At 72.8% G+C, this 57,671-nt stretch carries 41 protein-coding genes and 3 rRNA genes (2 of these 44 only partly in view); 19 read left to right on the forward strand and 25 right to left on the reverse strand.

Annotated features, from left to right (window positions below; translation table 11 throughout):
* The 4 genes from ABUL08_RS07040 to ABUL08_RS07055 form a co-directional block, all read left to right on the forward strand.
* Nucleotides 1-454, forward strand: partial view of a PIN domain-containing protein gene (locus tag ABUL08_RS07040; RefSeq protein ID WP_350935648.1) — the 3' portion only. It extends 617 nt beyond the left edge of the window; 454 of the gene's 1,071 nt are visible here — the last part of the coding sequence; the start codon falls outside the window, past its left edge; its stop codon occupies nt 452-454.
* A 201-nt stretch (nt 455-655) separates the two neighbouring features.
* Nucleotides 656-3,373, forward strand: coding sequence for a cellulose binding domain-containing protein (locus ABUL08_RS07045; protein WP_350935651.1), 2,718 nt, complete (start codon nt 656-658; stop codon nt 3,371-3,373).
* Nucleotides 3,374-3,487: 114 nt separating this feature from the next.
* Nucleotides 3,488-3,760 (forward strand): GlsB/YeaQ/YmgE family stress response membrane protein, encoded by a 273-nt coding sequence (locus tag ABUL08_RS07050; protein WP_350935653.1) that lies wholly within the window; start codon nt 3,488-3,490, stop codon nt 3,758-3,760.
* Nucleotides 3,761-3,962: 202 nt separating this feature from the next.
* The gene (locus tag ABUL08_RS07055; RefSeq protein WP_350935655.1) at nt 3,963-5,282 is read left to right on the forward strand and encodes a cation:proton antiporter; all 1,320 of its coding nucleotides are present in this window, start codon (nt 3,963-3,965) and stop codon (nt 5,280-5,282) included.
* On the opposite strand, the gene ABUL08_RS07060 is transcribed toward ABUL08_RS07055, so the two are convergent.
* Together ABUL08_RS07060 and ABUL08_RS07065 are read right to left on the reverse strand one after the other, a co-directional pair.
* Nucleotides 5,264-6,562: an ArsB/NhaD family transporter gene (locus tag ABUL08_RS07060; protein ID WP_350935657.1), complete on the reverse strand. Its 1,299-nt coding sequence runs from the start codon at nt 6,560-6,562 to the stop codon at nt 5,264-5,266. The two genes, ABUL08_RS07055 and ABUL08_RS07060, sit on opposite strands and share 19 nt — an antisense overlap.
* Nucleotides 6,559-7,008 (reverse strand): CBS domain-containing protein, encoded by a 450-nt coding sequence (locus ABUL08_RS07065; RefSeq protein ID WP_350935660.1) that lies wholly within the window; start codon nt 7,006-7,008, stop codon nt 6,559-6,561. The genes ABUL08_RS07060 and ABUL08_RS07065 overlap by 4 nt, the downstream gene beginning before the upstream one ends.
* A 96-nt stretch (nt 7,009-7,104) precedes the next feature.
* Here ABUL08_RS07065 and ABUL08_RS07070 point away from each other — a divergent pair, with 96 nt between their 5' ends.
* On the forward strand, nt 7,105-7,578 hold the full coding sequence (locus ABUL08_RS07070; RefSeq protein WP_350935662.1) for a molybdenum cofactor biosysynthesis protein: 474 nt from the start codon (nt 7,105-7,107) through the stop codon (nt 7,576-7,578).
* Nucleotides 7,579-7,631: 53 nt separating this feature from the next.
* Here the strand turns inward: ABUL08_RS07070 and ABUL08_RS07075 are convergent, their stop codons facing one another.
* Nucleotides 7,632-8,516 (reverse strand): hypothetical protein, encoded by an 885-nt coding sequence (locus ABUL08_RS07075; RefSeq protein WP_350935664.1) that lies wholly within the window; start codon nt 8,514-8,516, stop codon nt 7,632-7,634.
* Nucleotides 8,517-9,208: 692 nt separating this feature from the next.
* On the opposite strand from ABUL08_RS07075, the gene ABUL08_RS07080 reads away from it, so the two are divergent.
* From ABUL08_RS07080 to rrf, 3 genes are all read left to right on the forward strand, one after another.
* Nucleotides 9,209-10,722, forward strand: a 16S ribosomal RNA gene (locus ABUL08_RS07080).
* Nucleotides 10,723-11,100: 378 nt separating this feature from the next.
* Nucleotides 11,101-14,211: ribosomal RNA gene (locus ABUL08_RS07085) — 23S ribosomal RNA — on the forward strand.
* 82 nt (nt 14,212-14,293) lie between these two features.
* Nucleotides 14,294-14,410, forward strand: a 5S ribosomal RNA gene (rrf, locus tag ABUL08_RS07090).
* The 16S, 23S and 5S rRNA genes sit together here, the layout of an rRNA operon.
* A gap of 179 nt (nt 14,411-14,589) precedes the next feature.
* Here the strand turns inward: rrf and ABUL08_RS07095 are convergent.
* The 6 genes from ABUL08_RS07095 to ABUL08_RS07120 form a co-directional block, all read right to left on the reverse strand.
* The gene (locus ABUL08_RS07095; RefSeq protein ID WP_350935665.1) at nt 14,590-15,849 is read right to left on the reverse strand and encodes an MFS transporter; all 1,260 of its coding nucleotides are present in this window, start codon (nt 15,847-15,849) and stop codon (nt 14,590-14,592) included.
* 152 nt (nt 15,850-16,001) lie between these two features.
* Nucleotides 16,002-16,622 carry a molybdopterin-binding protein gene (locus ABUL08_RS07100; protein WP_350935667.1) on the reverse strand — a complete coding sequence of 207 codons (621 nt, stop codon included), beginning with the start codon at nt 16,620-16,622 and terminating at the stop codon, nt 16,002-16,004.
* Between the two features lie 13 nt (nt 16,623-16,635).
* Complete coding sequence (gene narI / locus ABUL08_RS07105; RefSeq protein WP_350935670.1) at nt 16,636-17,397, reverse strand: respiratory nitrate reductase subunit gamma; 762 nt, start codon at nt 17,395-17,397, stop codon at nt 16,636-16,638.
* A 55-nt stretch (nt 17,398-17,452) separates the two neighbouring features.
* A complete protein-coding gene (gene narJ / locus ABUL08_RS07110; protein WP_350935672.1) occupies nt 17,453-18,073 on the reverse strand; it encodes a nitrate reductase molybdenum cofactor assembly chaperone in 621 nt (206 codons plus the stop codon).
* Nucleotides 18,070-19,767: a nitrate reductase subunit beta gene (narH, locus tag ABUL08_RS07115; RefSeq protein WP_350935674.1), complete on the reverse strand. Its 1,698-nt coding sequence runs from the start codon at nt 19,765-19,767 to the stop codon at nt 18,070-18,072. Before narH ends, narJ begins: the two co-directional genes overlap by 4 nt.
* Complete coding sequence (locus ABUL08_RS07120) at nt 19,767-23,432, reverse strand: nitrate reductase subunit alpha (protein ID WP_350935676.1); 3,666 nt, start codon at nt 23,430-23,432, stop codon at nt 19,767-19,769. The genes narH and ABUL08_RS07120 overlap by 1 nt, the downstream gene beginning before the upstream one ends.
* A gap of 316 nt (nt 23,433-23,748) precedes the next feature.
* Here ABUL08_RS07120 and ABUL08_RS07125 point away from each other — a divergent pair, with 316 nt between their 5' ends.
* Nucleotides 23,749-25,236 (forward strand): NADP-dependent isocitrate dehydrogenase, encoded by a 1,488-nt coding sequence (locus ABUL08_RS07125; protein ID WP_350935678.1) that lies wholly within the window; start codon nt 23,749-23,751, stop codon nt 25,234-25,236.
* A 249-nt stretch (nt 25,237-25,485) separates the two neighbouring features.
* On the opposite strand, the gene ABUL08_RS07130 is transcribed toward ABUL08_RS07125, so the two are convergent.
* Together ABUL08_RS07130 and ABUL08_RS07135 are read right to left on the reverse strand one after the other, a co-directional pair.
* Entirely contained in the window at nt 25,486-25,965 is a 480-nt protein-coding gene (locus ABUL08_RS07130; protein WP_350935681.1) for a hemerythrin domain-containing protein, read from the reverse strand.
* 103 nt (nt 25,966-26,068) lie between these two features.
* Entirely contained in the window at nt 26,069-26,875 is an 807-nt protein-coding gene (locus ABUL08_RS07135; RefSeq protein WP_350935683.1) for a DUF2249 domain-containing protein, read from the reverse strand.
* Between the two features lie 49 nt (nt 26,876-26,924).
* Here ABUL08_RS07135 and ABUL08_RS07140 point away from each other — a divergent pair, with 49 nt between their 5' ends.
* From ABUL08_RS07140 to ABUL08_RS07160, 5 genes are all read left to right on the forward strand, one after another.
* Entirely contained in the window at nt 26,925-27,626 is a 702-nt protein-coding gene (locus tag ABUL08_RS07140) for a helix-turn-helix transcriptional regulator (protein WP_350935685.1), read from the forward strand.
* Nucleotides 27,623-28,363, forward strand: a complete 741-nt coding sequence (locus ABUL08_RS07145; RefSeq protein WP_350935687.1) for a YwiC-like family protein — start codon at nt 27,623-27,625, stop codon at nt 28,361-28,363. The genes ABUL08_RS07140 and ABUL08_RS07145 overlap by 4 nt, the downstream gene beginning before the upstream one ends.
* Before the next feature lie 162 nt (nt 28,364-28,525).
* On the forward strand, nt 28,526-29,662 hold the full coding sequence (locus ABUL08_RS07150) for a hypothetical protein (RefSeq protein ID WP_350935689.1): 1,137 nt from the start codon (nt 28,526-28,528) through the stop codon (nt 29,660-29,662).
* Nucleotides 29,663-29,860: 198 nt separating this feature from the next.
* A complete protein-coding gene (locus tag ABUL08_RS07155; protein ID WP_350935690.1) occupies nt 29,861-30,469 on the forward strand; it encodes a response regulator transcription factor in 609 nt (202 codons plus the stop codon).
* Nucleotides 30,470-30,591: 122 nt separating this feature from the next.
* Nucleotides 30,592-31,176 carry a response regulator transcription factor gene (locus ABUL08_RS07160; protein WP_350935692.1) on the forward strand — a complete coding sequence of 195 codons (585 nt, stop codon included), beginning with the start codon at nt 30,592-30,594 and terminating at the stop codon, nt 31,174-31,176.
* An 8-nt stretch (nt 31,177-31,184) separates the two neighbouring features.
* Here ABUL08_RS07160 and ABUL08_RS07165 read toward each other — a convergent pair whose 3' ends face one another.
* The 4 genes from ABUL08_RS07165 to lanKC form a co-directional block, all read right to left on the reverse strand.
* Nucleotides 31,185-32,936, reverse strand: coding sequence for an ABC transporter ATP-binding protein (locus tag ABUL08_RS07165; RefSeq protein WP_350935694.1), 1,752 nt, complete (start codon nt 32,934-32,936; stop codon nt 31,185-31,187).
* On the reverse strand, nt 32,933-34,660 hold the full coding sequence (locus tag ABUL08_RS07170; protein ID WP_350935697.1) for an ABC transporter ATP-binding protein: 1,728 nt from the start codon (nt 34,658-34,660) through the stop codon (nt 32,933-32,935). Before ABUL08_RS07170 ends, ABUL08_RS07165 begins: the two co-directional genes overlap by 4 nt.
* A 74-nt stretch (nt 34,661-34,734) precedes the next feature.
* Nucleotides 34,735-34,851 carry a SapB/AmfS family lanthipeptide gene (locus ABUL08_RS07175; protein ID WP_350935699.1) on the reverse strand — a complete coding sequence of 39 codons (117 nt, stop codon included), beginning with the start codon at nt 34,849-34,851 and terminating at the stop codon, nt 34,735-34,737.
* Nucleotides 34,852-34,857: 6 nt separating this feature from the next.
* Nucleotides 34,858-37,455 carry a class III lanthionine synthetase LanKC gene (gene lanKC / locus ABUL08_RS07180; protein ID WP_350935701.1) on the reverse strand — a complete coding sequence of 866 codons (2,598 nt, stop codon included), beginning with the start codon at nt 37,453-37,455 and terminating at the stop codon, nt 34,858-34,860.
* A 411-nt stretch (nt 37,456-37,866) separates the two neighbouring features.
* Between lanKC and ABUL08_RS07185 the strand changes: the two genes are divergently transcribed.
* From ABUL08_RS07185 to ABUL08_RS07200, 4 genes are all read left to right on the forward strand, one after another.
* A complete protein-coding gene (locus tag ABUL08_RS07185; protein ID WP_350935702.1) occupies nt 37,867-39,381 on the forward strand; it encodes a glycosyltransferase family 39 protein in 1,515 nt (504 codons plus the stop codon).
* A gap of 77 nt (nt 39,382-39,458) precedes the next feature.
* Nucleotides 39,459-41,366, forward strand: a complete 1,908-nt coding sequence (locus ABUL08_RS07190; protein ID WP_350935704.1) for a glycosyltransferase family 2 protein — start codon at nt 39,459-39,461, stop codon at nt 41,364-41,366.
* Nucleotides 41,354-42,487, forward strand: a complete 1,134-nt coding sequence (locus ABUL08_RS07195; RefSeq protein WP_350935706.1) for a glycoside hydrolase family 26 protein — start codon at nt 41,354-41,356, stop codon at nt 42,485-42,487. Before ABUL08_RS07190 ends, ABUL08_RS07195 begins: the two co-directional genes overlap by 13 nt.
* A gap of 20 nt (nt 42,488-42,507) precedes the next feature.
* On the forward strand, nt 42,508-43,557 hold the full coding sequence (locus tag ABUL08_RS07200) for a nitronate monooxygenase (RefSeq protein WP_350935708.1): 1,050 nt from the start codon (nt 42,508-42,510) through the stop codon (nt 43,555-43,557).
* Between the two features lie 31 nt (nt 43,558-43,588).
* Here the strand turns inward: ABUL08_RS07200 and ABUL08_RS07205 are convergent, their stop codons facing one another.
* From ABUL08_RS07205 to ABUL08_RS07220, 4 genes are read right to left on the reverse strand one after another with little or no spacing between them, the layout of a single operon-like run.
* Complete coding sequence (locus ABUL08_RS07205; RefSeq protein WP_350935709.1) at nt 43,589-44,212, reverse strand: response regulator transcription factor; 624 nt, start codon at nt 44,210-44,212, stop codon at nt 43,589-43,591.
* Nucleotides 44,209-45,471: a sensor histidine kinase gene (locus tag ABUL08_RS07210; protein WP_350935711.1), complete on the reverse strand. Its 1,263-nt coding sequence runs from the start codon at nt 45,469-45,471 to the stop codon at nt 44,209-44,211. Before ABUL08_RS07210 ends, ABUL08_RS07205 begins: the two co-directional genes overlap by 4 nt.
* Before the next feature lie 5 nt (nt 45,472-45,476).
* Nucleotides 45,477-45,932: an ABA4-like family protein gene (locus tag ABUL08_RS07215; RefSeq protein WP_350935713.1), complete on the reverse strand. Its 456-nt coding sequence runs from the start codon at nt 45,930-45,932 to the stop codon at nt 45,477-45,479.
* The gene (locus ABUL08_RS07220) at nt 45,929-46,858 is read right to left on the reverse strand and encodes a hypothetical protein (RefSeq protein ID WP_350935715.1); all 930 of its coding nucleotides are present in this window, start codon (nt 46,856-46,858) and stop codon (nt 45,929-45,931) included. The genes ABUL08_RS07215 and ABUL08_RS07220 overlap by 4 nt, the downstream gene beginning before the upstream one ends.
* 201 nt (nt 46,859-47,059) lie before the next feature.
* Here ABUL08_RS07220 and ABUL08_RS07225 point away from each other — a divergent pair, with 201 nt between their 5' ends.
* A complete protein-coding gene (locus ABUL08_RS07225) occupies nt 47,060-47,275 on the forward strand; it encodes a hypothetical protein (RefSeq protein ID WP_242800470.1) in 216 nt (71 codons plus the stop codon).
* Between the two features lie 123 nt (nt 47,276-47,398).
* On the opposite strand, the gene ABUL08_RS07230 is transcribed toward ABUL08_RS07225, so the two are convergent.
* From ABUL08_RS07230 to ABUL08_RS07255, 6 genes are all read right to left on the reverse strand, one after another.
* A complete protein-coding gene (locus tag ABUL08_RS07230) occupies nt 47,399-48,859 on the reverse strand; it encodes an SDR family NAD(P)-dependent oxidoreductase (protein WP_350935718.1) in 1,461 nt (486 codons plus the stop codon).
* Nucleotides 48,860-48,988: 129 nt separating this feature from the next.
* Nucleotides 48,989-49,822, reverse strand: coding sequence for a PIG-L family deacetylase (locus ABUL08_RS07235; RefSeq protein WP_350935720.1), 834 nt, complete (start codon nt 49,820-49,822; stop codon nt 48,989-48,991).
* Nucleotides 49,823-49,882: 60 nt separating this feature from the next.
* Nucleotides 49,883-51,061 carry a trans-sulfuration enzyme family protein gene (locus tag ABUL08_RS07240; protein ID WP_350935722.1) on the reverse strand — a complete coding sequence of 393 codons (1,179 nt, stop codon included), beginning with the start codon at nt 51,059-51,061 and terminating at the stop codon, nt 49,883-49,885.
* A complete protein-coding gene (locus ABUL08_RS07245; protein ID WP_350935724.1) occupies nt 51,058-56,364 on the reverse strand; it encodes an amino acid adenylation domain-containing protein in 5,307 nt (1,768 codons plus the stop codon). Before ABUL08_RS07245 ends, ABUL08_RS07240 begins: the two co-directional genes overlap by 4 nt.
* A complete protein-coding gene (locus ABUL08_RS07250) occupies nt 56,361-57,377 on the reverse strand; it encodes a TauD/TfdA family dioxygenase (protein WP_350935727.1) in 1,017 nt (338 codons plus the stop codon). Before ABUL08_RS07250 ends, ABUL08_RS07245 begins: the two co-directional genes overlap by 4 nt.
* Nucleotides 57,374-57,671, reverse strand: the end of a protein-coding gene (locus ABUL08_RS07255; RefSeq protein WP_350935728.1) for a TauD/TfdA family dioxygenase. The gene runs 761 nt beyond the window's last position; 298 of the gene's 1,059 nt are visible here — the last part of the coding sequence; the start codon falls outside the window, past its right edge — the gene reads right to left on this strand; the stop codon is at nt 57,374-57,376. The genes ABUL08_RS07250 and ABUL08_RS07255 overlap by 4 nt, the downstream gene beginning before the upstream one ends.

Raw genomic sequence — 57,671 nt, forward strand, 5'->3', positions numbered from 1 at the left:
CGTCGCCGGCCTCCAGGGCAGCTCCAGCGGCGAGGTGACCGCCTCCGGGCTGAAGCGCACCCTGCTGCGCAAGGACCCCACCTTCAGCGAGTCCGACTACGGCTTCCGCACCTTCGGTGAACTGCTGCGTTACCTCGCCGGGCGCGACGTGGTCGAGCTGGCGGAGGGGCCCGCGAAGGGCGACCCGGAGGTGTCGCTGCCCGAACGCGGCGACCAGGAGGTGGCGTTCGCGCTGCTGCACTCCGTCGTGGCCGACCTGGCCGGGGAGACCGGTTCGGTGGCGCTGTCCGGGCTGAAGAACCAGCTCCGTCGGGCCCGCCCGGACTTCAGCGAGAAGAAGCTCGGCTACCGCAGCTTCCTCCAGTTCTGCAAGGCCGCCGCCACCAGCGGCGCGGTGGACCTGCGGTGGAGCGCCGACGCCGAGGACTACCTGCTCACCCCCAAGGCGGCCTGACCGCGGGGTCCCTCCACCGTCCCGCCGGCCGGGGCGGAGATTCAAAATCATCGTCGCGTGGGCTACGGTGATGACGATCCACGGCCGCGGGAGCCAGCGTGCCGGCGGAGAGCCAGGGCAGCTCTCCGCACCCGTCGACGTCCTCCGGGAAGACGTCGCGATTCCCCACCACAGCTGGCAATTCCCGAGAGGAACCGCGAAATGCGGAGAAGTCTCGTCGGCGCGGTCACGTCCGTGCTCGCCGCCGCAACGGTCGTCGTGGCCGTCCCACTCGCCCTCAGTCCCTCCACCCCGGCCGCCGCCGCGTCGGCCGATCCGTACTCCTGGCGCAACGTCCGGATCGACGGTGGCGGCTTCGTCCCCGGCATCGTGTTCAACCCCACCGAGAAGAACCTCATCTACGCCCGGACCGACATCGGTGGCGCGTACCGCTGGGAGCAGGCCTCCCAGTCGTGGACGCCGCTGCTGGACTGGGTGGGCGCGGACAAGTGGGGCTGGAACGGGGTGGTCAGCCTGGCCACCGACCCGGTCCAGACCAACCGGGTGTACGTCGCGGCCGGCATGTACACCAACGGCTGGGACCCGAACAACGGGGCGGTCCTGCGCTCCGCCGACAAGGGCGCCACCTGGCAGGCCACCGAGCTGCCGTTCCACCTCGGCGGCAACATGCCCGGCCGGGGGATGGGTGAGCGGCTGGTCGTCGACCCGAACCGCAACAGCGTGCTCTATCTCGGCGCGCCCAGCGGCAACGGGCTGTGGCGCAGCACCGACTCCGGCGTCACCTGGGCCAAGGTGAGCAGCTTCCCGAACGTGGGCAACTATCCGTCCACCGGCGCCGACAACCAGGGCGTCGTCTGGGTCAGCTTCGACAAGAGCACCGGCACCGCCGGCACCGCCACGAAGACCATCTACGTCGGCGTGGCCGACAAGGCCAACCCGGTCTACCGCTCCACCGACGCGGGCGCCACCTGGCAGGCGATCCCCGGCGCGCCGACCGGCTTCATCCCGCACAAGGGCGTCGTCGACCCGGTCGGCGGCTACCTCTACCTCGCCACCAGCGACACCGGCGGCCCGTACGACGGCGGCAAGGGCGACGTGTGGAAGCTCAGCCGGGCCACCGGGACGTGGACGCGGATCAGCCCGGTCCCGTCGACCAGCACCGACGACACCTTCGGCTACTCCGGCCTGACCATCGACCGGCAGCACCCGAACACGCTGATCGTGGGCACCCAGGTCTCCTGGTGGCCGGACGCGGTCTTCTGGCGCAGCACCGACGGCGGCGCCACCTGGAGCCGGATCTGGGACTGGGCCGGCTATCCCCAGCGCAGCTTCCGCTACAAGCTGGACGCCTCCTCGGTGCCCTGGCTGACCTTCGGCAACACCAACCCCGCCCCGCCGGACACCTCGCCCAAGCTGGGCTGGATGAACGAGTCGATCGAGATCGACCCGTTCGACTCGAACCGGATGATGTACGGCACCGGCGCGACCATCTACGGCACCACCGACCTCACCAAGTGGGACACCGGCGGCCAGTTCACCATCACCCCGATGGTCAAGGGGCTGGAGGAGACCGCCGTGCTCGACCTGATCAGCCCGCCGTCCGGCGCGCCGCTGCTCAGCGCGCTCGGTGACATCTCGGGTTTCAAGCACGACGACCTGAACGCGGTGCCCGGCTGGACGTACACCAATCCGAACTGGGGGCCGCACGACCTGGACTACGCGGAGACGAAGTCGAACGTGATCGTCCGCGCGGGCAGCTTCAAGGACGCCGACCGGCCGGGTGACAGCCACGTCGCGTTCTCCACCGACGGCGGTGGCACCTGGTTCCAGGGCAGCGAGCCGGCCGGCCTCACCGACGGCGGAACGGTCGCCGCGGCGGCCGACGGCAGCCGCTTCCTCTGGGCCCCGGGCGACTCCGGCGCCGCGGTCGTCCACACGGTCGGCTTCGGCACCTCCTGGACCGCCGCCACCGGCATCCCGGCGAACGCGCAGATCGCCGCCGACCGGGTCAACCCGAACCGGTTCTACGGCTTCAGCGGCGGCAAGGTCTACGCCAGCACCAACGGCGGAGCGAGCTTCGCCGCGACGGCCGCCACCGGGCTGCCGTCGTCCGGCCGGTTCAAGGCCGTCCCCGGCCAGGAGGGCGAACTCTGGGTGACCGGTTCCGGCGGGTTGTGGCGCTCCACGGACGGCGGCGCCAGCTTCACGAAGCTGGCCGCGGTCGCCTCGGCCGGCAACGTCGGCTTCGGCAAGGCCGCGCCGGGTCAGACCCACCCGGCGGTCTTCGTCGTCGGCACCGTCGACGGCATCCACGGGGTGTTCCGGTCGGACAACGCCGGCGGCAGCTGGGTGCGGATCAACGACGACCAGCACCAGTACGGCAACGCCGGGGACGCCCTGACCGGTGACCCTCGGGTGTACGGGCGGGTCTACCTCGGCACCAACGGCCGGGGCATCCTGGTGGCCGACCGGCTCGGCGGCACCCCCACCCCGACGCCCACCTCGGCCAGCCCGTCGCCCACCTCCCCGCGCCCGACCCCGACCTCGCCGAGCCCGACGCCCACCGCACCCAGCCCGACGCCCACCTCGCCGAGCCCGACCCCGCCGCCGTCCAGCGGCTGCGCGGCGACGTACGCGGTGACCAACTCCTGGGCCGGCGGGTTCCAGGCCGAGGTGACGGTCCGCAACACCGGCACCGCACCGATCGCCGGCTGGACCCTCGGCTGGACGTTCCCCAACGGGCAGAAGATCACCCAGCTCTGGAACGGCGCGTACACCCAGAGCGGGGCGACGGTCTCGGTGAAGGACCTCGGCTGGAACGGCAACCTCGGGGTCGGCGGCACCACCGGTGTCGGCTTCCTCGGCAGTTGGAGCGGGGCCAACACCGCTCCCGCCACCATCAGCTGCACCAGCCGCTGAGCAAGGGCGGACCCGGGGACGCCCCCGGGTCCGCCCCGGCACGGGCCCAGAGTTTGCGGAGATGCCGGGCCGGGCAATGAGGGCACCGACGTACCCCTCGGAAGGACGGCTCTCGTGGAAGTTACCGGTATTCTCACCGCCATCGTCATCGGCCTGATCATCGGTGCTCTGGGCCGGCTCGTCGTTCCCGGCAAGCAGAACATCCCGATCTGGCTGACCCTGGTCATCGGCGTGGTCGCCGCCATCCTCGGCACCCTCGTGGCCAGCGCCCTCGGAGTGGCCGAGACCCCCGGCATCGACTGGATCGAGCTGATCCTCCAGGTGGTCTTCGCCGCCATCGGTGTCGCCATCGCCGCCGGCGCCTACGGTCGCCGCCGGGTGCACTGACCCACCTCGCACCGCGCCGGTCAGCCCCGACGAGGGCTGACCGGCGCCCTGCTGTCCGGATCCGGGTACGTCACCCCTGCACCCCGGACCACCCGAACGGACCTCGGCGGTGGTGGCCGCCGGCCGTTATGATCATCGGGATCCGTGGAGCGCCGGGAAGTCTGGTCGGCACCGTACCCGTCGTGCCGTCCCGGAGGTTCCCGTGCTGCTGCTCTCCTTCGCCCTCGTCCTGCTGGCCGCGGTGCTCGTGTCGGCGCTGGCCAACCGCACGATCCTCTCCACGGCGGCGCTGTTCCTGGTGGCCGGGTTCCTGCTCGGCGAGGGCACCACCGGCGTGCTGCACCTGAGCGCCGACTCCCCGATCGTGGCGCAGCTGGCCGAACTCGCCCTCTTCGCGGTGCTCTTCACCGACGGCATGCGGGTCGGCTGGGCCGACCTGCGCAGCGCGTGGCGGTTGCCGGGCCGGGCGCTCGGCTGGGGCCTGCCGCTGACCCTGCTGGCCACCGCCCTGCTGGCCCACTACGTGGCCGGAATGGACTGGCCGGAGTCCCTGCTGATCGGGGCGATCCTCGCGCCGACCGACCCGGTCTTCGCCGCCGCCCTGGTCGGCAACGACAAGGTACCCGCTCGACTGCGGCACCTGCTCAACGTCGAGTCCGGCGTCAACGACGGTCTGGCGCTGCCGTTCGTGGTCGTGCTGCTGGCGGTCGCCGCCGGCTCGGACGACCTGCACCTGGGCGAGCTGGCCACCGAGCTGGCGGTGGGCCTGCTGATCGGCGTGCTGGTGCCGCTGGCGGCGATCGCGTTGGCGCGGAGTCGCTGGTTCGCCGCCTCGGCGGCGTACGCGCCGTTGAACGGGGTGGCGATCGGGCTGCTGGTGCTGGCGCTGGGCAAGGTGACCCACGGCAACCTGTTCCTCGCCGCGTTCACCGCCGGCATCACCGTGGCCACCTTCGGGCCGCGCACGCGGGCCGCGTTCGAGCACCTCGGGGAGAACGTCGCGGAGCTGTTGAAGCTCGCCGCGCTGCTGGTCTTCGGTGCCCTGATCTCGCCCGCCTTCCTCGGGGAGATCTCCTGGACCGGCTGGGTGTTCGCGGTGCTGGCGATCGTCGTGGCCCGCCCGGTCGCGTTGTGGATCTCCTTCCTGCGTTCCGGCCTGGGCATGCGGGAGCAGGCTGCCGCAATGTGGTTCGGGCCGAAGGGCTTCGCCTCGGTGGTCTACGGCCTGCTGGTGCTGGAAGCCGGCATCGCCGCCGCGGACGACGTGTTCCACCTGGTGGCGCTGACCATCGTCATCTCGATCCTGGCGCACTCCTCGACCGACGTCCTCGTCGCGCGGGCGTTCGACGAGGCCCGCGAGACACCGGCCTGGCACGGCGCGCTGCACCGGATCAGGCGGGCGGCCCGACCGGCGGCCGTCCCGCGCCAGCGGGCCGACCGGCCGGCGGAGGACGGTCGACCCGCCGACGGCACGGCCACGCCCGGCGGTGACCGCACGGATGATCAGGCCAGCGCGAAGTAGCGCAGCCACAGGTACGGCACGGCGAGTCCGACGGTGACCAGGGTGACCACCAGGCCGTACCGGGTGAACTGCCAGAAGGTGATCCGCTGGCCGGCGCGTTCGGCGAGGCCGAGCACGACCACGTTCGCGGACGCGCCGACGGCGGTGGCGTTGCCGCCGAGGTCGGCGCCGAGCGCGAGAGCCCACCAGAGCACCCGGGACTGGCCGGTGTCACCCTGGGCGTGGACCAGGTCGGCGACGACCGGGCTCATGCTGGCGACGTAGGGGATGTTGTCCACGACCGCGGAGAGGGCGGCCGAGCCCCAGAGCAGCACCATGGTCGCGGGCAGCAGCCGACCGGCGGTGGCGTCGATCGCCGCCCGGGAGAGCTCCTCGACGACGCCGGTGTTGACCAGGGCGCCGACCATGACGAACAGGCCGGCGAAGAAGACCAGGGTCGGCCATTCGACGTCCCGGCTGATCTCACCGGCGTCGAGGCGGGACAGGGCCAGCAGCAGCAGGCCGCCGAGCAGCGCGACCACCGCCGGCTCCAGGTGCAGGGTGGTGTGCAGGACGAACGCGGCGGTGACCGCCCCGAGCACCGCGAGTCCGAGCACCAGCAGCCGCCGGTCCCGGATCGCGTCGCCCTCGTGCAGCGCGGCGATCTGCGCCGCGCGTTCGGGGTCGTAGCGGAACGCCGTCCGGAACAGCACCCGGCACAGGCCGAGGAACACGATCAGCAGCAGCGCGATGAACGGGGCGAGGTGCACCAGGAAGTCGTTGTAGCTCAGCCCGCCCCGACTGCCGATGATGATGTTGGGCGGGTCGCCGACCAGGGTGGCGGTGCCACCGATGTTCGACGCCATCGCCTCCGCGATCAGGAAGGGCACCGCCGGTACGCCGAGGCGTTCGCAGACCAGGAACGTCACCGGGGCGACGAGCAGGACGGTGGTCACGTTGTCCAGCGCCGCCGAGGCCACCGCCGTGATGACCACGAGGATCACCATCACCCGGAACGGTCGGCCGCGCGCCCGCTTCGACGCCCACACCGCCACGTACTCGAAGGCACCGGTGCGCTTGAGTACGGCGACGATGAGCATCATGCCGACCAGCAGGAAGATGACGTTCCAGTCGATGCCGGCCGCTTCGGAGAAGAACGCGTGCGCGGTGTCGGTGGCGCCGATCAGGAACATCACCGCCGCCCCGCCCAGCGCGGCGGCGACCCGGTGGACCTTCTCCGAGGCGATCAGCACGTACGCGACGGTGAAGACCGCGACCGCCGCCCAGGCGACCGGGGTCACGGGGTCCCCAGCATCCGGTCGAGCAGCGCGTCCAGGGTGATCCCGCCGATCATCGGCCCACGGTGATCGGCCACCGCCACCAGCGGGCTGCGGCGCTGCGCCATCACCGCCGCGACCTCCAGGACGGTGGCCTGCGGTTCCACCACCGGCGGCTCGGTGTGCTCCCGCGGCAGCAGGTCGGCCACGGTCCGGCCCTCGACCCCGCGCAGGAACATGTCGGCCGACGACTCGTCGATCATCCGCGCCAGCGTCGGATCCTCCCGGCAGTAGCCGGGGATGACCAGCCGCAGCACCTGCGTGCCCGGCAGCACGGTGACCGGGCGGCCGGCGCCGTCCAGCACGATCAGGCCGGGCAGGTTGTGGCCGGCGAGCAGGCGGGCCGCGTCCAGCACGGGCGTGTCGACGGTGATGGTGGGAAAGGGCACCGCCAGGTCTCTGGCTCGCACGTCGGCTCCTGCGGCTGGTCGGGACACGACTCGTCACACGCCGACCAGGCTTCCCGGCACACCGGTGGTCACCCTATCGGTTTCTAGAATCGCCGCATGCCGGAGATCGTCCAACTGCTCGCCTCGCCGGTGCACCGCTACGTGGGGCGTCCGGCGGACGGTCCGGCGCCGGCACCGCCCGGCGAGCTGGTCGACGAGGTACGCCTCCGGGCCGGCCTCGGCATCGTCGGTGACCGGTACTTCGGCCGGCCGGCGCACCGCGCGGCGAGCGTGACCCTGATCGCGCGGGAGTCCCTGCCGGCCGGGGTCGACCTGGTGCAGGTCCGGCGCAACATCCTGACCACCGGCATCGCCGTGGACGACCTGGTCGGCGCCGTGCTGGTCCTCGACACCGGCGACGGTCCGGTCAGTCTGCGGGTGAACCGTCCGGCGAACCCGTGCGCCTGGATGGACGCCACGATCGGTCCCGGTGCGTGGCGGGCGTTGCGCCGTCGGGGTGGGGTGCGCTGCACGCCGCTCACGGACGGCACGCTGCGGGTCGGCCCGGTCACGGTGACCGTCGTACGCTGAGCGTCCCGACCGGACGCCACCGGTGTGGCCCCGGACCGCGCCGGGATTTCGGCTCAGTCGCTTCGGCCGGGCTCCAGCGCGACCCAGGTGCCGCCCGGCAGGTCCAGGACCAGCCGGTACGGCAGCCGCTCCGGCACGGGATCGGCCAACCGCCAGGCGCAGCCCGTCACCGCCAGGCTCACCGTCAGCTCGGTGGGTGAGGTGCGGGCAGCGCGGCCCACCCAGTGTTCGCCGCCCGTGAGCAGCCTCGCCAGCAGGTCCCTCGGCGGCTCGGCCACCGTCACGGCCTCGGTCTCCTCGTCCTCGCCGAGCAGGACGACCCCCGCCTTGAGCGCGAGCAGCCGGGCGAGCATCCGCACCGGACCGGTCGGGTCGGTCGTCTCGAGGTGGACGTAGCAGTCGTCGTGACCGCTGAAATAGAGCGTCGCCCCGGGGACATCGGGCACCATCGCCGTCGTCTGGTCGTGGCTGTTGACGGCGAGCGCCACCTCGTCCGCCTGGCCGGGGGAGAGCGGGCCGGGCGCGTCCAGGATCTCGATGTCATGGCAGCTCCACCCGGCGAACAGACGATCCATCTCCGTCCAGGGCAGCACCAGCAGATCGTCGGACCAGTGGCGCGACGCCGACCAGCGGATGTCGTACGCGGTCGCGGTCACTCCCTGCGCGCGGGCGATCCGGGCCAACGGCCACTGCGCCCAGTCCTCGTCGAGGAAGCTGTTCGTGCCCACGTTCAGTACGACGGCGTACTCCTGCCCGAGGGCGGCCAGGACGTCGGCCAGTTCGGCGGCGCTGGCGGCGGCCGCCCGGATCGTGTGCAGGCCGCCCGCGCTGACCAGGCTGAACGCCACGGGAAAGGGCTCCTGCCCGAGGCCCTGCGCGTTGACGTGGAACGCCGCCCACCGGTCCACCCGCACCGGACGTCCATCCTGGTCGGTCATCGCCGCAGCCTGTCAGCCCTCCGGCCGGCGTACGGCGGCGGGTGGGCGTGCCCGCCACGGGAGTGTGACGCGGGACGCGGCCTCCCGGTTTGACGATCAAACCGGTGGACGCGTAACTTTCTCTCTGCCAGCGCGGAACGGACGAACGGGGCGAAAGCCCTGAGAGGCCGGAGCGCGACAGGAACCTGGGACTGCATGGTGAACACCATCGGTCCCCGGACCGGGCGGTGCCCCCGGATCCGCCGCGAGGCGGATTTGGCGCGGCGGAACCGACCGGGTAAGGTTCTCGGTCGGCAGGGAAACGGACGAGCCCGCGGGAGACCGCAGAGCGGCCGTCCTGCCGAATCCTCGAAGTGACCGGCGAGATCCGGTTCCATTTGGGGTGCCCGGTAATGGGATGAAAGCGTGACGGACCGGGAAACACCGGTTTGACGCGGCGGAAACCCCCGGGTAACGTAGTAAAAGTGCCTGGCGCGAGAGCGGCGGGCGCGAGATGAACGAAATGCCCCGGACGGGGTCCTCCTGGTGGGGGTTCCGGCGGTGTGTGGTTGTTCTTTGAGAACTCAACAGGGTGCTTGATAAGCCAGTGCCAATTGTTTTATACCCCGCACTGGTCGGTCTCTTCGGAGGTCTGGCTGGTGGGGATTCCTTTGGCAACATTTTGTTGCCGGGATGACTGTTTCAACAGGTTTTTGTTGGAGAGTTTGATCCTGGCTCAGGACGAACGCTGGCGGCGTGCTTAACACATGCAAGTCGAGCGGAAAGGCCCTTCGGGGTACTCGAGCGGCGAACGGGTGAGTAACACGTGAGTAACCTGCCCCAGGCTTTGGGATAACCCTCGGAAACGGGGGCTAATACCGGATATGACCTTATGCCGCATGGCGTTTGGTGGAAAGTTTTTCGGCCTGGGATGGGCTCGCGGCCTATCAGCTTGTTGGTGGGGTGATGGCCTACCAAGGCGACGACGGGTAGCCGGCCTGAGAGGGCGACCGGCCACACTGGGACTGAGACACGGCCCAGACTCCTACGGGAGGCAGCAGTGGGGAATATTGCACAATGGGCGGAAGCCTGATGCAGCGACGCCGCGTGAGGGATGACGGCCTTCGGGTTGTAAACCTCTTTCAGCAGGGACGAAGCGTAAGTGACGGTACTGCAGAAGAAGCGCCGGCCAACTACGTGCCAGCAGCCGCGGTAAGACGTAGGGCGCGAGCGTTGTCCGGATTTATTGGGCGTAAAGAGCTCGTAGGCGGCTTGTCGCGTCGACCGTGAAAACTTGGGGCTCAACCCCAAGCCTGCGGTCGATACGGGCAGGCTAGAGTTCGGTAGGGGAGACTGGAATTCCTGGTGTAGCGGTGAAATGCGCAGATATCAGGAGGAACACCGGTGGCGAAGGCGGGTCTCTGGGCCGATACTGACGCTGAGGAGCGAAAGCGTGGGGAGCGAACAGGATTAGATACCCTGGTAGTCCACGCTGTAAACGTTGGGCGCTAGGTGTGGGGGGCCTCTCCGGTTCCCTGTGCCGCAGCTAACGCATTAAGCGCCCCGCCTGGGGAGTACGGCCGCAAGGCTAAAACTCAAAGGAATTGACGGGGGCCCGCACAAGCGGCGGAGCATGCGGATTAATTCGATGCAACGCGAAGAACCTTACCTGGGTTTGACATGGCCGCAAAACCTCCAGAGATGGGGGGTCCTTCGGGGGCGGTCACAGGTGGTGCATGGCTGTCGTCAGCTCGTGTCGTGAGATGTTGGGTTAAGTCCCGCAACGAGCGCAACCCTCGTTCGATGTTGCCAGCGCGTTATGGCGGGGACTCATCGAAGACTGCCGGGGTCAACTCGGAGGAAGGTGGGGATGACGTCAAGTCATCATGCCCCTTATGTCCAGGGCTTCACGCATGCTACAATGGCCGGTACAATGGGCTGCGATACCGTGAGGTGGAGCGAATCCCAAAAAGCCGGTCTCAGTTCGGATCGGGGTCTGCAACTCGACCCCGTGAAGTCGGAGTCGCTAGTAATCGCAGATCAGCAACGCTGCGGTGAATACGTTCCCGGGCCTTGTACACACCGCCCGTCACGTCACGAAAGTCGGCAACACCCGAAGCCGGTGGCCCAACCCTTGTGGAGGGAGCCGTCGAAGGTGGGGCTGGCGATTGGGACGAAGTCGTAACAAGGTAGCCGTACCGGAAGGTGCGGCTGGATCACCTCCTTTCTAAGGAGCACCATCCGTCGAAAGACGGCATGGAGCCCGCGGCCCGCGAATGTCGGGTCGGGGTGCTCGAATGGCGGAGACACTGGCCAGTTTGTTCTCGGCAACGGTCGGGGGCGCCTAGTACAGCCACTTCGGTGGTGGGAACGGATGTCCTGGATGCGGCTGAGGAAAGGCGTAAAGCACCCTGTTGGGTCCTGAAAGAACAACCGAAGGTTGTCTTTCAGAGACTGCTGCGGAGCCCCTTTGCGGGTTTCGGGAGTCTGCCAGGCATGACCTGGTGTGGCATACCGCCGGCGGTTGTCGGGTCTGGTGTTGCACGGTGAGGGTTGTGGGTTGGTCGTTTGTTGAGAATTGCACAGTGGACGCGAGCATCTTTGTGGTCAAGTTGTCAAGGGCGAACGGTGGATGCCTTGGCACCAGGAGCCGATGAAGGACGTGGGGCCGCGATAGGCCTGGGGGAGCTGTCAACCAAGCTGTGATCCCAGGGTGTCCGAATGGGGGAACCCGGCACCAGTCATGTGGTGTCACCTGCACCTGAACACATAGGGTGTATGGGGGGAACGCGGGGAAGTGAAACATCTCAGTACCCGTAGGAAGAGAAAACAAATTTAGTGATTCCGTGAGTAGTGGCGAGCGAAAGCGGATTGAGGCTAAACCGGCTGCGTGTGATACCTGTCAGGGGTTGCGTGGTCGGGGTTGTGGGACCCCGCTGAGTGTACTGACATGCGCTCGAGGAGTTACAAAGTCAGTGGCTAGCCGAATGGTGTGGAAAAGCCAACCGTAGACGGTGATAGTCCGGTACGTGAAAGTTGCTGACCTTCTGTGGGTGTTCCCGAGTAGCGGCGGACCCCTGAAATCTGCCGTGAATCTGCCAGGACCACCTGGTAAGCCTAAATACTTCCTGGTGACCGATAGCGGACGAGTACCGTGAGGGAATGGTGAAAAGTACCCCGGGAGGGGAGTGAAATAGTACCTGAAACCGTTCGCCTACAATCCGTCGGAGCCTTGCGGGGTGACGGCGTGCCTTTTGAAGAATGAGCCTGCGAGTTAGTGGCATGTGGCGAGGTTAACCCGTGTGGGGGAGCCGTAGCGAAAGCGAGTCTGAATAGGGCGTATTCAGTCGCATGCTCTAGACCCGAAGCGGAGTGATCTAGCCATGGGCAGGCTGAAGCGCGGGTAAGACCGCGTGGAGGGCCGAACCCACCAACGTTGAAAAGTTGGGGGATGACCTGTGGTTAGGGGTGAAAGGCCAATCAAACTCCGTGATAGCTGGTTCTCCCCGAAATGCATTTAGGTGCAGCGTCGCGTGTTTCTTGCCGGAGGTAGAGCACTGGATGGTCTAGGGGGCCCACAAGCTTACCGAAATCAGCCAAACTCCGAATGCCGGTAAGTGAGAGCGCGGCAGTGAGACTGCGGGGGATAAGCTTCGTAGTCGAGAGGGAAACAGCCCAGATCACCAGCTAAGGCCCCTAAGCGTGTGCTAAGTGGAAAAGGATGTGGGGTCGCATAGACAACCAGGAGGTTGGCTTAGAAGCAGCCACCCTTTAAAGAGTGCGTAATAGCTCACTGGTCAAGTGGTTCCGCGCCGACAATGTAGCGGGGCTCAAGCACACCGCCGAAGCTGTGGCATTCACATTTTAACCTCGCTTGGACTTGATTCCTTGTGCAGGTGTGTGGATGGGTAGGGGAGCGTCGTGCCGGGGGTGAAGCAACGGGGTGACCTAGTTGTGGACGCGGCACGAGTGAGAATGCAGGCATGAGTAGCGAAAGAAGGGTGAGAAACCCTTCCGCCGGATGACCAAGGGTTCCAGGGCCAGGCTAATCCGCCCTGGGTGAGTCGGGACCTAAGGCGAGGCCGAGAGGCGTAGTCGATGGACAACGGGTTGATATTCCCGTACCCGCGAAAGAGCGACCCTGACGAACCTCGTTGTGCTAACCACCCGAACTGCCGGCGGTCTTCGGACCAAAAGCGGGGAGCGTGGGAACCTGGCGGGTAGTAGTCAAGCGATGGGGTGACGCAGGAAGGTAGCTGAGCCCGGCCGGTGGTTGTGCCGGGGTAAGCGTGTAGGCCGTACCGTAGGCAAATCCGCGGTGCATGGAGGCTGAGACGTGATGCCGAGCCGATTCAGGTGAAGTCAGTGATCCTATGCTGCCGAGAAAAGCCTCTAGCGAGTTCTTAGCGGCCCGTACCCCAAACCGACACAGGTGGTCAGGTAGAGAATACCGAGGCGATCGGGCGAACTGTGGTTAAGGAACTCGGCAAATTGCCCCCGTAACTTAGGGAGAAGGGGGGCCGGAGACGTGAAGCCCCGCGCGGGTGGAGCGTTGTATGGCCGCAGAGAGCAGGGGGAAGCGACTGTTTACTAAAAACACAGGTCCATGCGAAGAAGTAATTCGATGTATATGGACTGACGCCTGCCCGGTGCTGGAACGTTAAGGGGACCTGTTAGCTCTTCGGGGCGAAGCGGAGAACTTAAGCGCCAGTAAACGGCGGTGGTAACTATAACCATCCTAAGGTAGCGAAATTCCTTGTCGGGTAAGTTCCGACCTGCACGAATGGCGTAACGACTTCCCCACTGTCTCAACCACAGGCCCGGCGAAATTGCATTACGAGTAAAGATGCTCGTTACGCGCGGCAGGACGGAAAGACCCCGGGACCTTTACTATAGCTTGACATTGGTATCCGAATTAGCTTGTGTAGGATAGGTGGGAGCCGGTGAAGTCCATACGCCAGTATGGGTGGAGGCAATCTTGAAATACCACTCTGGTTGATTTGGGTATCTAACTTCGGACCGTTATCCGGTTCAGGGACAGTGTCTGGTGGGTAGTTTAACTGGGGCGGTTGCCTCCTAAAGGGTAACGGAGGCGCCCAAAGGTTCCCTCAGCCTGGTTGGCAATCAGGTGTTGAGTGCAAGTACACAAGGGAGCTTGACTGTGAGACTGACAGGTCGAGCAGGGACGAAAGTCGGGACTAGTGATCCGGCACTTGCGAGTGGAAGCGGTGTCGCTCAACGGATAAAAGGTACCCCGGGGATAACAGGCTGATCTTCCCCAAGAGTCCATATCGACGGGATGGTTTGGCACCTCGATGTCGGCTCGTCGCATCCTGGGGCTGTAGCAGGTCCCAAGGGTTGGGCTGTTCGCCCATTAAAGCGGTACGCGAGCTGGGTTTAGAACGTCGTGAGACAGTTCGGTCCCTATCCGCCGTGCGCGTAGGATACTTGAGAAGGGCTGTCCCTAGTACGAGAGGACCGGGACGGACGAACCTCTGGTGTGCCAGTTGTCCCGCCAGGGGCACGGCTGGTTAGCTACGTTCGGAAGGGATAACCGCTGAAAGCATCTAAGCGGGAAGCTCGCTTCAAGATGAGGTATCCCACCCACCTTTGGTGGGGTAAGGCCCCCAGCTAGACGACTGGGTTGATAGGCCGGAAATGTAAGCCCGGTAACGGGTTCAGTTGACCGGTACTAATAGGCCGAGGACTTGACTACGAAGCTGCTACGCGTCCACTGTGCAACTCTGAACAAGCGAACACCCGTGTGTGTGCCGGTGTGTTTGACATGTTCATAGAGTTACGGCGGTCATGGCGGAGGGGAAACGCCCGGTCACATTCCGAACCCGGAAGCTAAGCCCTCCAGCGCCGATGGTACTGCACTCGGGAGGGTGTGGGAGAGTAGGACACCGCCGGACAAACATTCCAGTTGAGGCCACCCTTCGGGGTGGCCTCAGCTGCGTTTCCGCACCCTTTTTCAGGGTCTCTGGGCTCGACTGCTCGGGGCCCGGGTGTCCAGACACACGGGGCGGCACCTGGACGGACAGGCCAGGTGCCGCCCTGCTCTGCCGTCCTCCTGACGGTGCCGTCGTCGCCGTCAGGAGGGGCGACGGACCAGGCCGCCCATCTTCACCGCGGTGAACACGGCGGCGGCCAGGGCCACGTCGGACAGGAGCATCAGGCCGATCGCGTACGAGCCCTGCGAGCCGTACACCCAGCCCATGATCAGCGGGGGGACGAAGCCGCCGAGGCCGCCGGCGGCACCGACCAGCCCGGTGACCGCGCCGACCTGGTCGGCCGGGGCGACCTTGCCGACCAGGGCGAAGACCGCGCCGCTGGCGGCGCCGAGCAGCACCGCCATGCCGAGCAGGGCGAGGGTCGCCACCGGCATCAGGGCGGGCTCGAAGGCCTGCACGACCGCGAACGCGGCCACCCCGGCGAAGCACCACACCAGCACCGGCACCGGGTGCAGCCGGTCGGAGAGCCAGCCACCCACCGGGCGGGCCAGGACGGCGAGGACCACGAAGCCCGCGGTACGCAAGGCGCCGTCGCCCGCGCTGAGCCCGTAGGCGGTGCGCAGGTAGGCGGGCAGGTAGACGCTGAACGCCACGAACCCGCCGAAGCCGACCGCGTACAGGAAGCAGAGCTGCCAGGTGACCGTGAGCCGGCCGACGCGGGCGAGCCGCTGCCAGGCCGAGCCCACCGGGCGGACCCGGTCGGGGGCGTCCCGCAGCAGCAGGAACGACAGCACCGCGTACCCGGCGAGGATCGCGGCGACCAGCAGGAACGGCGCCCGCGTGCCGTAGGCGTCGGCGAGGCGGACGGTGGTGAAGTTGGAGATCGCCGTGCCGCCCATGCCGATGCCGAAGACGCCGATGGCGAAGCCGCGGCGGGCCGGCGGGTACCAGCCGGAGACCAGCGGCACACCGACGGCGAAGGCGGTGCCGCCGATGCCGAGGAAGAAGCCGGTGAGGATCAGGGCGGCGTAGGAGGAGACCACGCTCAGGGTCAGCACCGGCACGATGGTGGCGAGGGTGACCAGCGGGAAGACCGCCCGGGCGCCGTACCGGTCGGTGAGGGCGCCCACCGGGATGCGGCCGAGCGAGCCGACCACCACCGGCACGGCCACCAGGAGCGACTGCGCGGCGAAGCTCAGGTCGAGTCGTTCCTTGATGCCCGGGCCGAGCGGACCCAGCAGGGCCCACGCCCAGAAGTTGACCAGGAAGCCGAGGGTGGCCAGGACGAGCTGGAGCGTGGCTCCGGACCGGCCCGGGGCGGAGGCGTCGTGGCCGTCGTCGCGGACCTCACCTGGTGTCGGCCGGGTGTCCCGGCCCTGTGTCGCACGGGCGATCGTCATCGCTGCTCTCCGCTGGTCGTCGTGGATCGGCCGGGTCGGCCGGAAGAGGAGGAAGAAATTCCGCTTCACCGTCCTGAGAATCGGCCCACCGATCCGCCCCGGGCAGGGCCGTAGGTCCCGCATCGGTCGGGCCCCCGGGCCCGGGAAGCCGGCTAGGGGACGGTGCGGAGCGACACCGCGTCACCGGGCTGCCAGCCGGGCGGGACGACGGCGAACGCGTCGGCGGTCGCGGCGGCACCGAGGTAGCCGGGATGGGCGCCCTCGACCAGCCGTAGCCGTCCGTGCCGGCGGCGTACCGGGACGATGCGGGTGTGCCGGTCGTCCGGCGGCAGGGCATCGGCGAGCGGTGCGGTCTCCGGCTCGGCCGGTGACCGACCGGCGAGGGCCGCCAGCAGCGGCTCGACCAGGGTGAGCGCGGCGACCAGCGCGGCGTACGGATTGCCCGGCAGGCCGACGATCCCGCGCGCTCCCCGCTGCGCCAGGACCTGCGGTTGCCCCGGGCGGCACGCCACCCCGTCCACGTGCGCCACGGCGGAGAGCCGGCGCAGCGCGGAGTGCAGGCCGTCCGCCGGGCCCACCGACGACGCCCCGCAGACGAGTGTGACGTCGGCGTCGGTGGTGCTGTCGGCGATGGCGGCGGCGAACCAGTCCGGGTCGTCGCCGACCATCCGGGATTCCAACGGCAGCGTCGCGGCCGGCGTGCGGGCCGCCGCCCAGTCCATGGCCGCCCGGGGTGCCGGGCGGTGGTGCGGGCGGTCGGGGGCGATGGTCACGACGTCACCCCCGTCACCGGCGCGAGCGGGTCCGGTCGCGGCGGGCGGTGGGCAGCCGCGGCGGTCCCTCCCAGCCGGGCCGGGTCGGACGTAGTCCGGGCCGGTCGTCCCGGCTGCGGTAGACGACGTACGGGCGGGTGGCGTAGCCGACCGGCGCGCTGAACGCGTGCACCAGCCGGGTGAACGGCCAGAAGGCGAAGAGCGCGAAGGCGGCCAGGATGTGGATCTGGAAGCCGACCGGCACGCCGGCCATGACGTCCGGGTCGGGGCTGAGGTAGAACAGCGACCGGAACCACGGGGAGACCGTCTCCCGGTAGTCGTAGCCGTCCCCGAGCACGTTGGCCCGGACGGTGGCGAGCAGTCCGAGGACGATCACCCCGGCGAGGACCACGTACATCGCCTTGTCGTTGCGGGTGGTGGCGGCGAAGACCGGCCCGGTCAGCCGCCGCCGCAGGATCAGGATGACCAGTCCGATCAGGGTGCACAGGCCCGCCACGGTGCCGATGAAGACGGCCATCAGGTGATAGGTGTGCTCGGTGACGCCGACCGCCCCGGTCCAGGACTTCGGGACGACCAGGCCGCCGACGTGTCCGACCAGGACCATCAGCACGCCGAAGTGGAACAGCGGGCTGCCCCACCGCAGGATGCTGCTCTCATGGAGCTGCGACGAGCGGGTGGTCCAGCCGAACTTGTCGTAGCGGTGGCGCCAGATCAGGCCGCCGACCAGGACCGCCATCGCCAGGTAGGGGTACACGACCCAGAGCAGGATGTTCATCGGTGCCCTCTTTCGTTCGCGACTGCGGTGCTCCGCTGCGCTGCGTTCCTCGCGTTCACCGACGGCCTCCAGTCGTGTCCACCAGCCCGAACGGTTCCAGCCCGACCTGCTCGACCGGTGGCCCGGTGCGGGCCAGCCGGGCGGCGGCGGCGATGTCGCCGGGCTGGGCGGGCGGCAGCATCTCGCGGACCGCGTGCACCGCCTGCCGGTACACCGACTTCTCCCGGCCCAGCGCCTCGGCCAGCAGGTCCAGGCCGACCCGGTTCTCCCGCAGCAGCCGCCACCCGCCGTCGTCGACGGCGGCCAGGTCGAGCACCGCGGGCAGGAAGTCGGGCAGCTCGCCGTCCACGACGGCCAGCCCGGCCCTCTTGTACGCGGCGGCGAAGTCCACCAGCGCCTCGCCACGGCGGCGGGTGTCGCCGCAGGTGTAGTAGGTCAGGTGCAGGCAGCAGCGGCGGCGGAAGTCGAACACCTCCACGTAGGCGGAGCGCAGGTCGACGGGGGCGGTGGTCTCCCGGTGGGCGACGAGGTCGCGCAGCGGGCCGGCCACCGCGTCCGGCAGCCCGTCGAGGGCGGCGCGGACGGTGGGCAGCGCCGCCAGCACCTCCTCGTCGGGATAGCGCAGCAGCAGGGACGCCGCGCGGGCGGCCACCGCCCGCCAGGTCGGCTGGCTCACGGCTTACCTCCGTCGACGTGTTCGGGTTCGGGGCGCCGGGGCGGGAAGAGACCCCGGGGGGTGCCCTTGCCGTCCCAGTTGAGCAGGTTGACCCGGCGTGGTGCGTCGCCCGGGTCGGTGAAGCCCTCGGCGGTCTGCCGGTCGCGCAGCATGTGGAAGGTCTCCACCTGCACCGGCACGGGTGTGCCGGAGGACTCCCCGAAGGGGCCCTGCCCGTACGGGCCGCCGCCGCCCATGCCGGGGCCGCCCTCGTAGTCCAGGCTGCACTCGGTGGCGATCTTCTCCAGCCGGTGCGCGTCCTCGGCGTGCGCGGCGGGGATGACGTACCGCTGCTCGTACTTGGCGATGGCGAGCAGGCGGTACATGTCGTCCATCTGCTCGCCGGTCATCCCGACGGCGGCGGCGATGGACTCGTCGCGCTCCTCGCCGAGGTTGATCCGGCGCTGGTAGGCGCGCATCGCGGCGAGCCGGTTGAGCACCCCGCGGACCGGTTCCGGGTCGCCGGCGGTGAACAGCTCGGCGAGGTAGTCCACCGGGATGCGCAGGGCGTCGATGGCGCCGAAGAGGTTGCCGGCCTCCTCCGCGTCGTGGCCGGTCTCGCGCAGCGCGTCGGCCACCGGCGACAGCGGCGGGATGTACCAGACCATCGGCATGGTGCGGTACTCCGGGTGCAGCGGCAGCGCCACCTCGTATCTCATGATGAGGTCCCAGATCGGGGAGCGTTGTGCCGCGTCGATCCAGTCGTCGGGGATGCCGGCCTCGCGGGCGGCGGCGACCACGGCCGGGTCGTGCGGGTCGAGGAAGACCGAGCGCTGCGCGTCGTACAGGTCGTGTTCGTCCTTCCGGGCGGCGGCCTCGGCGACCCGGTCGGCGTCGTAGAGCATCAGCCCGAGGTAGCGCAGCCGGCCCACGCAGGTCTCCGAGCAGATGGTGGGCTGGCCGATCTCGATGCGCGGGAAGCAGAAGGTGCACTTCTCGGCCTTGCCGGTGCGGTGGTTGAAGTAGACCTTCTTGTACGGGCAGCCGGTCACACACATCCGCCAGCCCCGGCAGCGGTCCTGGTCGACCAGGACGATGCCGTCCTCGGCCCGCTTGTAGATCGCGCCCGACGGGCAGGACGCCGCGCAGGACGGGTTGAGGCAGTGCTCGCAGATCCGCGGCAGGAAGAACATGAAGGTCTTCTCGAACTCCTGCTTCACCTGGCCGGAGACCTTCGCCAGCACCGGGTCACCGGCGGCGATCTCGTTGCCGCCGGCGAGGGAGTCGTCCCAGTTGGCGCTCCAGGTGATCTTCGTGTCCTCGCCGGTGAGCAGCGACTTGGGCCGGGCCACCGGGGTGTCGTCGCCGGCCGGCGCGTTGATCAGGTGCTCGTAGTCGTAGGTCCACGGCTCGTAGTAGTCCTGCATGGAGGGCAGCGTCGGGTTGGCGAAGATGCTGAACAGCTTCTTCACCCGGCCGCCGGAGCGGGGCTTGAGCTTCCCGGAGCGGGTCCGCACCCAGCCGCCCTGCCAGCGTTCCTGGTTCTCGTAGGTGCGCGGATAGCCCTGCCCGGGGCGGGTCTCCACGTTGTTGAACCAGACGTACTCGACGCCGGAGCGGTTGGTCCACGCCTGCTTGCAGGTCACCGAGCAGGTGTGGCAGCCGATGCACTTGTCGAGGTTCATCACCATCGCCATCTGTGCCATGACCCGCATCAGTACTGCACCTCCTGGGAGCGGCGGCGGATCACGGTGACCTCGTCGCGTTGGTTGCCGGTCGGACCGAGGTAGTTGAAGGCGAAGGAGAGCTGGGCGTACCCGCCGATGAGGTGGGTGGGCTTGACCAGCAGTCGGGTCAGCGAGTTGTGGATGCCGCCGCGCCGGCCGGTGGTCTCCGACTTCGGCACGTCGATCACCCGCTCCTGGGCGTGGTACATGTAGACCGTGCCCTCGGGCATCTTGTGGGTGACCACGGCCCGGCAGACCACGACGCCGTTGCGGTTGACCGCCTCGATCCACTCGTTGTCGCGGACGCCGATCTTCGCCGCGTCCGCCTCGCTCATCCACATCGTCGGGCCGCCCCGGGACAGGGTGAGCATGATCAGGTTGTCCTGGTATTCCGAGTGGATGGACCACTTCGAGTGCGGGGTGAGGTACCGGACGGTGATCTCCAGCTCCCCGTTCCGGCCGAGTCGCGGCTCGTTGAAGAGCTTGTGCATGTCCAGCGGCGGCCGGAAGATCGGCAGCGCCTCGCCGGCCTCGTGCATCCAGTCGTGGTCGAGGAAGAAGTGCTGCCGGCCGGTGAGCGTGTGCCAGGGCTTGAGCCGCTCGGTGTTGATGGTGAACGGCGAGTAGCGCCGACCGCCGTGCTCGCTGCCCGACCACTCCGGGCTGGTGATCACCGGCACCGGGCGGGACTGGGTGTCGGCGAAGGTGATCTGCTTGCCCTCGTGCTCGGCGGCCAGGTCCGCCAGGCGTACCCCGGTGCGTTTCTCCACGTCCCGGAAGCCGGCGGTGGCGACCCGGCCGTTGGTGGTGCCGGACAGCGCCAGGATCGCCTCGCAGGCGTGCGTGTCCTTCGCCAGCGACGGTCGTCCGTCGGCGGCCCCGCCGCGCACCTCACCGTTCTTGTGCCGCAGGTATTCCACCTCGGGTCGGACGTCGACCGAGAAGCCCTTGCCGGTGGTGCCGAGGGTGTCCATCAGCGGTCCGAGCGCGGCCATCTTGTCGGCGATCGCGCCGTAGTCCCGCTCGACCACCACCAGCTTCGGCATGGTCCGGCCGGGCACCGGCGTCTCGCCGGTGACCGCCCAGTCGCGGACCCGGCCGTGCGGCGTCGCCATCGCGTCCGGGGTGTCGTGCAGCAGCGGCGCCGCGACCAGATCCCTGCGTACGCCCAGCCGGGGCCCGGCCAGCGCGGAGAACGCCTTGGCGATGCCGTGGAACGCGTCGAAGTCGGTCCGGGTCTGCCACGGCGGGCTGATCGCCGGGGTGAACGCGTGCACGAACGGGTGCATGTCGGTGCTGCTCAGGTCGTGCTTCTCGTACCAGGTGGCGGCGGGCAGCACGATGTCGGAGAAGAGCGTCGTGGAGGTCATCCGGAAGTCGAGGCTCAGCAGCAGGTCGAGCTTGCCCTCCGGGGCCTCCGCCCGCCACGTCACGTCCTTCGGCCGCAGCTCCTCCGGGGCCTCCTCGGCGCGCAGGTTCGCGTCGGTGCCGAGCAGATGGCGCAGGAAGTACTCGTTGCCCTTGGCCGACGAGCCGAGCAGGTTGGCCCGCCACACGGTCAGCACCCGGGGCCAGTTCTGCGGCGCGTCCGGGTCGGCGCAGGCGAACGTGACGTCCCCACGGCCCAGCCGCTCGGCGACCCAGCCGGCCGGGTCGTCGGGCCGGGCGGCGAGGGCCTCGTCGGCCAGGTCGAGAGGGCTGCGGTCGAAGGTCGGCATGGACGGCATCCAGCCCGACCGCGCCGACTGGGCCAGCAGGTCCATGGTGTGCTTGCCGGCGAAGGCGCCGTTCCCGGTGGGGGAGGCGACCGCGTCGGCGGAGTAGGTGTCGTAGCGCCACTGGTCGGTGTGCACGTACCAGAAGGCGGTGCCGATCATCTGTCGTGGCGGGCGGACCCAGTCCAGGCCGAAGGCGAGCTGCGCCCAGCCGGTCGCCGGGCGGCACTTCTCCTGCCCGACGTAGTGCGCCCAGCCGCCGCCGTTGACGCCCTGACAGCCGGTGAGGGTCACCAGCGCCAGGATCGCCCGGTAGGTGGCGTCGGAGTGGAACCAGTGGTTGGTGCCCGCGCCGAGCAGGATCATCGACCGGCCGCCGGAGCGTTCCGCGTTGTCGGCGAACTCCCGGGCCACCCGGGCCACCTGCGCCGCCGGTACGCCGGTGATCGGCTCCTGCCAGGCCGGCGTGTACGGCGCGTCGACGTCGTCGTAGTCGGTCGGCCACTGCCCGGGCAGCCCGGCCCGGCCGACCCCGTACTGGGCCAGCAGCAGGTCGAAGACGCTCGTGACGAGCTGACCCCCGACCGTGCGGGTGGGTACGCCCCGGCGCAGCACCTGCGGGGTGTCGGTGTCGAACCGGGGCAGCTCCACCTCGACCCCGTCGCCCGCGCCGAGGCAGGTCAGGGCCGGCTCCAGGTCGCCCAGGTCCAGGTTCCACTGGCCCTGCCGCTCGCCCCAGCGGTGACCGAGGCTGCCACGCGGCACGGCGGGCGCGTCGGTCGCCGAGTCCCAGAGCACCGTCCGGAAGGCCGCCTCCCGGTCCGTCTCGCCCAGGTCCTCGGCGGTGAGGAACTTCCCCGGCCGGTACGCCCCGTCGGCGCCCGGCTCCAGGGTGACCAGGAACGGCAGGTCGGTGAACCTGCGGACGTAGTCGACGAAGCGCGGGGTGCGCCGGTCGACGAAGAACTCCTTGAGGATGACGTGCCCCATCGCCATCGCCAGCGCCCCGTCGCTGCCGGGCTGGGCGGGCAGCCACTCGTCGGCGAACTTGACGTTGTCGGCGTAGTCCGGGCTGACCACGACGACCTTCTGTCCCCGGTAGCGCGCCTCGGCCATCCAGTGCGCGTCCGGGGTGCGGGTCACCGGGACGTTGGAGCCCCACATGACGAAGTAGGAGGCGTCCCACCAGTCGCCGGACTCGGGCACGTCGGTCTGGTCGCCGAAGACCTGCGGGGAGGCGACCGGCAGGTCGGCGTACCAGTCGTAGAACGACAGCATCGAGCCGCCGAGCAGGGACAGGAAGCGGGCGCCGACGGCGTGCGACACCATCGACATCGCCGGGATGGGGGAGAAGCCGGCGACCCGGTCGGGGCCGTACTCGGCGATCGCGTGCACGTGGGCGGCCGCGATCATCTCCTGCGCCTCGTCCCAGCCGACCCGCACCAGGCCGCCCTTGCCGCGCGCCTTCTGGTAGCGGCGGCGGCGCTCCGGGTCGGCCTGGATGTCCGCCCAGGCGGCCACCGGGTCACCGAGCCGGGCCTTGGCCTCGCGGTACATCTCCACCAGCACCCCCCGGGCGTACGGGTAGCGCACCCGGGTGGGGGAGTAGGTGTACCAGGAGAAGGCGGCGCCCCGGGGACAGCCGCGCGGCTCGTACTCGGGTCGGTCGGGTCCGACGCTGGGATAGTCGGTCTGCTGCTGCTCCCAGGTGATGATGCCGTCCTTGACGTACACCTTCCAGGAGCACGAGCCGGTGCAGTTCACCCCGTGCGTGGAGCGGACCACCTTGTCGTAGGACCAGCGGTCCCGGTAGAAGGCGTCCGCCTCCCGGCCGCCGATCTGGTGCAGCGTCCGGCCGTCGGCGGACACCTCGGCGCGGCGTACGAGGCCGCCCACCGCCAGCAGCGCCCGCCCCGCACCTTCGGTCGCTCGCGACATACGCCTCATTCCTCCGATAGATCGCCGTGAGTCCCACGTTGGCGGGATGTGCCGGGAGGCGCAACCGCAGCGAGGGCGTCCGGGCCATCCTGCCGGGGCGCTACCAGGCGGAACCGGGCCGAAGGTCCCGAGATCATCGGCGTTGTGCCTGCCTGCCTCCCGTTCCCGGCAGCGGCGGGGCCGGGGTCGCCGGCCCGGTGCGCCGGCATGCCGGGACGGCGGGTGTCGTGCGCCGGGCGGCAGGCCATCCGCTAGACGCGATGTGTGTTTCGTGTAATGTGCTTCGTATGTTGACTGGTGGGGAGAGGGGACGACGATGACGGTGTCGGGACTCGTGGCGACCGAGGGGTCGGCGGGCGTGCCGGTTGCCGTACCGGTGACGGTGGCGCGTGGTGACGGGATCGGGCCGGAGATCATGGAAGCCACGCTGCGGGTGCTGGAGGCGGCCGGGGCGCGGTTGGCCGTGGAGGAGATCCAGATCGGGGAATCGGTGTACGCCCGGGGCCACAGCGCCGGCATCGAGCCGCAGGCGTGGGAGTCGCTGCGCCGGACCCGGGTGTTCCTCAAGGCCCCGATCACCACTCCGCAGGGGGGCGGATTCAAGTCGCTGAACGTGACCATCCGCAAGTCGCTGGGCCTGTTCGCCAACGTGCGCCCCTGCGTGACGTACGCGCCCTTCGTGCCGACCCGGCATCCCGAGATGGATGTGGTGATCGTGCGGGAGAACGAGGAGGACCTCTACGCCGGGATCGAGCACCGCCAGACCGACGAGGTCACCCAGTGTCTGAAACTGATCTCCCGGCCCGGATGTGAACGGATCGTGCGGTACGCGTTCGACTACGCCCGCCGCCATGGTCGGTCCAAGGTCACCTGCCTGACCAAGGACAACATCATGAAGCTCACCGACGGCCTGTTCCACCGGGTCTTCGACGAGGTGGCCGCCGACTATCCGGACATCACCGCCGAACACTGGATCGTCGACATCGGGGCGGCGCGACTGGCCGACACCCCGGAGGACTTCGACGTCATCGTCACCCCCAACCTCTACGGCGACGTGCTCTCCGACGTGGCCGCGCAGATCGCCGGCTCGGTCGGGCTGGCCGGCTCGGCCAACATCGGCGAGCACGCGGCGATGTTCGAGGCCATCCACGGCTCCGCGCCGCCGCTGGCCGGCCGGGACGTCGCGAACCCCTCCGGGCTGCTGCTCGGGGCGGTGATGATGCTCGTGCACATCGGCCAGCCCGAGGTCGCCGAACGGGTCCACAACGCCTGGCTGGCCACCCTGGAGGCGGGCGTCGTCACGCCCGACGTCGCCGGTCCGGGCACCAGCCCGGTGGGCACCCGGGCGTTCGCCGACGCGATCATCGACCGGCTCGGCCAGCGACCGGTAACCCTGACCCCGGTCGCCTATCCGGCCGGGCAGCAGCAGTCCACCGTCCCGACCGCCGCCGCCCGCCCGGCGCAGCGCAAGACGATGGACGGGGTCGACGTCTTCCTCGACCACCGCGACCGCGACCCGGACGCGCTCGCCGCCGCGCTCGTGCGGGCCGCCGAGGGCGCAGCGCTACGACTGCAGATGATCACGAACCGGGGCGTGAAGGTGTGGCCGGACGGGCTTCCCGAGACCTTCTGCACCGACCATTGGCGAGCCCGCTTCCAGTCGTCCCGGTCCGGCGCGACCGACCGGCGGGACGTGGTGGACCTGCTGGACCGACTCGACCGCGCGGGGCTCGACTTCGTCAAGACCGAGGGGCTGTACCGCTTCGACGGCGAACCGGGCTACTCCCTCGGACAGGGTCAGTGACGATCCCACCCGCCGGGGCTCACCGCCGAGGACCGTCGTCGTCATGACCGGTCCGCCCTCCGCCGCCTCGGGGCGATGTGCCCGAACCCCGGCGGAGGGCCGGTGCGGGTACCTGTGGCGACGCCCAGGGCGCACCGTCCGGGCACCGGCGACCGCTGCCGGCGGCTGCGCCGGTGCAACGTCCTCGTCGGTCTGCTGCTGGCCGCGGAGGGCGGCTGGAGGTGGGCGGCGAGCACTGGCCTGGCTGATCTACGCCGACGTGCTGCGCACCTGACCGGCCCGCGCGGTGCCGGGTCGGTGGGCCGCCGTCGGGGTGATCCGGTCCCAGGCCGGGATCGGCAGCGCGATCACCGCGGCCGGGAAGAGCCCGTGCTCCTCGTTGTCGATGTGCCGGTGCAGCCGGTCGAGGGCGGCCAGCACGGCGGGCCAGTCCGGCGCCGCCCGGTCGACGGCGCCCAGCACGCCGTGGATGTCGTCGTGCTCCGCGCAGAGCTTCACCACGGCCTCCGCCAGGCTGCCCTCGTCCCGCAGCTCGCGGAAGAGCCCGTCCTCCTCGGTGGCGGTGTGCGGCACCAGCAGCGCGACCAGCGCGTCGAGCGCCGGCAGCGCGTCGGCGTCGCCGGCCCGGACGGCGGTGTGCAGCCGACCCGCCGCGTTCGCGATCGTCTCGTGCTCGGCGGAGAGCCGGCCGATCAGCGGGAAGTCCCGGCAGCCGCAGTAGTCGCACATGGCCTCATCCTGCGGACCGGCCACCCGGGTCAGCAGGGCCGAACGGCCCGGTACGCCGGGACGGCGGGCCCTGACCCCGCCGTCCCGGCGGTCGGCAGACTGCTCACACCGTGACCGGCTCGCGGGACAGCCGGATCTGCCACACGTCCGGCCCGTCCTGCAGCCACTCGGTGGTCACCCCGCCCCGGTAGCGGGCCTCGACCTCGGCCAGCAGTGGGCGGGGCGCGTGCGGGGCGACCAGCACCAGCGCCCGGCCGGCGGGCAGCGCGTCCAGCGCGGTCAGCACCCGGGCGTGCCGCTGGCCGTGCGGCAGCAGCCGGACGTCGATCCGGGGGTCGATGCTCAGCGTCGCGGCCGGGGCGTCGCCCCGGCCCTGGTCGCCGCCGCAGCCGCAGCCACCCCCGCCGCAGCCACCCGTCCCCGAGGTCTCCGAGGAGCCGAGCAGGTCATGCATGCCGTCGAGCAGGGTCGCCAGCGAGACGTCGGCCGCGGCCACCAGCAGCGGGACGACCAGGTCGTTCTCCTTGGCGAGGTGGACGGCGAAGAGCGCGGCCAGGGCGCGCCCGGCGGCGGCGAGACGTACCGGCCGGTCGGTCGCCGCCAGCTCGGCGACCAGGGCGGTCAGCGCCCGGTGCTCGTCGCGCATCCCGCGCACCAGCAGCGCGGCCTCGGACCGGTCACCGGCGGCCGGGTAGAGCCCGGCCTCCTCGGCGTACGCGTGCGGCAGCAGCTCGGCGTGCAGCCAGCCGACCAGCTCGTCGCGGTGCCGGACGGCTCCCGCCGCGTCGCCCCGGTCGGCCGCGTCCAGCAGGTCGCCCACGTGCCGGTCGAGGACCGCCGCGAGCTGGGCGTGGTGCCGGACGACGGCCTGTGCGGCCTGGTGGTCAGCCGTGGACGGTGAGGCGGACATGGAACCCTCCCGGGTTTTGACGACGAATGACGTTGTAACGTTAACCATCGTGGAAACCCCGAGAACAGGGCCGATCGGTGAGACCATCGACCCCCACCGCCACCGGGCGCTCGGCACGCCGAGCCGGGCCTCGATCCTGGAGCTGGTGCGGGCCGCCGGGGCCGGCATGACCATCGCCGAGGTGGGGGAGCGGACCGGACTGCACCTCTCCACCGCGCGTACCCACCTCGACCGCCTCGTCGACGCCGGGCTGCTGGTCAAGGCGCGCGCCAGCGGCGGCCAACCCGGCCGGCCGGCGTGGCGCTACCGGGCGGCCGTGGCGGAGGCGCCGGCCCCGGCGCCGTACCGGGCGCTCGCCGCCGCGCTGCTGGACCACCTGTCCCGACGGGGTCGCGGCGACGTCCGGCCGGAGGCCACCCGCGCCGGCCAGGACTGGGGGCGGCACCTGGCCGCCGCCACCGCCCCCGGTCAGCAGCCGGTCGACACCCTGCTGGAGGTGCTGCGCGGGCTCGGCTTCAGCCCCCGTCGACACGACACGGCCGACGGGCGGACCGAGGTGCACCTGCACACCTGCCCCTTCCTCGAACTGGTCAACCGGGACCCCGACGCGATCTGTGCGCTGCACGTCGGCGTCATCCGGGGGGTGCTCGCGCACGCCGGTGCCCCGCCGACCGGCGCGGTGCTGGAACCCTTCGGCGCGCCCGACGCCTGCGTGGTGCGGCTGGCCCTGCCGCCGCACGCGCCGGCATGACCGCCCGACCGGTGCCCGCCCGCCGTCGGCTGCGCCGCTTCCTGCCACCGCAGCACGGTGCCTGGGCGATGCTGCTGCTGCCGTACACCGCCGGGGTCGTGCTGGTCGGCTGGCGCTGGCCGGACCTGCCGTTGCTCGGCGCGTGGCTGGCCGGTTACCTCTTCTCGTACTACGCGTTCCAGGCGGTCAAGAGCCGCCGGCCGCGCCGCTACGCCGACCAGCTGCTGACCTACGGCCTGCTCACGGCGCCGCTCGCGGTGGTCGTGCTGGTCGCCCGGCCGGCGGTGCTCTGGTACGCCCCGGGCTACGCCGTCCTGCTCGCGGTGAACGCCGGGTACGCCTGGCGGCGGCGGGAGCGGGCCCTGCTCAACGATCTCGCCTCGGTGGCGCAGAGCTGCCTGCTGGTCTTCGTCCTGGCCACCGTGGCCGAGGTGCCGCCCACCCGGGTGGTGCCCGCGTTCGTCGCCCTGACGCTGTACCTGACCGGCACCGTCCTGTATGTCAAGACGATGATCCGGGAGCGGGGCGACGTCGGTCACCTGCGCCTCTCCATCGGCTTCCACGCGGTCGCCCTGCTCGTGGCGGGCTGGCTCGACGCGCTGCTGGCCCCGGTCTTCCTGCTGCTGCTGGCCCGGGCGGTGGTGTTGCCGCGCCGACGGCTCCGCCCGGCACCGGTCGGGGTGATCGAGATCGGGTGCAGCCTGCTCGTCCTGGCGGTGGTCCTGGTCGCGCGCTGACCGTCCGTCCGCTGGGGACGCCCGAGGTGCCGCCCGATCCGGGAGGTGCGTTGCGGTGATCGCATCGCTACGATGGGTCAGCGTTCCCGACGGAAGAGAGGCCGCCCCCGCGTGCGATGCCCGGCCAGTCGTCCCGAGTCCCCGGTGGTGCCGGGTCGGCCGGTGTCGGGTTCCCCCGACCGGGGTCGACTCCTCCGGCGGGTCGCGCTGATTCTGGCCGCCGTGGGCGCCGGCTTCCTGGCGGCCGCTCTGTTCGGCGGGCCGGCGGCCGCGAGCGACCCGGCTGGCGGCAGCTCCGGTGACGCCCGCGAGCCCCTCGTCTCCCCGCTGATCGGGGCGACCGTGCGGGTCGCCCTCGGCGGCACGTCGACCACGCCCGCATCGCGGAGCACGCCGACGCCGACCGTCGGAGCCGACGACCGTCCGGTGCGCCGACCGGCCGTCCCGATCGGGACCACGGTCGGCGGCATTCACCGGGCGCGGTCGACGACCGCACCGGGCCGACCCGAGGTGGCCGCCGGACCGGCGACCCGTACGCCGGTGGTGGCAGGGGTGGTCGGGCGGCCCGCGGTCCGGCCCGGCCCCGCCCGCGCCGACCGGCGGGCGGTTCCCGGTGCGGACGTCGGGTCCCGGGCCGTCGACCGGCGACGGCAGCCGGTCTCCGCCGGGGTGGCCGCGCCCGGCTCGATCCTGACGCCGGCCGGACCGTCCGTGGTGGGGCTCGTCGTCGCCCCCCTGCGGCAGGTGCTGCGGGTCGTCTGCGCCGGGCCGGTCGGAGCCGTCGTCACGGCGTTCACCCGGGTCACCGATGCCGTGCTGGCGCCCGTTCTCGGCGCGGTGACCGCTCCGATCCTCGGGCCGCCGGCGCCGTCGTCCCCGTCGCCGCCGCCGTCCGGGGCGGGGGTGGCTCCGGTGTCCGGCCCGCCGGCCGTGCCGCTGCCCGCGGCTCCGAGGTCAGCCGGCACGCCGCAGCCGCACGCGATACCGGTGGTGCCGGGTGTGGTCCCGGCGCCCGCGTCCGCCAGCGGATTCGGGCCGACGCGGTCGGCCGGATCGGTGGGGCCGGTCGGGTCCGGCGGCGCCCGGGTGCGCCTGGCGCTGGCGTCGTCGCCTCGCCCCGCCGGGCCGTTGCCTCTCACCGACCAGGCCGCCGCCGCGGCCCCGCACGGACCGCAGCCCGGCTCCGGTCTCTCCGCCGCGGCCGGCTGGTTGACGCGGTGCGCCGCGGGCCGGGCCCGCGAGGCCGGGACGCTCGTCGTCCCCGGCCGGTCTCCCTCGGTGGTCGCCCGCCCCGGCTGAGGCCTGTCTCTCCGCCCCGGCGGCCGGCCCGCACCCCGGTCCGCCCGCCGGCGTGGACGAACGGTGCCCCGGCCTGCCCGCCGTGGTGGGTGCCGTGGGCCCCGGGCCTGTCCGTTCGCGCGCGAGCGGCCCCGACCGGACCTGGTGGAGGAGTTGGGACGGTGGCCGGCGTGACGCGTACCCCGAGATCGGAGAGACGTGGCGATCCACGTTGTCGTGGCCGAGGACATGGGACTGCTGCGCGGTGCGCTCTGCGCCGCGCTGTCGAGTGAGGAGGACATGAACGTCGTCGCCGACGTGCCGGACGGCGGCGACCTGTTGACGGTGGTCCGGCGGTGCCGGCCGGACGTGGTGGTGCTGGCGCTGACGCCGGAACTGCCCGACCCGGTCGCGGTGGTCGCCGGCATCACCGTCGAGGTGCCCGACACCGCCGTGCTGGTGATGAGCCACCGGTGGAGTCCGGCGCTGGTGGAGGCCGCCCTGGCGGCCGGGGCGCGGGGACTGATCGGCAAGGACGGGTCGCTCGTGGACCTGGTCCGGGCGATCCGTGCGCTCGCCGCCGGGGAACGGGCGATCGATCCGGCCGCCGCCGTGGCGGTGCTGAGTCCACGGGAGGTGCCGCTGACCGCCCGGGAGTTGGACGTGCTGCGGGTGGCCGCCGAGGGTCTTCCGCTGAAGGAGATCGCCGCCCGGCTCTTCCTGGCACACGGGACGGTGCGCAACCACCTGTCCGCGATCCTGCGCAAGACCGGGGCCCGCAACCGGATGGAGGCGGTGTGGCGCGCCCGGCGTGACGGCTGGCTCTGACCGTCGGCGGGCGGGCACCGGCAGGGTTTCGGGGCCCGCCCGCCACCGTGCGCACCGGTCCGTAACGTGTTTGAATGCTGACGTTGAGTGATCGGTGTAGACGAATGCCGGAAAGGTTCACCGTGATTCGTACCCTGCTCGCTCTGGACGGTGCCCTGGTGCGCGGCGCGCTGTCCTGCGTCCTGGCCGCCGAGGACGACATCAGCGTGGTCGCGGAGGTGGACCGCGGCGACGCGGTCCGGCCGGCGGTCCGGGCCCAGCGCCCCGACGTCGTGGTCGCCGATCTGGACCTCGTCGCGGGGGACGCCTCCGGCCCGGCCGGCGCCTGTCCCCTCCTGCTGCTCGCCCATCCCCGACGGGCCCGGGGGTTGCGCGGCATGCTCTCCGCGACCCGGGCGGTCGGCATCCTCGGCAGCGACGTCACCCCGCAGCGGGTGGTCGACGGGATCCGGCGACTGGCCCGCCGGGAGGCGGTGCTCGACGCGGACCTGGTGGTGGCGGCGCTGCACGCGGACGGACCGTTGACCAGCCGGGAGACCGAGGTGCTGTCGCTGACCGCGGCCGGCGCGCCCGTGGCCGAGGTCGCGGTGTCGCTGGGGCTCAGTTGCGGCACCGTCCGTAACCATCTCGGCCGGATCGCCCGCAAGGTGGGCGCGCGTACCCGGGTGGAGGCCGTCCGGGTGGCCCGCGAGGCGGGCTGGATCTGACCGGCGGTTCAGCTCCGCCGGGCGGCGGCCCTCCCTGGTGGCACCGGAAGACCGTCCCAGGCGCCGACGAGCTGCCGGTAGGTCGCGGAGCGGGCCAGCAGCTCCTCGTGCGTGCCGAGGAGCGGCTCGTCGCCGTCGAGCACCAGCACCCGGCGGGCCCGCAGCGCGGAGCTGATCCGGTGCGCTATCACCACCAGGCTGCCGGGCCGCCGCGCGAAGGCGTCCTCGACCGTCGCCTCCAGCGCCGGGTCGAGGTGACAGGTCGCCTCGTCGAGGATCACCAGCGGGGCGGGTGCCAGCCAGGCCCGGACGGCGGCGATGAGCTGCCGCTCGCCGGCCGACAGCACGGCCGGCGTGACCGGCGCGGCCAGCCCGCCGAGGCGGCGCGCCAGCGGGCCCGCGCCCAGCGTGTCGAGGGCCGCCGTCAGCGTCCGGTCGTCGGCGTCGGGCCGCAGGTAACGCAGGTTGTCGGCGAGGGATGCGGTGAAGACGTACGCCTCCTGCGGGACCAGCACCCGCAGCCGGGCGAGCGCGGCCGGGTCGGTGCCGGTCACCGTCGTACCGGCCAGCTCGACCGTGCCGGACTGCGCCGGCACCAGCCCGGCCAGCAGCGCGGCCAGGGTGGACTTGCCGACGCCGCTCGGCCCGACCACGGCGAGATGGTCGCCGTCGGCCAGGGTCAGCGAGAAGTCCGACAGGACGGGCTCGGCCCGCGGCCCGTAGCGGAAGGTCAGCCCGCGGGCCCGTACGGCGGGGGACGGGCCCGGGGACGGGGTCCGGGCGGCCGGCGCAGCCGGATCGTCGGGCAGCGGGCAGGTGCGCAGGATGTTCTCCAGGGTCACCGCGTAGCGCAGGCCACCGCCGCCGACGCCCTGCACGAGGGTGTGCAGCGCCGGCTGCAGCCCCGTGGAGAGATAGATCAGCGCACCGAGCACCGCGCCCGCGGTCAGCCCTCGCGTGACCAGCCACGGCGCGGCCAGCAGCAGCACCACCAGCGGCAGCCAGCCGCCGATGCCGAGGCTGACGCTGCGCACGGCGGCCATCCGGGCGACCGTCCGTTCGGCGGCGGCCTGGGCCGACACCCGACGTTCCACCTCGGCCACGACGCGCTCCTGCGCGCCGCAGGCGAGCACGTCCCGGTGCCCGGCCAGCGCGGTCGCCGCGGCCTGGCCGAGCTGCTCGCCGGCCCGGACGTACGCGCGCTGGTGCCCGGCCATCGCCGGTAGCGCGGCGACGAAGACCGCCAGGCCGACGACCAGCGGCGCGGCGGCCAGCGCCGCCACCACCGGGGCCAGGGCGAAGAGGCCGATCAGGGCGGCGCCGGCGGCGAAGAGGAAGCCCCGGGTCACCATCAGCAGGCCACCGAAGGTGTCCCGGACGATCTCCACCTGGTGCGTCAGCCGGGCCACGGCGGCGCTGTCCGGGCGTCCGCCGGGCCGGGTGGCGTCGCGGAGCGCGGCGCGGACCACCCGGGCGGCGAGTTCGTCGCGGAACGGCTCGACCACCGCGCCGAGACTCCGGTACGTCCGGCCGGTGGCCGCCGCGCCCACCAGCACGGCCACCGCCAGGGCCGCCAGCCAGGCCAGGCCGGTGCCGAGCCGCCCGGCCAGGAAGCCGTCGTCGACGGCACGGGCCACCAGGTAGCCGGAGAGCAGCGCGGGGACCGACTCGACCAGCGACCACCCGGCCAGCCGGCTGAGGTCCCGCCGCCGGGCGTGCAGCGCCTGCCAGGTCAGCCGGCGTACGCCGGAACCGGTCACGACGCACCGCCGGCCGGCCGGAAGACCGCGCGGTACGCCGGGTCCGCCCAGAGCCGCCGGTGCGGAGCGAGGCCGCGCAGCCGGCCGTCGTCGAGCCAGGCGACCAGGTCGGCCGCCTCGGCCGTCGCGGTCCGGTGGGTGACCACCAGGCGGGTACGCTCGCCGGCCCGCCCGGCCACCGCCTGGGCGATCCGGTGTTCGGTGGCGGTGTCCAGGTTGGACGTGGCGTCGTCCAGGATGAGCAGCCGTTCGGCGGCGAGGGCGCGGGCCAGACCGAGCCGCTGGGTCTCCCCACCGGAGAGCGGGGTCTCCGCCAGCGGGGTGCGGTAGCCGTCGGGCAGCCGGGCGACGACGTCGTCGACCGCCGCCGTCCGGGTCGCCCGCAGCACGGCCGGGGTGGCGGGTGCCCCGTCGGCCGGCGGGGCGGCCGACGCGGCGGGCAGCGCCAGCCCGACCGCGTCGTGCACCGTCGCGCCGATCAGCACCGGCCGGTCGAAGGCGTAGCCCACGGCCCGGCGCAGCGCCCCCGGATCGAGGTGGGGCAGGGGCACCCCGTCGAGGCACACCTCGCCCGAATCCGGGTCGTGCAGCCGTCCCGCCACCGCGGCCAGGGTGGACTTGCCGGCCCCGGAGGTCCCGACGACGGCCACCGTGGCGCCGGCCGGGACGTCCAGGTCGACCCGGTCCAGGACGGGCCGGCCGTCGTCGGCGCGGACGGTGACCCGGCGCAGGCGCAGCGCGCCGCGGCCGGGCCGGAGGGCCCGGTCGCCGCCGGTCATGACCGGTCGGGTCAGCAGCTCGGCGACCCGGTGGGCGCCCGCCCGGCTGCGGACGAGGTGGTTCAACGTGGCGAGCACACCGCCCAGCCCGGCGCCCATGGCGGCGTACCGGACGGCGGAGACGAGCTGTCCCGGGGTGAGCCAGCCGGCGGTCAGCGCGTACCCGCCGACGGCGACCACGCTCAGGTGCAGCAGGGGCGCCACGGCGGAGGTACGCGCGCTGGCGCGGGCCAGCAGCTCCCAGCCGCGTCGACCGTGCCGACCGAGCTCGGGCAGGCCGGCCAGGACCCGCTCCGCCTCGTGCCGGCCGGTGGCGGCGGCGGCGATGGTCCGCGCGCCGGTCAGCGACTCCAGCAGCCGGCCGGCGATGCTGCCCAGCGCCCGCTGGTAGTGGCGGGCGACGGCCGAGGCGTCGGTGACGAAGGCGCGCATGAGGACGGTGAGCAGCCCGAGTCCGGCGAGCAGGGTCACGCCGAGCGCCGGCTCGATGAGGGTGAGGGCGACGACGCTGCCCAGCGGCGGCAGCGCGGTCACCACGGCCAGCACCAGCGAGTTGCCGGCCTGACCCGCGTCGGCGGCCTGGCCGACCAGCCGGCCGACGAGGTCACCGACCGGATGGTGCCGGGTGGCGCGCACGTCCAGCGCGAAGAGGTGACGCAGGAACCGCCGGCGGAGTCGGGCGGTGGCGCGGGCGGCGCCGTATCCGCCGGCCAGGTCGGTGCCGGTGTCGGTGCCGACGAGGACGACGACGAGGCCGCACGCGCAGATCGCCCACCAGGGGGAACCGCCGTCGAGGGCGGCGTCGACGGCGCCGCCGAGCGCCGCGGGGAGCAGCAGTTCGGCGGCCGCGCCGAGCAGCGCGACCGCCGTGAGCAGGACCGTCCAGCCGCCGCCCGCGCGTACCGTCCGGTGCAGCAGGCGGTCCCCCGGGGCCCACGTCCGCATCGGTCCTCCCGGTGGTACGCCGGTTGCCCCGGGTGGGCACGTCTGCCCACCCGGGGCCCCGCGTGGTGAACGGATCAGTTGCAGGTCGTGACGGAGAGCGAGCTGTCGCCGCAGAGCAGCAGGCTCGCCCGGCTACCACCGTTGCGGTCGGCCGGAGCCATCTCCAGACCCTGAAGGTCGAGAAGCGCCATGTCGTGTCACCTCCTTTTCGCTGGTCGGTCGTTCGGGTCGCCCCCGCTGACGCGGGGGAGTCTCGGCGCGCCCGGTAGCGGCGCGAGGAAGGGCAGCACCGCCGGCTCGTCGGGCCGCGCGCAGGCCAGCGCGTACAGCACGCCGGCGGTGCCGGTGGCGAGGTCCATGGAGAGCCGCAGCAGCTGCTCGCCGGGGAAGGCGGTGCCGTCCCGGTAGGGCAGCGCGTGCCAGGACAGCCGGTCGAGCTGGGCGGCGAGTTCCGCCCGCCGGTCCGCGTCGTCCGGGCTCGCGGCGAGGTACGCGATGATGCCGGCCCGGCCTGCGAAGAGCCCGGACTGCGCGTAGAACGGTGACCGGGCGGCCCGGCGGATCCCCGCGCTCGCCTCGGCGAAGTCGTCGTCGGCGCGGTGCCGCAGGTACTGGTCCAGCACCAGCCCGATGCCGACGCTGCCGTTGGCCAGGTACGGCATGGTCCGCCACCCCTCGTTCACCTCCAGCGCGCCGTCCGGGCGCAGCACGCACCGGCGCAGGTCCTGGCGCAGCGCGGTGGCGGCGTGCGTCAGCAACGTCTCGTCGCCGTTCAGCTCGTGCAGGCGCAGGAACATCAGCGCCGCTCCGGTCCGGCCGCGCAGCAGCCCGGCGTACGGGTGGTGGCCGCCGCTGATGTCGGGCCCGGGGTCGTCACCGAGCCGGTCGACGACCCGCTCGACGGCCCGCCAGGCGGCGTCGCGCAGCGACGTCTCCCCGGTGCGGCCGGCCAGTTCGGCCAGGTTGAGGGCGATCCCGGCGAGCCCGCCGGCCAGGCTGAGGTCCAGCCCGTCCCAGGGTTCCCGCAGGCAGATGTCGAGCATGTCCAGCGCGTCCTGGCGGCGGCCGAGGTGTTCCAGGGCGTACGCCACGCCGTGCAGGCCGTCGTAGAAGCCGCAGCGGGTGCCCGACGGTGGTGCGGTGGCGTGCCGGACCAGCCAGTCCTCATGTTCGGGCCGGCGTCCGGCACCACTTTCGGCGAGGGCGTACAGGACGCCGGCCGCGCCGTGCGCCAGGTTGAGGCCGCCGCTGCGGAACTGTTCGATGTCGCCGGGGAAGAGCCGGTCGTCCCGGTGCGGGGTGGCGCTGGCCAGGATCGCGCTGCCCAGCCGGTCCCGCAGGGCCGGCCGGTCACCGGGGTCCGGGGCGGCGTACGGGGCGTAGGGGACGGGTGCGCCGGTGATCTCGGCGACGGCCGGGTCGAGGAAGGAGCGGGGCACCGGGAAGGTGGCGGCGATGATGTCGGCCAGGTGCGCCGCCTTCGCCGGGTCGAGCCGGACCAGCTGGGTCAGCGGCAGGAACAGCGCCAGGCGCAGGCAGGCCAGGGCGTACCGGTCGACCGCCGGCCCGGTGCGGTCCCGGGGTGCCGCGAAGCCCTGGTTACGCAGTCCCGGCCGGCGGTGGCCGGCGATGGGCGCGGCGACCTCGAAGTCGACCAGCGCGACCCGGTCGTCCGGGCGGATCATGATGTTGAACAGGTGCAGGTCGCCGTAGACCAGGCCGCGTTCGTGGATCGCCGCGACGACCGCCTCGACCTGCTCGTGGACGTGCCGCGCCCACCGCACGTACGCCGCCCGGTCCTCGTCGGTCGCGTCGGCGTCGATCAGCGGGTACCGGTCGACCAGCACCTTGTTGAGGGAGCGGCCCTCGATGAACTCCAGCGCGAGGAACCGGTGCTCGCCGAGGGTGAACTCGTCGTGCACCCGGGGCACCTGCGGCAGGTCGGCGAGCTGCCGCAGGACGGCGCCCTCCCGGGCCAGCCGGGCGACCGCGTCGGTGCCGTCGGCGTCCAGGCCGGCGTACGGCCGCGCCTCCTTCAGCACCACCTCGGTGTCGGTCCGCAGGTCGCGGCCCACGTACAGCCCGCCGCCGTTGGAGAAGTGGATGACCCGCTCGATCCGGTAGGGCACCTCGTCGGTGCTGGTGGCGCTCCGGGCGGCGAGGTGCGGGCCGAGAAAGTCCGGCAGGGTGACCCAGGACGGCACGTGGAAGACCGGGTCCCGGCGGTCGGGCACCAGCGTGCCGGAGTCGTCCTCGATCGCCGGCACCACCTGCCCGTCGGCGGAGCGGCAGTAGCGGGCGGCGAAGCCGCCGTAGCGGACGTGGACCGGGCCGGTGCCGTAGCGCAGGTCGCTGAGGATGTACGGCCCGGGCTCGCCGGCGAGCAGCTCGTCGAGCTCCTTGCAGGCCAGCTCCAGCTCCGCCTCGTCGCGGGGGTAGACGGTGATGAACTTGCCGCTGGCGGCGCGGCTGGCGTACTTGGAGTTGCGCATCAGCAGGGTGCGGGGGCCGCGGAGGAACTTGAAGGAGAGTCCACGGGGGACGCAGTACGCCCAGACGGCGTCCAGCACCCGCTCGGCGTTCGCCAGGCCCGCCGACACGTGGATCTTCCAGCCCTGCTGCGGCAGCGAGCCGCCGTCCGGCGCGTGGATCAGCCAGTCGTCGAGCGGCTCGCGCCGCCAGCCGGCCGGGACGGGCCGCTCGGCGGCCGGGAAGACCGGCTGGGCGACCGCGCTGCCGAGCGAGTCGTAGAACAGCCGATCCGCGGCGCAGTAGCTGTCGTAGCGCTCGTCCACCGTGACGACTCCCTTCGCGAACTCGACCGGCCGTTTTCCCCGGTGACACGTCGAGTCTCGTCGGCAGGACGGTCCCGGCTCCAGTGCGTTCGGTCATGACGGTCGATGCGAGGTGCACCGCCGGGCATGACAAAAGTCAGCGGCGGCCCGTGCGACCGGGGGCCCTGCCGCGGGCGGGACGGGGACGGGGCGATGGGCCGAACGTGCCTGTCCCACGCCTTTTACGGCATATGAGCACTCTGTGGGGTTTTGGGTTCCTATGCTCCAGAGGTCAGCCAGTACGCGACCCAGGAACCCGCCTGGCGCGCTGTGCGCCGCGCCGCCCGTACGCCACCGGTCCCACCGGCCCGGCGTGCCCGCGCGCGGCCCTGGGCCTCGACGGCCGGAACCCACGGAGATGCGTGAGACACGATGATGGACGCGGAAACCATGGTGCTGCCCCGGCTCGGGGTGGCCGAGCTGCGCGTCGAGGATCCCTGGGGAGAGGACCACGGTGCCGTCCCGGCCCGTCCGGTGGCGGACTCCCGATGGTGGCGTCCCGCGCCGTGGCTGCTGCCGGCGCTGCTGATGGGCGCGCTCGGTCTCCTCGGGGCGGGCCGACCGGGCCTGCGGGCGGAGGAACTCACGACCTGGGAACGGGCCGCCTCGTCCTGGCCGGACGCCTGGTCGGCGCTGCGCGGTGAGGACGTCACCGTCGCGCCGTACCACCTCCTGGTGCGCGCGTGGGCGGCAGCCTTCGGCAGCTCCGACCTCGCCCTGCGCGGACCCTCCATCCTGGCGATGACCGTCGCGGCGGCGCTGGTGGGGGCGCTGGCGGCCCGGATGTTCACGCCGCGCACGGGGGTCGTCGCCGGTCTCCTCTTCGCCCTGCTGCCGACCTCCACCCGGTACGCCCAGGAGGCCCAGCCGTACGCGGTGACCCTGCTGCTCGCCGTGCTCGCCACGTCGCTCCTGGTGCCGGCCGTCGAACGACCGGGGTTCCGCCGCTTCGCCGCCTACGGCGCTGCCGTGGCGGTGCTGGGGCTGGGCAACGTCGTCGTCGGAGCGCTCCTGCTCGCCGCACACGGGTGGATCGTCTGCGCCTTCCGCCGCCGGGTGGCGGTCCGCTGGCTGATCGCCGCCTCCGTCGGCGCGCTGCCCGCCGCCGCCCTGGTCCGGTTCGCCAGCCAGCACGGCGCGCCGATCGCCCTGGCGGCGCGACCGAGCCTGGCGGCGCTGGCCGCGACCCCCGGCGAGCTGTTCGGCGTCGCCGCCCTGGGGGGCGTGCTGCTCGCCCTGGCCCTGTTCAGCCTTCCGCTGCGCCGCACCGCCGCCCTGCACACCGCCGGGGCGCTGGTGCCGCCGCTCGTCCTGCTGCTCGTCGCCCAGGTCGCGCCGGTCTGGCGGCCGCAGTGGCTGCTCGTCACCCTCCCGGCCTGGGCGACACTCGGCGCGGTCGCCCTGGCCCGGACCCGCGTGCCCTGGTCCGCCGGGGTGCTGGCGGCGGTCGCCCTGATCGGCGCGCCGGTGCAGGTCGCCGTGCGGGAACCCGACGGCCATCAGCAGGCCACCCGGCAGCTCGCCGAGATCATCGGGGAGCGGCTGCGGCCCGGCGACGGCGTGGTCTACGCCTCGACCAGCGTACCGGGCGGCCGGACCGCCCTCGCCCGCTACCTGCCCGCCGACCACCGGCCGGTGGACGTCCTGGCGAACGGCGCACCGACCGGTGACCGGCACCGCGCCACCCCCGGCTGCACCGACGCCGCCCGCTGCCTGTGGGGCGTCCGGCGGCTCTGGGTGATCGGCCCCGGCACGCGGCCGGACCCGGTGGACGCCGTCGGCGGCTCGGCGGAGCGGCTGCTGCGGACCCGCTACGAGGTGTCCCAGGTGTGGCGGCCCACCGGGTTCACGCTGGCCCTGCTGGTCGACGAGCGCACCGACCTGTGACCCGTCCACCGGTTCCCATTCACCCCCGTCTCGCGGTTTCGCACCTGTCCGGATCAGCCACAGCCTTGGGAGGCACCGTGGGCATCGTCGCCGACACCCGCCCGTCCCGGCCCGCCACGCAGGAGACGTCCGGCGGTGGGCCCACGGCGCTCACCTCGGCCCCGCCCTCGTCCGGTCCGCAACCCGACCGCCGGCAGCGCAACATCAGGGCCCGCCTCGCGTACGCCAAGTGCGGCGCGACCGCCGGGCCGCTGGTCGCGCCCCGGCACCCGCGGGCGCCGGTGGAGTTCCGCCACGTGCTCTCGCCCGCCGCGCGGCTCATGCTGACGCTGCTCGTCCTCGTCAACAGCGCCGCCGGCCTGCTGCTCATCGGGTGGCTGCTGCTGCCCGCGCACGTCCCCGGAGCGGGCGTGGTCGGGTTCGGCGGCTGGCAGACGACGGCGGCCCGGATCGGCTTCTGCGTGGTCGTCGGCGTCGAGCTGATCCGGCTCGCGCAGAACGTCGTGGTCTGGGTGTTCGCCTTCCACGCCCGGGACCCGGTCCCGGTCGACCCCCCGGTCGGCCTGCGGGTGGCCCTGCTCACCACCATCGTGCCCAGCAAGGAGCCGCTCGACGTGGCCGAGCGGACCCTGCGACGGATGACCCAGATCGTCTACTGCGGCCGAGTCGACGTCTGGATCCTCGACGAGGGCGACGACCCGGCGGTGCGGGCGATGGCCGCGCGGCTCGGGGTACGGCACTTCAGCCGCAAGGGCCGGCCGGAGTACAACCAGCCGAGCGGCGAGTTCCGGGCCCGGACGAAGTCGGGCAACCACAACGCCTGGCGGGCCGAACACGAGCACCACTACGACGTGGTCGCCAACGTCGACCCGGACCACGTGCCGCTGCCGAACTTCCTCGAACGGACGCTCGGCTACTTCCGCGACCCCGACGTGGCCTTCGTGGTCACGCCGCAGGTCTACGGCAACATGCACCAGAACGTGGTCGCCCACGGCGCGTCGGTGCAGCAGTACCTCTACAACGGGCTGATCGCGCGCGGCGGGAACGGCCTGGACGCGCCGCTGCTCACCGGCACCGGCCACCTCTACCGGCCGACCGCGTGGCGGACCATCGGCGGCTACCAGGACTCGATCATCGAGGACCACCTGACCAGCATCCGCATCCACGCCGCCGCCAACCCCGAGACGGGCAACCAGTGGAAGGGCGTCTACACCCCCGACGTGGTGGCCATCGGGGAGGGCCCGACCTCCTGGGCGGACTATTTCAACCAGCAGAAGCGCTGGGCGGCCGGCATCTGCGAGATCCTGGTCCGCCCCGACCTGCGCGCGCCCCGCGAACTGCGCTCGCGGCGGCGCTGGCACTACCGGCTGCTCCAGTTCTACTACCCGAGCGTGGCGGTGAGCCTCCTGCTGGGGAACCTCGCCACCGCTCTGTACCTGCTCACCGGTGTGAGCTCGGCCCAACTCGACGTCACCGTCTGGGGGGTGCTCTGGGGATCGAGCATCGGCGCCTGGTTCCTGCTCTGGCTTTGGCTGCGCCGGTTCAACATCGCGCCGCACGAGCGGGAGGAGATCGGGCTGGTCGGCATGGCGCTGGCCCTCTTCGCCGGTCCCATCTATGTCGCCGCCGGGGTCGGCGCGCTGCTGCGGCGCAAGCTCGGCTTCGTGGTGACGGCCAAGGGGAAGCTGCGCACCACCGAGTCGCTCGGCACCTTCCGGCTGCACTTCTGCTGGGCGGCCTTCGCCGCCGCCCTGCTCGGCGCGAGTTTCCTGCTGCACACCGACTACACCCTGCTGCGGGCGTGGCCGCTGCTGACCCTGCTGACCGGTCTCGGCCCACCGCTGATCGCCCTCGCGTCCCGGTTGGCCGCCGGCCGCGAGGAGGAGGCCGACCCGGCGGAGGCCGCCGTACCCGTCGGAAGCGGCGCCCGGCAGACGCGGAGGTCGCTGGTGACCGCCGAGCGGGGTGTGCCGTGGCGAGGCTGACCGTCCCGCGGGTCAGCCTGGCGCTGATCGGCGCGCTGCTGCTCACGTACGCCTTCGCCATCGCGCCCCGGACGACGTCCTGGGGGCGGGGGCCGACCCCGACCGACCGGGCGGTGACGGCCGCGCCGAGTCCGACGCCCACCCCGCGCCGCGAGCTGTTCCCGCCGGCCGGAAAGGCGTTCGTCGGCGTGATGACCGAACAGGGCCCGTACGACTTCGCGGCGGTGGACTCCTTCACCGCAGCCGCGCGGCACCAGCCGCAGGTCATGCTCTTCAGCTCCGGGTGGGCGTCCGACACCTTCGACCGGGCGCTCTTCGACCGGATCCGGGATCGCGGCATGCTGCCCATGCTCGGGTGGGAACCCTGGGACTACCAGCTGGACCAGACGGCCCGGAAGAAGAAGATGGCGGCCCGCACCATCGACCGGTTGCGGGCCGACCAGCCCCGCTACCAGCTGGCCGACATCGCACGCGGCGACTTCGACGACTACCTGCTGTCCTGGGCCGAGGGGATCCGGTCACTCGGCTACCCGGTCGCCATCCGGTTCGCCCACGAGATGAACGGCGACTGGTACCCGTGGTGCGAGATGGTCAACGGCAACCAGCCGGGCGACTACGTCCGGGCCTGGCGGCACGTGCACAACCTGTTCCGGGACGTCGGCGCCGACAACGTCATCTGGGTGTGGAGCCCGAACGCCCGGTGGTCCGGCTCGAAGCAGAAGCTCGCCGACCTCTATCCGGGCGACGACTACGTCGACTGGGCGGGCGTCTCCGGCTACTACGGCACGGGGGTGTTCTCGGCGTACCGCTCCTTCGACGACATCTTCGACGAGACCCTCAAGGAGATCCGTACCTTCACCCACAAGCCGCTGGTCATCACCGAGACCGGTGCGTCGGACGGCAAGGGCCGCAAGGCCGAGTGGATCCGCGAGACGTTCCGGGCGCTGCCCCGCCACCGGGACATCATCGGGCTGATCTGGTTCGAGGTGGACAAGGAGCTGGACTGGCGGATCGTCAGCTCCCCGACGGTGGCGGACTCCTTCGCCCGGGGCGTCGCCGACCCGCGCTACCAGTTCCCCTGGTCACCGCAGATGGTGCCGCGCACCGAGCTGGACGACTGACGGCCGGCGAGAATCGGAGGATGTCCGTCCTGTCGAACCTGACCTGTCCGATCGTCGCCGCCCCGATGGCCGGCGGCCCGTCCACCCCGGCTCTCGCGGCCGCCGTCTCCGCCGCCGGTGGGCTGGGTTTCCTCGCCGCCGGGATGATCGACACCGACCGGCTGGTCGCCGACGTCGCCGAGGTCCGCGCGCGCACCGACCACCCCTTCGGGGTCAACGTCTTCCTCCCGCCCGCCGACGCCGTCGACGAGGCGGCCCTCGGGGCGTACGCCGACCGGCTCCGCCCGGAGGCCGACCGGCGCGGGGTGACCCTCGGCGAGCCGGCCGGCGGTGACGACGGATACCCGGGCAAGGTGGCCGCCCTGCTCGCGGACCCGGTCCCGGTGGTGTCCTTCGCGTTCGGGCTGCCGGACGCGGCGACGGTGGCGGCCCTCCGGGAGCGGGGCACCGAGGTCTGGGCGACGGTGACCCGGCCGGACGCCGCGCTGGCGGCGGCCCGGCTGGGCGTGGACGCCGTGGTGGTGCAGGGCACCGAGGCCGGCGGGCACCGCGGCGGCCTCCCGGACGACGACGACTACGCCCTGCTGCCGCTGCTGCGTCTGGTCGCTGCCGACTGTGACCGGCCGCTGGTCGCCGCCGGCGGTGTCGCCGACGGTCCGGGGCTGGCCGCCGTGCTGGCCGCGGGCGCCGCCGCCGCGCAGCTCGGCACGGCCTTCCTGCGCTGCCCGGAGGCGGGCACCACGCCGATGCACCGGGCGGCGGTCGCCGGCACCACGCCGACCGCGCTGACCCGGGCGTTCACCGGCAAGCGGGCCCGGGCTGTCGTCAACGACTTCCTGCGCCGGCACGAGCCGTCCGCGCCGGCCGGTTATCCGCAGGTGCTGCACCTGACCCGGCCGCTGCTGGCCGCCGCCCGGCGGGACGGGGACGTCACGACGGCCAACCTGTGGGCCGGCCAGGCGCATCCCCTGTCGTCGGAGCTGCCGGCGGCCGACCTGGTGGCCCGGTTGACCGCCGACGCCCGGTCCGCGTTGACGGCGGCGGCCGACAGGGCGGCCCACTGGGCGTGAGGACCCTGCGGCGACGACCCGCCCGTACCGCTCAGCCGCGGGCGAACAGCGCCAGCCGGACCCGGTTGGGGCTGTTGGTCTTGGCCATCAGGCTGGTGATGTGGGTCTTCACCGTGGTGACGCCGATGTGCAGCCGCTCGGCGATCTCCAGGTTGGACAGCCCCTCGGCGACCAGGTTCAGCACGTCCTGTTCGCGTACGGTCAGCCCCTGGACCGACCGCGGCGTCTCGGTACGCGCGTGCACCGCGCGCCGGACCAGGCGGCGCAGCACCTCCGGGCTGAACGGGCTGTCCCCGCCGGCGGCCCGGCGGACGCCGTCCAGCAGCTCCCCGGGGGGCGCGTCCTTGAGCAGGAAGCCGCAGGCGCCGGCGGTCAGCGCCGGATAGAGGTGGTCGTCGTCGCCGAACGTGGTCAGCACCAGCACCCGGGTGGCCGGCCGGTCGGCGAGGATCCGGCTCGTCGCGGTGATCCCGTCGACGCCGGGCATGCGCAGGTCCATGACGACGACGTCCGGGACGAGCCGCGCGGCGAGGGAGATCGCGTCGCGGCCGTTGTCGGCCTCACCGACGACCTCGAGGTCGGGCTGCGCGTCGCAGAGCATGCGCAGCCCCGCGCGGATCAGGTGCTGGTCGTCGACCAGCAGGACGCGGATCATGCCGGCTCCGTCGCGGGCGGCCCGGTCGTCGTCGCCCGGGGCGCGGGCGGGCCGACGGGGGAGCGGGGCGGCCCCGGCGGTGCGGGGGCGGTCGCCGGGGCCGGGAGGACGGTGTGGACCCGCCAGCCCGCACCGGCCGGCCCGGCCGCCAGGCGACCGCCGAGGACCTCGACGCGTTCGCGCATGCCGATGAGGCCGTGACCGCCACCGGACGGGGCCGCGGCCGGCATCCGGCCCCGACCGTCGTCGGAGACCTCCCAGTGGACGGCACCGTCCACCACGGACACCGACAGGCGGGCCAGCGCGGCGGGACCGGCATGCCGGGCCACGTTGGTCAGCGCCTCCTGGGTCAGGCGCAGCACCGCCAGACCCCGCACCGCGTCGAGCGAGCCGACCGCCGGGTCGACGTCGGCCTCCACCGTGACACCGGCCTGGCGGGCCCGGTCGACCGCCGTGTCGAGCGCGGCCGGCAGCGCCGCCGGCTCGATCGCGGTCAGCGCCGCGTCACCGCGTACCCCGTCGGGGTCGCGCAGCACCGCCACCAGTCGGCGCAGGTCCGCCAGGGCGGCGGTCCCCGTGCCGTGCACGTCGTCGAAGACCGCCTCCACCCGCGGGTCCAGGTCGGTGAGCACGTGCCGGGCCACGCCCACCCGCAGCACCATCGACGCCACGTGGTGGGCGACCACGTCGTGCAGCTCGCGGGCGATGGCGCTGCGTTCGTCGGCGCGCGCGGCGCGGTTCTCCGACTCGCGCCGGCGCTGCTCCTCGGCCGCGCGCTGCGCGGCCTGCCGACCGAGTTCCCGGGTGGTCCGGATGACCAGGCCGAGCAGCAGCGGCACGCCGACCGCCACGACCAGTCCGAAGACGCCGGAGAGGAAGCGCCGGACCGGATCGCCGATCGAGTCGGCCAGGTCGACCGCGGCCAGCAGCCCGGCGGCCAGCCAGATGGTCCGCCGCCGGTGCGCCCACATGGCCACCTCGAGCAGCGCCCAGCTCGCCCCCACCTGGTTGATCGTGGTGTCGTCGAGGACGCCGATCGCCAACGCCAGGAGCGCGGTCTGCGCCACCAGGTTGACCAGCGGCCGGCGGTGCAGCACCAGCGCGACGGTGAACGCGACCGCCGCCAGGAGCCACTGCGGGCCCGTCGGCGGGCGGCCGGCCTGGGTGCCGAAGACCAGGTAGCCGACGCCGCTGAGGTCGAGCAGCAGCAGCCGGGCGAGCGTGTCGCGCGCGTCGAACAGTCGTCCCAGCCACCCCACGGCGCTCAGCCTAGGCGCTGCGGCTCGGCGCCAGCAGTGGCCGCCGGCCTCGGCCATCTGGTCCGGACGGCGAGGTAGGCGGCCAGGCCGAGCGGGCCGAGGAGGATGGTCAGCAGCAGCACCGGGGCCGTCACCAGCGCCGGCACGCCCCGGTCCCGGCTGTCCAGCCACGCCCACCGGCCGACGAAGAGATCGAACGCGATCATGTGGGCCCAGGCGGCCGCCGTGCCGTCCGTGGTGCCCAGCAGCCGGCGGATGCCGTCCAGGCTCGGCGACGCCACCGCCGGCAGCACGTCGCCGATCGCCGGCAGGACGAGCATCGCGTAGATGACCAGGACCGGGAGCACGATGAGCGGCGAGGAGATGATCCGGGCGGTCCGGGACCAGTGCGGCAGCAGGATCATCAGCGCCCAGAACGGCGCGGCCACCGCGAACGTCAGCGTGAACAGCGCGCCGGTCATGCGGCGAGCGCCACGTCGAGGCCGCGGCGGCGCGTCAGGACCGAGCCGGCGGCGGTCGCGGTCGCGACCACCAGGGCCGCCGCGGCGGCCAGCGTGACCGCATCGGGCCGCAGCAGCGGCTGCCCGCGCAGTGCCTGCCAGGTCAACAGCAGCGTGAGTACGCCGTACGCCCCGCCCGCGACGACCAGCAGCCGCACCTGGGTGCGCTCGTCCAGCCGGGTGCCGAAGAACCGGCGCAGCAGGATCGCCATGATCGGCAGGGCCTGGAGGGCGTGCAGTCCCACGAAGTGCCCGATCCGCAGGTCGCCGCCGGTGGTGCTCCAGCCCAGCAGCGGCAGCCCCGGCCCGCCGTCCGGTACGCCCACGCTGTGCGCCCCGGCGATCCCCTCCACACCGGGGGCCTGGCCGGGCAGCACCATCGGCACCGCCACCAGCATGCCCAGCAGGGACAGGCCGAGCCCCAGCCCGACCGCGTACGCGGCGACCCGATCGGCGGGCGGTCGGGTCAGCAGCACGATCCCGATGATGCCGTGCGCCACGAAGAGCACCGCGATCGACGCGCCCATCGCCTGCCACAGCGCGGCGTTCAGCGGGGTCGTCTCGTTGTAGTGGCTGGTCGTCCCGCGTACCACTTGACCGACGATCACCACCATCTCGATCAGGGACGTCGCGACGATGACGGTGCCCGCCCACTCCGCGACCCGGCTCCGCCCCGGCAGCAGCGAGAGCATCCAGGCGAGGGTGATGCCGTAGAGCACGAACGACACGGAGAACTTGAACGGTTTGAGCCAGATCGGCGCGCCGGTGACGATTCGTGGGTCGATGAGGACGCCGACGGCGGCGACGACGGCGAGCACCGCCGTCGCCGAGACGAGAACCATCAGCGGGCGGTGCCACTGTGCGGGCCGGTGCGAGAGGCTGGTCATGCCTCAGATGCTCGTGATCCACCGCCCGGTCGGCGTCCGACCGGGGTCCCCGATTGCGGCCGGGGGTCGGAGCGCGGACTCCTACCGGGGGAGGAGGCGAGCGAATTGGGTCCGACCCGGTGGACCGCTCCCACCTACTGGCCCGTACCCCTCGGCGGCGGATTGATATACCGTCGGCAAGTGATGGTTGAGCAGCACTTGATGGTTGAGCAGCACTGGTGGAACGGCGACTCGACCCGGCGTGGGCGTCGGGACGTGTACATCCGCACCGATGGTCGGTGTTGGTCGGTCGAGGCGCAGATCGGCGGCGAGTCCGGCCGCTCCCGGGTGCAGGAGTGCCCGAGCCGGGCCTCGGCGGCCATTCTCGCCAGCGCCTGGCGTGGAAACCACCCGTCCTGGCGCGAACTGCCGAGCTGACACCAGGGCGGTCGGTCCCCTGATGAGCGGTGTGCCGCAGAGGCGTCTTCAGGTCTCTGCGGCATACCGTTCGGCGTCAGGACGGGGTGCCCGCCCGCCGACGCCGTGTGACCTGCGCCACACTCACCAGGCGCAGGGGGTGTAGTCCTTCAGGAAGCAGCCGTACAGGTCCTCGCCCTGCTCACCGCGGACGATCGGGTCGTACACCCGGGCCGCGCCGTCGACCAGGTCCAGCGGAGCGTGGAAGCCGGCGTCCGCCAGCCGCATCTTCGTCGGGTGCGGGCGCTCGTCGGTGATCCAGCCGGTGTCGACGCTGGTCATCAGGATGCCGTCGGTCAGCATCTCCTGGGCGCTGGTGCGGGTCAGCATGTTCAGCGCGGCCTTGGCCATGTTGGTGTGCGGGTGCCCCGGCCCCTTGTAACCGCGGCCGAACTGGCCCTCCATCGCCGAGACGTTGACCACGTACTTGCGGCGGGCGGGCGCCGCGGCCATCGCCGGCCGCAGCCGGCTCACCAGCACGAACGGTGCGGTCACGTTGCACAGCTGCACCTCGAGCAGCTCCAGCGGGTCGACCTCGTGCACCCGCTGCACCCAGCTGTTCACCGGGTCGAGGTCGGGCACCAGACCGCCGGCGTCGATGGCGGTGGCCGCCGCGATCCGCTCCGGTGAGGCCGAGCCGCTGGTCAGCGCCAGCGCGGTGAGCGCGTGCGGCGGGATCGCGGCGGCCAGCGGCGAGGCGGTCAGGCTGCCCGCCGGGTCGCCCGCGCCGGCCGGCTTGGCGAACGTCACCAGCTCCGGCAGCGGCCCGTCCGGCAGGGCCGCCGTCTCCGCGGCGACGAGCTGGGCGTACGCCCCGGGCGTGCGCCGGACGGTCTGCGCCGCGTTGTTGATCAGGATGTCGAGGGGGCCCTGGGCGGCGACCGAGTCGGCGAGGGCGATCACCTGGGCGGGGTCGCGCAGGTCGATCCCGACGATCCGCAGCCGGTGCAGCCAGTCCCCGCTGTCCGGCATCGCCGCGAACCGGCGGACCGCGTCGTGCGGGAACCGCGTCGTCACCGTGGTGTGCGCCCCGTCGCGCAGCAGCCGCAGCGCGATGTACATGCCGATCTTCGCCCGGCCGCCGGTCAGCAGCGCCCGCCGACCGGTCAGGTCGGTACGGGCGTCGCGGCGCTCCCGGTTGAGCGCGGCGCAGGACGGGCAGAGCTGGTGGTAGAAGGCGTCCACCTCGTGGTAGCGCTGCTTGCAGACGTAGCAGCCGCGCGGGTTGTGCAGGAACCCGGCGGTGGCGCCGGCGGTGGGGGAGGCGAGCGGGATGCCCTGGGTCTCGTCGTCGATCCGGCCCGGGGCGCCGGTGGCGGTGGCCTCCGTCACCGCCCGGTCGGCTGCCGCGACGGCGTCCCGCCGCTCCTCGCGCCGGCGCTGCTTGATCACCTTGTAGAGCTTCGCGGTGGCCCGCTGCATCCGCACCACGTCGGGGTGGTCCGACGGCAGCTCCTCCAGCGCGGCGAAGACGCCGAGACAGGTCTCCAACAGGTCGGGATCGATGCCCGGTCGACCTACCCCGGTCGCGTTGTCCGTAGTCATTCCGTCGCTGTCCGTTCCGTTCCCTGCGCCGGAGCTGCCGGCCCACCCATATCCGACCCGGAACTGTACGCACGTCACGGCCCCGGACGCACCCCGCCTCCGACCGGGGCGGCGGGGTGGCGGCGCGGGTCAGCGCAGCCCGGCGAAGAGGTCGTCCTCCGGCGTCGGCGCGCCGGTGGTGTCCCGGACCCGGACGAAGGTCTCCACGCCCATCAGCTCGGTGAACCGGTCCCGCCCCAGTTGCAGGAAGAAGATATTCTCGCTCTGGCTGGCGTGGGTGGCGAGCGCGTCGAACTTCTGCCCGCCGTACTCGCTCGTGTCGACCCAGGTGGTGATCTCCTCGTCGGGCAGGCCGAGCGGTGGCCCCTCCGGCGTCGACTCGGCGTCCGGGTCGGCCCACTCGACGCCCAGCTCCCGCATGACCCGACCGAACTCCGCGAACGCCGTCCGGGGCACGGTGGTCCAGTAGACCTTCGCGGGGATCTGCGTCCGCGCCACCGCGGCCATGGTGATCCGGTGCGCCTGGATGTGGTCCGGGTGGCCGTAGAAGCCGTTCTCGTCGTAGGTCACCACGACGTCCGGCCGGTACCGCTCGATCAGCTCCGCCAGCCGGGCCGCCGCCTCGTCGACCGGGGTGGTCCAGAACGCGCCGGGCAGCTCGTTGGTCGCCCAGCCCATCATCCCGGAGTCGGCGTACCCCAGGGTCTCCAGGTGGGTGACCTTCAGCGCGGCGCAGCTGGCCTCCAGCTCGGCCTGGCGCATCGCCACCACGGCGGCCGGGTCGTGCGCCGGGTCGCCCGGCTTCACCCCGCCGGGGCCGTCACCGCAGCGCCCGTCGGTGCAGGTCACCAGCACGGTGGTGACGCCTTCGGCCGCATAGCGGGCCAGCACGCCGCCGGTGCTCGTCGCCTCGTCGTCGGGGTGGGCGTGCACCGCCATCAGGGTCAGGGGTCGCTCAACCATGCCGCCACCCTACGAGGTCCCGGCGACCGTCCGGGGCCCCTCGGGCGGCGACACGACCCGCTAGGCGCCGTCATTCGCCTTGTCCAACGCCGCGAGGAAGTCGTCCACCAGGTCGGCGGTGTCCTCGATGCCGGTGGAGACGCGCACCAGCCCGTCGGAGATGCCGGTGGCGGCGAGCTGCTCGGCGTCCACGATGCCCGCCCACATCGACCGGGGGTGCACCACCAGCGTGCTGACGCTGCCCAGGCTGGCCGCCCGCTTGGCCAGTCGCAGCCCGGCCAGCAGGGCGGCGGCACCCGTCCGGCCCCCGTTCACCTCGACGGAGAGCACCCCGCCGAAGCCGGTCATCTGCCGGCGGGCCAGCGCGTGCTGCGGGTGCGACGGCAACCCCGGGTAGCGGACCCTCGCCACCGCCGGATGTCCCTCCAGCGCCCGGGCCAGCGCCAGCGCGTTGGCGTTGTGCCGCTCCACCCGCAGCGGCAGCGTACGGATGCCGCGCAGCAGCAGCCAGGCGTCGACCGGACCGAGGGTGCTGCCGGTGACGATCGCCGTCTGCCACACCCGCTCGATCAGCGCGGCGGAGCCGACCACCACCCCCGCCGACACGTCGGAGTGCCCGCCGAGGAACTTGGTGCCGCTGTGCCAGACCAGGTCCGCCCCGGCGCGCGTCGGGCGCTGGTTCACCGGGGTGGCGAAGGTGTTGTCGACCGCCACCAGCGCGCCGGCGGCGTGGGCCAGCTCCACCACCGCCGCCAGGTCGGTCAGCTCCAGCAGCGGGTTGCTCGGCGTCTCCACCAGCACCAGCCGGGTGTTCGGCCGCAGCGCCCGCGCGAACGCGTCGGTGTCGGTCTGGTCGACCTGGGTGCAGGACACCCCGAACCGGGCCAGCAGGCCGGTGGTGAGCGAGGTGGTGCCGCCGTACGTGCTGCGCTGCACCACCACGTGGTCGCCGGCGGCGAGCAGGGCCAGCGCGACGGTGCTGATCGCGCCCATCCCGGAGGCGGTGACCAGGCCGGTCTCCGCCCCCTCCAGTTCGGCGACGACGGCGGCTACCTGCGCGTGGTTCGGGTTGCCGTACCGGGTGTAGAAGGCGCTGCCCCGCGGCTCGGTGGCGATCGCGGTGAACTCCTCGTCGGACTCGGCGCTGAAGGTCACGCTCTGCACGATCGGCGGCGCCACCGCCCCACCGGGGATCAGTCCGTCGTCGCCGTGCACGGCGGAGGTGCCGAACCCGGTCACGACCGGGCCACCCGGTCCACGAGCGCGCCGTAGCTGCCCAGCGCGACGAACTCCGGAAGTGTCAGGTCGCTGCCGTGGCGCTGCCGCAGCGCGGTCACCAGCCGCAGGGCGCGCAGCGAGTCGCCACCGGCGGCCGACCAGCCCGTCGCCGGGTCAGCCGGCGCGACGCCGAGCACCTCCTGCCAGACCGCGGCCACCCGGGTCGCCCACCGGTCCCGCCCGTCGTCGCCGACCGTGCGGGCGCCGGTGGGTACGGCGGGCAGCGGTGCGGTCGGGTCGGCCGCCAGCAGCCGCCGGAACCCGTCGGCGAAGGTGTCCACCCGTTCCCCGGGGATGGTGCGGTGGTCGTACTGGATGGTGAGGGCGAGCCGGCCGGTGTCGCCGTCCAGCTCGGCGTCGACGGCGAGGCTGAACGCCACGTCCACGGTGATGCCCCGGCTGTCCACGATCCGGCTGCCGCCGTCGGCCGGCCCGTTCGCGAAGTGGGTCCAGTTGAAGAAGTGGTCGAAGCGCGGCCCGGCCCCGCCCGCACGGACGATCTCCGCGAGCGGGAAACGGTGGTGCTCCATCTGCGCGCACTCGGACCGCCACACCTGCGCGGCCAGCTCCGCCAGCGACCGGGTGCCCAGCTCGACGCTCACCGGCAGGGTGTTGAGGAACAGCCCGAGGGTGGCGTCGCTGCCCTCGCCCTCCGGCCGGCCGCCGACCACCAGCCCGCTGACCACGTCGTCCCGGCCGGCGAGTTCACCGATCAGCCGCAGGTGGATGGCGAGCAGCCAGGACTTGGTCGGCACCCCGGCGGCCCGGGCCGCCCGGGCGACCACGTCGGTGGTGTCCGCCGGCAGCGGCACCCGCTGGGTGGTGGTGGTGTGCGGGTCCGCCCCGCCGAGCAGCAGCGGCGGCACCGCGCCGGGCCCGTCCAGCCAGAACCGGCGGGTGTCCGGGTCGGCCAGGGCGTCCCGCTCGGCCGCCACGTACTCCCGGAACGGCCACCCGGGGTCCGGCCGGTGGACCTGGCCGGCCCGCTCCCGGTCGTACGCGGTGAGCAGGTCGGTGAGGAACAGGTGCAGGCTCCAGCCGTCGAGGACGGCGTGGTGCTCGGCGACGATCAGGGTGAACTCCGCGGCGTCCTCCCGGACGGCGTGCAGCCGCAGCAGCGGCGGCCGGGTCAGGTCGAAGGGACGTACCCGCTCCTGCGCCACCAGGTCGTCGATCCGCGTCCGGCGGGTCTGCGGGTCGGTGCCGCTCAGGTCCGTCACCGGCAGCTCGACCGGCACGTCGGCGTGCACGAGCTGCAACGGCTCGGAGTACGCGCCCAACGCGAACCCGGTCCGCAGCACCGGGTGGGCGGCCACCAGGCCGGTCAACGCCTGCCGCAGCGCCGCCACGTCCAGCGGCGCGGCGACCCGGTGCGCGGTGACGTTGTGGTACATCGCCGGGTCGCCGGTCAGCTCGCCGTGGTAGACCATGCCCTGCTGGAGGGCGGTCATCGGGTACGCGTCGGCGAGCCCGGCGGGCAGCAGCTCCCGGTCGGCCGCGGCCACCAGCGCGAAGCGCCCCGCCTGCTCCGCCGCGTCGATCGGGGCGGCCGGGGTGGTTCCGGCGTCGACCTCGACCCCGGCGAGGGTGATCTCGCCGTGCGTGACCAGCTCCCGGATCGACTGGTACGTGAAGATGTCGCTGAGCCGGAAGGAGAGCCCCCGCCGGTTCGCCGCGACCTGCATCTGGATGCTGCGGATGGAGTCGCCGCCGAGCGCGAAGAAGGTCTCCGTCACGCCCACGGTCGGCACCCCGAGGACCTCCCGCCAGGCCTCGACGAGGATCTCCTCGGCCCGGTTGGCGGGCGCCACGACCGTGCTGTCGCGGGGCCGGTCGAGGCGGGGCGCGGGGAGCGCCGCCCGGTCCAGCTTGCCGTTGCGGGTCAGCGGCAGCTCGTCCAGGAGCACCACCGCGGCCGGCACCAGGTGGGCCGGGAGCCGGTCGGCCAGCCAGCCGGCCAGCCGCTCGTCCAGCGGCCCGGCCGCCGGGCCGGCGGGGACGACCACCGCCGGCCGCGGATCGTCGGCGTACTCGGGGCGGACGGCGTGCAGGGTGTGCCGGTCGGTGCCGGTGAGCAGGTCGTCCTGCCGGGTGACCACGTCGAAGCCCCGCGCCTCGAAGAGGGCGGCCAGCTCGGCCAGCCGGCCCTCGGTATCGGTGCCGGCCGCGTCGTGCACCTCCATGGCGACCTGCGCGATCAGCGGCCAGTGCCGGTCGGCCAGCCCGGCCAGCACGTCCGCCTCGGCGCGCTGCACGTCGATCTTCAGCAGGTCGATCCGCTCGGGGGCCAGCTCGTCGAGGACGGCCGACAGCGGCCGGACCGGCACGGTGAGTTCCCGGCCGGCGAAGCGTTCCGCGAGCAGTTCGTCGACCCGGTCGAGCAGCACGTCCCGGTCGGCGCCGGCGTCCCGCTCGTTGGCGAGGTACCGCTTGATCACCGCCACCTCGGCGGCCGGGTCGGCGTACGCGGCGTGGCCGGACATCATCGAATAGCCCGGGTAGTAGGTGAAGGAGACCTCGCCGGCCGCCCGGGACAGCCCGACCCCGTGCACCGTGGCCGGTACGCCGAACTCGGCGACGTTGCGGCGCAGCAGGTCGGCCACGGCCGGCACCGGCTCGAACGCGTGGATCGTGGCGTCCGGGCAGACGGCGTGCACGAAGAGGGAGAACATGCCGATGTTCGCGCCCACGTCGAGCACGGTCGCCCCGGGGCGCAGCACGATCCCGTCCCGCAGGTAGACCTGCTGGACGAAGATCTCGTCGTACAGGTAGCGGGTCTCGTGCGGGTTGACCCCGGCGACCCGGTCCACGTCGACGGTCACCGGCTGACCGCCCGGGCGGACGTACGCGACGAGCCGGTCGCCGTGCCCGTCGTCGTCGCGGGCCACCACGGCGGCGTCGGTGACCTCCGGGTGCCCGCGCAGCACCGCGGCGACCTCACCCGGTTCCACCCGGAAGCCGTGGATCTTCACCTGGTCGTCGAGGCGGCCCAGATAGCGCAGCCGCCGGTCGGCGTCGAAGCGGACCCGGTCGCCGGTGCGGTACACCCGCCCGGTGCGCCCCGAGGGCAGCTCCACGGCGACGAACCGCCGCGCGGTGGCCTCCGGGTCGCCCAGATATCCGTCGGCGAGCTGCGGTCCGCTGACGCAGAGTTCCCCGGCCACGCCCGGCGGCACCGGCCGCAGCCGCTCGTCGAGCACCCAGACCGAGACGCCCGGCAGGGGCCGGCCGATGGTCGGCGGGTCCCCGGCGCGCACCTCGGCGGCGGTGGTGTCCACCGTGCACTCGGTCGGGCCGTACAGGTTGACCGCGCGGACGCCGGGCAGCGCCGCGACGGTGTCCCACAGCTCCGGCGTGATCGCCTCACCGCCGAGCAGCAACAGCCCGGGCAACCGGCGGTCACCCGCCCCGGCGAGCAGGATGCGCAGCTGGGAGGGGGTCATGTCGAGCACGTCGACGTCGTGGTCGGCGAGCGCGGCCGCCAGCGCCGCCCCGTCCCGGCGGACCTCCTCGGGCACGAGCCAGAGGCTGCGGCCGTGGCCGAGCTGCACGAGCTGCTTCACCGAGGCGTCGAAGGTGAGCGGGGCGTTCACCGCGACCCGCAGGCCGGGCCGGCTGCCCGCGTACACCGTCTGCTCCAGGGCGTCGGCCAGGTGCGCGGCGGCGCCGTGCGACACCCGCACCGGGCGGGGCGTGCCGGTGGAACCGGACGTGAAGATCACGTATGCCGGGTCGGCCGGTGCCGGCACCGCGGCGGGCGGCGGCCCGCCGGCCGCGACGAGGTCGGCGACCCGCACGGTCGCCGGCCCGCCGTCGCCGACGACGAGCGGCGCGCCGACCGCGCGGACCTGGGCGGCGAGCCGGGCCGCCGGGGCGTCCGGGTCCAGCGGCACGAAGACCGCCCCGGCGCGCAGCACGCCGAGGAACGCCACGACGGTGTCCCGCGACCGGGCGGCCAGCACCCCGACCGTCGTGCCGGCCAGGCCGCGGCCGGCCAGCGCCCCGGCCACCCGCGCGGCTCGTTCGCGCAGCTCCCCGACGGTGTACGCGCCGTCCGCGGCGACCACCGCCACCGCGTCCCGGTCCATCCCCGCCAGGCCCGCGTCGAACAGGTCGACGAGGGTACGCCCCGACGCCTCGCCCGGCGTCCCGGCCGCGTCGACCAGCCAGCCGGCCTCGGCCGCACCGAGCACGGCGGGCGCGACGGCATCGGTGAGCGCGGCGGGCAGCGACCGCAGGATCGCCAGCAGCGAGTCGAGCAGCCACTGCCCGCCGACCACCCGCAGGACGACCCGGTCGCCGTCGGTGAGCGCGGTGAGCTGCGGACCGGCGGCCGGCGGCGGGGCGTCGACCTCCACCGTGCCGCCGAGAGCGGCCACGTCGGCCGGATCCGGGGCGGGCAGCACCGCGAACCCGGCGACCGCCCCGGTCCGCTCGTCCACCGGGTCGACCAGGTGGAACGTGTCGTCGGCGGCGACCTCGGCGGCGCGGACCCGGGCCAGCAGGTCGGCCGGGGCGGCCGGCAGCGGCAGGCCCAGCCGCAGCGGGCCGTAGCCGCCCAGCGGACCCACCACCTCGGCGGTGCCGGCGGCGTGCCGGCCGTCGCTCCACCGGGCCAGCACCAGGTCCGCCTCGTCGGCGTCGTCCGGCGCCTCGGCCCGACGGGACACCGCGAGCGCCCAGGCGGCCAGCAGCACCGTGGTCGGCTCGACGCCGCTGCGCCGCGCCACGTCGGCCAGCCCGGCGGCGTCCACGGTCGCGGTGACCACGGCGCTCGGGTCGTCCCCGGGCGGGGTGACCAGCCGCGCGGCCGGGGCGGTGGGTGCGGCGGCGGGCGCCTGCTCGCGCTCCTCGAGCTGCCACTCGGCGACGTCGAGGAACTGCAACGCCTCCGGGTCCTCCGGCAGCGCCTGGCCGGCGTACGCGCGGGCCAGGTCGGCCAGGACGAGGCGCAGGCTGGCCGGGTCGGCGATCAGCGGGGTGGCGGTCAGCTCCAGGGTGTCGTCGGTGAGGGTGGCCGACAGTTCGCCCTGCGCGCCGAGGGTGACGCTGCGGCTGTCGTCGACGTCCTGCATCGGCACCCGCAGGCCGGGGTGGTGCACCAGGGTCAGCCGCAGCGCCTCGTGCCGGGCGACCACCGCGTCCAGCGCGCTCTGCAACCGGGCGCGGTCCAGCGGGCGGTCGAGCCGCACCCGCGCCCGGACCAGATCCTGCTTGTCGGACCAGGCGAGCCGCTGGACCGGGGACAGGCGGTAGCCGTTCACAACACGCTCCGGTTGACGTAGAGGTCGGACATGGCGACCAGGATCTGCCGGTCGCCGCTGAAGGGTTCGCGACCGTGGGTCGCCAGAAAGTTGTCCACCACCAGCACGTCGCCGCGCTGCCAGGGAACCGACACCGCGTGTTCCCGATACCGGTCGCGCAGCTCGGTGACCACCTCGTCGGGGATCGGCTCGCCGTCCCCGAAGTACGCGTTGCGGGGCAGCCCGTCGGGGCCGTACTCGCGCAGCAGCGCGGCGGAGACCTCCGCCGGCATGTTCGACACGTGGAACAGGTGGGCGTGGTTGAACCACACCGTCTCCCCGGTGCGCGGGTGGGTGGCGACCGCCTGCCGCCGGGCCCGGGTACGCAGCCCGTCGTCGCCCAGCCAGGTGAACTCGGTCGCCGAGGCGGCGCAGTACGCCTCCACCTCCGCCCGGTCCGTGGTCTGGAACGCCTCCTGCCAGGGCAGGTCCAGGTGCGGGCCGTAGTTGCGCACGTAGCAGACCCCGGAGCGGAGGAAGCGTTCCCGCACGTCGGCGGGGATCAGCGGGGTGATGACCCGCTCGCTGGCCAGCGGGGTGGCCCCGCCGCTGCCGGTGGCCGGCTGCGCGCACCAGAAATAGAGGTAGCGGGGCCAGTTGTGCGAGTACGACATCTCGTGGTGCAGCGGGATCCACTGCTCGGCGTTGAACTCGGTGGAGGTGAAGACCCGGTCGGCGACCTCGTGCCGGGGCGCGGCCCGTTCCAGATAGCCGAGCAGGTCCGGGCTGACTGCGCGGGCGGCCTGGCTGAAGTCGTCGGGGGTGCGCACCTCGAAGCCGCGGAAGAAGACCGCCCCGTGGCGGTCCAGGTCGGACAGCAGCTCCTCCCGGCGGCCGGCGAGCCAGCCGGCCAGGTCGAGGTCGGGCACGGCGGCCTCGACGAGCAGCACGAACTCCTCGTCCACCAGGACCCGCCGGGTGACCGGGGAGCTGACCGTGCCGGTGCCGCGCCGACGCGGGGCGGGCCCGCTCACCGGTCCGCCTCCGGTCCCGCCGGCGCGGACGGGGTCAGCTCCGGCGCGGCGACCGGGTCGGACATCGCGGTGAGGATCCGCCGGGGCGGGGTGAACGGCTCCCGGGCGTGCGCGGCGAGCATGTTCTCCACCAGCAGCACATCGCCGCGCTGCCAGGCGAAGGAGCGGGTCTCGGCGGCGTACGCGGCCCGCAGCTCGGCCAGCACCTCGTCCCCGATGGGCGTGCCGTCGCCGTACGCGGTCTGGTAGGGCAGGTCCTCCTCGGCGAGGGCGGCCCGCAGGCCGGCGCTCACC

Origin of the sequence: Micromonospora sp. CCTCC AA 2012012, assembly GCF_040499845.1 — a bacterium.
Classification (GTDB): domain Bacteria; phylum Actinomycetota; class Actinomycetes; order Mycobacteriales; family Micromonosporaceae; genus Micromonospora; species Micromonospora mangrovi.

Bases quoted from the DNA above. Each gene is read 5' to 3' on its own strand.
- narH (WP_350935674.1), bottom strand. From the start codon at position 19,767: ATGCGGGTCATGGCACAGATGGCGATGGTGATGAACCTCGACAAGTGC.
- ABUL08_RS07130 (WP_350935681.1), bottom strand. From the start codon at position 25,965: ATGTGCGACTACTGCGGCTGCCGGGACTTCCCGCTGATCGGCCGGCTC.
- ABUL08_RS07120 (WP_350935676.1), bottom strand. From the start codon at position 23,432: ATGTCGCGAGCGACCGAAGGTGCGGGGCGGGCGCTGCTGGCGGTGGGC.
- ABUL08_RS07235 (WP_350935720.1), bottom strand. From the start codon at position 49,822: ATGGTTGAGCGACCCCTGACCCTGATGGCGGTGCACGCCCACCCCGAC.
- ABUL08_RS07045 (WP_350935651.1), top strand. From the start codon at position 656: ATGCGGAGAAGTCTCGTCGGCGCGGTCACGTCCGTGCTCGCCGCCGCA.
- ABUL08_RS07070 (WP_350935662.1), top strand. From the start codon at position 7,105: ATGCCGGAGATCGTCCAACTGCTCGCCTCGCCGGTGCACCGCTACGTG.
- ABUL08_RS07125 (WP_350935678.1), top strand. From the start codon at position 23,749: ATGACGGTGTCGGGACTCGTGGCGACCGAGGGGTCGGCGGGCGTGCCG.
- ABUL08_RS07220 (WP_350935715.1), bottom strand. From the start codon at position 46,858: ATGACCAGCCTCTCGCACCGGCCCGCACAGTGGCACCGCCCGCTGATG.
- ABUL08_RS07145 (WP_350935687.1), top strand. From the start codon at position 27,623: ATGACCGCCCGACCGGTGCCCGCCCGCCGTCGGCTGCGCCGCTTCCTG.
- ABUL08_RS07170 (WP_350935697.1), bottom strand. From the start codon at position 34,660: ATGCGGACGTGGGCCCCGGGGGACCGCCTGCTGCACCGGACGGTACGC.
- ABUL08_RS07200 (WP_350935708.1), top strand. From the start codon at position 42,508: ATGTCCGTCCTGTCGAACCTGACCTGTCCGATCGTCGCCGCCCCGATG.
- ABUL08_RS07075 (WP_350935664.1), bottom strand. From the start codon at position 8,516: ATGACCGACCAGGATGGACGTCCGGTGCGGGTGGACCGGTGGGCGGCG.
- ABUL08_RS07225 (WP_242800470.1), top strand. From the start codon at position 47,060: ATGGTTGAGCAGCACTGGTGGAACGGCGACTCGACCCGGCGTGGGCGT.
- ABUL08_RS07135 (WP_350935683.1), bottom strand. From the start codon at position 26,875: ATGTCCGCCTCACCGTCCACGGCTGACCACCAGGCCGCACAGGCCGTC.
- ABUL08_RS07185 (WP_350935702.1), top strand. From the start codon at position 37,867: ATGATGGACGCGGAAACCATGGTGCTGCCCCGGCTCGGGGTGGCCGAG.
- ABUL08_RS07095 (WP_350935665.1), bottom strand. From the start codon at position 15,849: ATGACGATCGCCCGTGCGACACAGGGCCGGGACACCCGGCCGACACCA.
- ABUL08_RS07215 (WP_350935713.1), bottom strand. From the start codon at position 45,932: ATGACCGGCGCGCTGTTCACGCTGACGTTCGCGGTGGCCGCGCCGTTC.
- ABUL08_RS07175 (WP_350935699.1), bottom strand. From the start codon at position 34,851: ATGGCGCTTCTCGACCTTCAGGGTCTGGAGATGGCTCCGGCCGACCGC.
- ABUL08_RS07205 (WP_350935709.1), bottom strand. From the start codon at position 44,212: ATGATCCGCGTCCTGCTGGTCGACGACCAGCACCTGATCCGCGCGGGG.
- narI (WP_350935670.1), bottom strand. From the start codon at position 17,397: ATGAACATCCTGCTCTGGGTCGTGTACCCCTACCTGGCGATGGCGGTC.
- ABUL08_RS07230 (WP_350935718.1), bottom strand. From the start codon at position 48,859: ATGACTACGGACAACGCGACCGGGGTAGGTCGACCGGGCATCGATCCC.